This window comes from Phyllobacterium sophorae, from assembly GCF_003010965.1.
In the GTDB taxonomy this organism is placed as follows: domain Bacteria; phylum Pseudomonadota; class Alphaproteobacteria; order Rhizobiales; family Rhizobiaceae; genus Phyllobacterium; species Phyllobacterium sophorae.
Map to the genome: position 1 here is coordinate 170973 of NZ_PGGM01000012.1, position 50498 is coordinate 221470.

52 protein-coding genes and 1 pseudogene (1 of these 53 only partly in view) are annotated in these 50498 nt (G+C 56.8%); 22 read left to right on the forward strand and 31 right to left on the reverse strand.

The features are described 5' to 3' along the window. A protein-coding gene (locus tag CU103_RS22590; protein ID WP_106666279.1) for a DUF1254 domain-containing protein crosses the window boundary here: on the reverse strand, window positions 1-1364 show its 5' portion. It extends 100 nt beyond the left edge of the window; the window shows 1364 of its 1464 coding nt (coding positions 1-1364); it begins with the start codon at window positions 1362-1364; its stop codon lies off the left edge, out of view. A gap of 622 nt (window positions 1365-1986) precedes the next feature. On the opposite strand from CU103_RS22590, the gene CU103_RS22595 reads away from it, so the two are divergent. The 3 genes from CU103_RS22595 (at window position 1987) to CU103_RS31805 (ending at window position 4015) form a co-directional block, all read left to right on the forward strand. After that, window positions 1987-2259, forward strand: coding sequence for a hypothetical protein (locus CU103_RS22595; RefSeq protein ID WP_106666280.1), 273 nt, complete (start codon window positions 1987-1989; stop codon window positions 2257-2259). 708 nt (window positions 2260-2967) lie between these two features. Then, window positions 2968-3678 carry a hypothetical protein gene (locus CU103_RS22605; RefSeq protein WP_106666282.1) on the forward strand — a complete coding sequence of 237 codons (711 nt, stop codon included), beginning with the start codon at window positions 2968-2970 and terminating at the stop codon, window positions 3676-3678. A 49-nt stretch (window positions 3679-3727) separates the two neighbouring features. Beyond that, the gene (locus CU103_RS31805) at window positions 3728-4015 is read left to right on the forward strand and encodes a helix-turn-helix domain-containing protein (protein WP_106666283.1); all 288 of its coding nucleotides are present in this window, start codon (window positions 3728-3730) and stop codon (window positions 4013-4015) included. A 396-nt stretch (window positions 4016-4411) separates the two neighbouring features. Here the strand turns inward: CU103_RS31805 and CU103_RS22615 are convergent, their stop codons facing one another. The 5 genes from CU103_RS22615 to CU103_RS22635 form a co-directional block, all read right to left on the reverse strand. Further along, window positions 4412-5344 (reverse strand): DMT family transporter, encoded by a 933-nt coding sequence (locus CU103_RS22615; RefSeq protein ID WP_106666284.1) that lies wholly within the window; start codon window positions 5342-5344, stop codon window positions 4412-4414. A gap of 487 nt (window positions 5345-5831) precedes the next feature. Next, entirely contained in the window at window positions 5832-6128 is a 297-nt protein-coding gene (locus CU103_RS32205) for a hypothetical protein (protein WP_245448949.1), read from the reverse strand. A gap of 133 nt (window positions 6129-6261) precedes the next feature. Continuing rightward, on the reverse strand, window positions 6262-6447 hold the full coding sequence (locus tag CU103_RS22625) for a hypothetical protein (protein ID WP_106666286.1): 186 nt from the start codon (window positions 6445-6447) through the stop codon (window positions 6262-6264). After that, complete coding sequence (locus tag CU103_RS22630) at window positions 6444-7118, reverse strand: SOS response-associated peptidase (protein WP_106666287.1); 675 nt, start codon at window positions 7116-7118, stop codon at window positions 6444-6446. Before CU103_RS22630 ends, CU103_RS22625 begins: the two co-directional genes overlap by 4 nt. Further along, the gene (locus CU103_RS22635) at window positions 7111-7569 is read right to left on the reverse strand and encodes a hypothetical protein (protein ID WP_106666288.1); all 459 of its coding nucleotides are present in this window, start codon (window positions 7567-7569) and stop codon (window positions 7111-7113) included. The genes CU103_RS22630 and CU103_RS22635 overlap by 8 nt, the downstream gene beginning before the upstream one ends. Before the next feature lie 306 nt (window positions 7570-7875). On the opposite strand from CU103_RS22635, the gene CU103_RS31550 reads away from it, so the two are divergent. Beyond that, window positions 7876-8046, forward strand: coding sequence for a hypothetical protein (locus CU103_RS31550; protein ID WP_170117109.1), 171 nt, complete (start codon window positions 7876-7878; stop codon window positions 8044-8046). 117 nt (window positions 8047-8163) lie between these two features. Here the strand turns inward: CU103_RS31550 and CU103_RS22640 are convergent, their stop codons facing one another. Next, entirely contained in the window at window positions 8164-8637 is a 474-nt protein-coding gene (locus tag CU103_RS22640; protein WP_146147842.1) for a hypothetical protein, read from the reverse strand. A gap of 33 nt (window positions 8638-8670) precedes the next feature. Further along, on the reverse strand, window positions 8671-8922 hold the full coding sequence (locus tag CU103_RS31160) for a hypothetical protein (protein WP_146147843.1): 252 nt from the start codon (window positions 8920-8922) through the stop codon (window positions 8671-8673). Window positions 8923-9472: 550 nt separating this feature from the next. Here CU103_RS31160 and CU103_RS22645 point away from each other — a divergent pair. Next, window positions 9473-9718: a hypothetical protein gene (locus CU103_RS22645; protein ID WP_106666290.1), complete on the forward strand. Its 246-nt coding sequence runs from the start codon at window positions 9473-9475 to the stop codon at window positions 9716-9718. 463 nt (window positions 9719-10181) lie between these two features. Here CU103_RS22645 and CU103_RS22650 read toward each other — a convergent pair whose 3' ends face one another. From CU103_RS22650 to CU103_RS22665, 3 genes are all read right to left on the reverse strand, one after another. Next, window positions 10182-11417, reverse strand: coding sequence for an HlyD family secretion protein (locus CU103_RS22650; RefSeq protein WP_106666291.1), 1236 nt, complete (start codon window positions 11415-11417; stop codon window positions 10182-10184). A 3-nt stretch (window positions 11418-11420) separates the two neighbouring features. After that, a complete protein-coding gene (locus tag CU103_RS22655) occupies window positions 11421-11840 on the reverse strand; it encodes a hypothetical protein (RefSeq protein WP_106666292.1) in 420 nt (139 codons plus the stop codon). A gap of 510 nt (window positions 11841-12350) precedes the next feature. Further along, on the reverse strand, window positions 12351-13313 hold the full coding sequence (locus CU103_RS22665; RefSeq protein ID WP_106666294.1) for a site-specific integrase: 963 nt from the start codon (window positions 13311-13313) through the stop codon (window positions 12351-12353). 265 nt (window positions 13314-13578) lie between these two features. Here CU103_RS22665 and CU103_RS22670 point away from each other — a divergent pair, with 265 nt between their 5' ends. Then, complete coding sequence (locus CU103_RS22670) at window positions 13579-14442, forward strand: alpha/beta fold hydrolase (RefSeq protein WP_106666295.1); 864 nt, start codon at window positions 13579-13581, stop codon at window positions 14440-14442. A gap of 53 nt (window positions 14443-14495) precedes the next feature. Here CU103_RS22670 and CU103_RS22675 read toward each other — a convergent pair whose 3' ends face one another. Next, on the reverse strand, window positions 14496-15575 hold the full coding sequence (locus CU103_RS22675; RefSeq protein ID WP_106666296.1) for a LacI family DNA-binding transcriptional regulator: 1080 nt from the start codon (window positions 15573-15575) through the stop codon (window positions 14496-14498). Between the two features lie 199 nt (window positions 15576-15774). Between CU103_RS22675 and CU103_RS22680 the strand changes: the two genes are divergently transcribed. The 3 genes from CU103_RS22680 (at window position 15775) to CU103_RS22690 (ending at window position 19490) form a co-directional block, all read left to right on the forward strand. After that, complete coding sequence (locus CU103_RS22680) at window positions 15775-16617, forward strand: ABC transporter substrate-binding protein (protein WP_106666297.1); 843 nt, start codon at window positions 15775-15777, stop codon at window positions 16615-16617. Between the two features lie 104 nt (window positions 16618-16721). Further along, a complete protein-coding gene (locus tag CU103_RS32555; RefSeq protein ID WP_106666298.1) occupies window positions 16722-18278 on the forward strand; it encodes an amino acid ABC transporter permease/ATP-binding protein in 1557 nt (518 codons plus the stop codon). Between the two features lie 87 nt (window positions 18279-18365). After that, window positions 18366-19490 (forward strand): NAD(P)/FAD-dependent oxidoreductase, encoded by a 1125-nt coding sequence (locus CU103_RS22690; RefSeq protein WP_106666299.1) that lies wholly within the window; start codon window positions 18366-18368, stop codon window positions 19488-19490. A 121-nt stretch (window positions 19491-19611) separates the two neighbouring features. Here CU103_RS22690 and CU103_RS22695 read toward each other — a convergent pair whose 3' ends face one another. From CU103_RS22695 to CU103_RS22740, 9 genes are all read right to left on the reverse strand, one after another. Beyond that, the gene (locus tag CU103_RS22695; RefSeq protein WP_162707154.1) at window positions 19612-20412 is read right to left on the reverse strand and encodes a class I SAM-dependent methyltransferase; all 801 of its coding nucleotides are present in this window, start codon (window positions 20410-20412) and stop codon (window positions 19612-19614) included. A 288-nt stretch (window positions 20413-20700) separates the two neighbouring features. Next, a complete protein-coding gene (locus CU103_RS22700; protein WP_245448950.1) occupies window positions 20701-22686 on the reverse strand; it encodes a putative bifunctional diguanylate cyclase/phosphodiesterase in 1986 nt (661 codons plus the stop codon). Window positions 22687-22938: 252 nt separating this feature from the next. Next, the gene (locus CU103_RS22705) at window positions 22939-23181 is read right to left on the reverse strand and encodes a hypothetical protein (protein WP_106666301.1); all 243 of its coding nucleotides are present in this window, start codon (window positions 23179-23181) and stop codon (window positions 22939-22941) included. Further along, window positions 23178-23528 (reverse strand): hypothetical protein, encoded by a 351-nt coding sequence (locus CU103_RS22710; RefSeq protein ID WP_106666302.1) that lies wholly within the window; start codon window positions 23526-23528, stop codon window positions 23178-23180. The genes CU103_RS22705 and CU103_RS22710 overlap by 4 nt, the downstream gene beginning before the upstream one ends. 415 nt (window positions 23529-23943) lie before the next feature. Continuing rightward, window positions 23944-24549, reverse strand: a complete 606-nt coding sequence (locus CU103_RS22720; RefSeq protein ID WP_106666304.1) for a calcium-binding protein — start codon at window positions 24547-24549, stop codon at window positions 23944-23946. 428 nt (window positions 24550-24977) lie between these two features. Then, window positions 24978-25568, reverse strand: a complete 591-nt coding sequence (locus CU103_RS22725; protein WP_106666305.1) for a dioxygenase family protein — start codon at window positions 25566-25568, stop codon at window positions 24978-24980. Between the two features lie 142 nt (window positions 25569-25710). Next, window positions 25711-26370: an adenylate/guanylate cyclase domain-containing protein gene (locus tag CU103_RS22730; RefSeq protein ID WP_106666306.1), complete on the reverse strand. Its 660-nt coding sequence runs from the start codon at window positions 26368-26370 to the stop codon at window positions 25711-25713. A gap of 262 nt (window positions 26371-26632) precedes the next feature. Further along, window positions 26633-28069: a sensor histidine kinase gene (locus CU103_RS22735; protein WP_106666307.1), complete on the reverse strand. Its 1437-nt coding sequence runs from the start codon at window positions 28067-28069 to the stop codon at window positions 26633-26635. Further along, the gene (locus CU103_RS22740; RefSeq protein WP_106666346.1) at window positions 28066-28785 is read right to left on the reverse strand and encodes a response regulator; all 720 of its coding nucleotides are present in this window, start codon (window positions 28783-28785) and stop codon (window positions 28066-28068) included. Before CU103_RS22740 ends, CU103_RS22735 begins: the two co-directional genes overlap by 4 nt. A gap of 118 nt (window positions 28786-28903) precedes the next feature. On the opposite strand from CU103_RS22740, the gene CU103_RS32560 reads away from it, so the two are divergent. The 8 genes from CU103_RS32560 to CU103_RS22780 all read left to right on the forward strand — a co-directional run bounded on the left by CU103_RS32560 (window position 28904) and on the right by CU103_RS22780 (window position 36372). After that, complete coding sequence (locus tag CU103_RS32560) at window positions 28904-29029, forward strand: hypothetical protein (RefSeq protein WP_280954620.1); 126 nt, start codon at window positions 28904-28906, stop codon at window positions 29027-29029. A gap of 134 nt (window positions 29030-29163) precedes the next feature. After that, the gene (locus CU103_RS31555) at window positions 29164-29325 is read left to right on the forward strand and encodes a hypothetical protein (RefSeq protein WP_162707156.1); all 162 of its coding nucleotides are present in this window, start codon (window positions 29164-29166) and stop codon (window positions 29323-29325) included. A 96-nt stretch (window positions 29326-29421) separates the two neighbouring features. Beyond that, window positions 29422-30090: a 2Fe-2S iron-sulfur cluster-binding protein gene (locus tag CU103_RS22750; protein WP_106666309.1), complete on the forward strand. Its 669-nt coding sequence runs from the start codon at window positions 29422-29424 to the stop codon at window positions 30088-30090. 3 nt (window positions 30091-30093) lie between these two features. Then, window positions 30094-31080, forward strand: a complete 987-nt coding sequence (locus tag CU103_RS22755) for an FAD binding domain-containing protein (protein ID WP_106666310.1) — start codon at window positions 30094-30096, stop codon at window positions 31078-31080. A gap of 8 nt (window positions 31081-31088) precedes the next feature. Beyond that, window positions 31089-33380 (forward strand): xanthine dehydrogenase family protein molybdopterin-binding subunit, encoded by a 2292-nt coding sequence (locus CU103_RS22760; RefSeq protein WP_245448951.1) that lies wholly within the window; start codon window positions 31089-31091, stop codon window positions 33378-33380. 460 nt (window positions 33381-33840) lie between these two features. Next, complete coding sequence (locus tag CU103_RS22770; RefSeq protein WP_106666313.1) at window positions 33841-34758, forward strand: aldo/keto reductase; 918 nt, start codon at window positions 33841-33843, stop codon at window positions 34756-34758. Continuing rightward, window positions 34758-35444, forward strand: a complete 687-nt coding sequence (locus CU103_RS22775; RefSeq protein ID WP_106666314.1) for a DUF6064 family protein — start codon at window positions 34758-34760, stop codon at window positions 35442-35444. Before CU103_RS22770 ends, CU103_RS22775 begins: the two co-directional genes overlap by 1 nt. A 124-nt stretch (window positions 35445-35568) precedes the next feature. Then, entirely contained in the window at window positions 35569-36372 is an 804-nt protein-coding gene (locus tag CU103_RS22780) for a transporter substrate-binding domain-containing protein (RefSeq protein ID WP_106666315.1), read from the forward strand. A gap of 584 nt (window positions 36373-36956) precedes the next feature. Here the strand turns inward: CU103_RS22780 and CU103_RS22785 are convergent. The 3 genes from CU103_RS22785 to CU103_RS22795 all read right to left on the reverse strand — a co-directional run bounded on the left by CU103_RS22785 (window position 36957) and on the right by CU103_RS22795 (window position 39904). Next, window positions 36957-37751 (reverse strand): DUF899 domain-containing protein, encoded by a 795-nt coding sequence (locus CU103_RS22785; protein WP_162707157.1) that lies wholly within the window; start codon window positions 37749-37751, stop codon window positions 36957-36959. Window positions 37752-38225: 474 nt separating this feature from the next. Next, the gene (locus CU103_RS22790) at window positions 38226-39674 is read right to left on the reverse strand and encodes an MFS transporter (RefSeq protein ID WP_106666316.1); all 1449 of its coding nucleotides are present in this window, start codon (window positions 39672-39674) and stop codon (window positions 38226-38228) included. Beyond that, window positions 39671-39904 carry a DUF2798 domain-containing protein gene (locus CU103_RS22795; protein ID WP_106666317.1) on the reverse strand — a complete coding sequence of 78 codons (234 nt, stop codon included), beginning with the start codon at window positions 39902-39904 and terminating at the stop codon, window positions 39671-39673. The genes CU103_RS22790 and CU103_RS22795 overlap by 4 nt, the downstream gene beginning before the upstream one ends. Window positions 39905-40034: 130 nt before the next feature. Here CU103_RS22795 and CU103_RS22800 point away from each other — a divergent pair, with 130 nt between their 5' ends. Together CU103_RS22800 and CU103_RS22805 are read left to right on the forward strand one after the other, a co-directional pair. Further along, on the forward strand, window positions 40035-40946 hold the full coding sequence (locus tag CU103_RS22800) for a LysR family transcriptional regulator (RefSeq protein WP_106666318.1): 912 nt from the start codon (window positions 40035-40037) through the stop codon (window positions 40944-40946). Window positions 40947-41558: 612 nt separating this feature from the next. After that, window positions 41559-42458: a DUF3991 and toprim domain-containing protein gene (locus CU103_RS22805; RefSeq protein WP_106666319.1), complete on the forward strand. Its 900-nt coding sequence runs from the start codon at window positions 41559-41561 to the stop codon at window positions 42456-42458. Between the two features lie 369 nt (window positions 42459-42827). Here the strand turns inward: CU103_RS22805 and CU103_RS22810 are convergent. Next, window positions 42828-43059: pseudogene (locus CU103_RS22810) on the reverse strand (BrnA antitoxin family protein). A gap of 1041 nt (window positions 43060-44100) precedes the next feature. On the opposite strand from CU103_RS22810, the gene CU103_RS22820 reads away from it, so the two are divergent. Together CU103_RS22820 and CU103_RS22825 are read left to right on the forward strand one after the other, a co-directional pair. Next, a complete protein-coding gene (locus tag CU103_RS22820) occupies window positions 44101-44685 on the forward strand; it encodes a hypothetical protein (RefSeq protein ID WP_106666321.1) in 585 nt (194 codons plus the stop codon). 296 nt (window positions 44686-44981) lie between these two features. Beyond that, entirely contained in the window at window positions 44982-45926 is a 945-nt protein-coding gene (locus CU103_RS22825) for an ArdC family protein (RefSeq protein WP_106666322.1), read from the forward strand. A gap of 268 nt (window positions 45927-46194) precedes the next feature. On the opposite strand, the gene CU103_RS22830 is transcribed toward CU103_RS22825, so the two are convergent. Next, window positions 46195-46449, reverse strand: a complete 255-nt coding sequence (locus CU103_RS22830) for a hypothetical protein (protein WP_106666323.1) — start codon at window positions 46447-46449, stop codon at window positions 46195-46197. Window positions 46450-46720: 271 nt separating this feature from the next. Here CU103_RS22830 and CU103_RS22835 point away from each other — a divergent pair, with 271 nt between their 5' ends. Then, window positions 46721-47032, forward strand: a complete 312-nt coding sequence (locus tag CU103_RS22835) for a DUF736 domain-containing protein (RefSeq protein WP_106666324.1) — start codon at window positions 46721-46723, stop codon at window positions 47030-47032. Window positions 47033-47076: 44 nt separating this feature from the next. On the opposite strand, the gene CU103_RS22840 is transcribed toward CU103_RS22835, so the two are convergent. The 5 genes from CU103_RS22840 to CU103_RS22860 all read right to left on the reverse strand — a co-directional run bounded on the left by CU103_RS22840 (window position 47077) and on the right by CU103_RS22860 (window position 50319). Beyond that, window positions 47077-47391 (reverse strand): HU family DNA-binding protein, encoded by a 315-nt coding sequence (locus CU103_RS22840; RefSeq protein WP_280954621.1) that lies wholly within the window; start codon window positions 47389-47391, stop codon window positions 47077-47079. 67 nt (window positions 47392-47458) lie between these two features. Continuing rightward, window positions 47459-47725 carry a WGR domain-containing protein gene (locus tag CU103_RS22845; protein WP_245448952.1) on the reverse strand — a complete coding sequence of 89 codons (267 nt, stop codon included), beginning with the start codon at window positions 47723-47725 and terminating at the stop codon, window positions 47459-47461. 69 nt (window positions 47726-47794) lie between these two features. Then, entirely contained in the window at window positions 47795-48997 is a 1203-nt protein-coding gene (locus CU103_RS22850) for a DUF1173 domain-containing protein (protein WP_106666349.1), read from the reverse strand. 240 nt (window positions 48998-49237) lie between these two features. Continuing rightward, entirely contained in the window at window positions 49238-49612 is a 375-nt protein-coding gene (locus CU103_RS32220; RefSeq protein WP_106666326.1) for a hypothetical protein, read from the reverse strand. After that, entirely contained in the window at window positions 49609-50319 is a 711-nt protein-coding gene (locus CU103_RS22860; RefSeq protein WP_106666327.1) for a ParA family protein, read from the reverse strand. The genes CU103_RS32220 and CU103_RS22860 overlap by 4 nt, the downstream gene beginning before the upstream one ends. Window positions 50320-50498: the final 179 nt, after the last annotated feature.

Here is a 50498-nt window from a genome sequence, read left to right on the forward strand (position 1 = left end):
GTCAAATTGTACGGCCCTTCGGGAGCCGGCAGCCAGTTCCATTCCTTATCCTTGCCAGGGCTCTCGTGCTGGAAGTAGAGATCGAGCGAACCGTCAGCGTTATACACGAACGGCATCCAGCTGCTGACCGCAAATCGGTTGATTGAGTTGCCGACCTGGAATCCCTTGTCGTCATACAGCGTCACCGACCAGAAGGCGTGGGCGGGGGGAATTTCGGCCTTGTCGAAGTGAATTGTGTAACTGTTCTTGCCATCGAGCGGCTGGCCGGTTTCGTCGGCAAGATTGAGGGGATAGATGGCGTCTTCGGGCAGGTTGGCACCGAGACCCTGCTGCGCAATGATGGCGCGTTTCAGGTAGTAGTTTCCATACACTCCCATGGTGTCGGTGTTCATCGACCAACCGTTGGCGACCCGGGCAAGCGTTTTAAGCTTCCAGAGCATGAGCGCTTGTGCCTCCTGCGGAACGGTCGCGAGTGCCTTCTGGACAGCCGGATCCGCCTTGGACAGGTCAAAGCTCTTGCCCGGTTCGATGCCGATCCGCTTCATCCGTGCCAGGATCGGCTCGTCGGTGCTATGCGGCGGGATCACCTTCAACAGCTCGGCGGCATAGGTGAAATAGCGGTCTGCGGGCATGGTATCAACCTGAACCTTCGGTGGCGTTTTCATGTCAATCGACGTGTCGATCTTCACTTCGGCCGGCTTAGGATCCTTGCCCCATTCCGAGAGCAGCGTGATCTTGTAGCCGTCCTGAACCTTGTGAACGGCTTCATAGTCCGGCGGTCCGTCCGTTTTTGTTCGCCCGATGATCCAGACATAGGGTGTCGGTGCGTCGATCCTCTGGGTCCCTTCCGGCAGCTTGAACTCATCAAACTTCACCCGCAGGTCAGGCCGCCAGTTGGGCGGTGCGATGAGGAAGTGGCCCGTCCCGGTCCCAGTGGTTCGCCAGCCCGGGGAGGCAAACACGTCCGTCCACATGTCGAGCATGGGCAGAAGATAATAGCGTGCGCCGGTGTCAGGAGCCGAAACGACCACCGGCTCTTTCGTCAGATCGAGCCAGCCGCTCGAGTACAGCGTGTCGAAATTCGGACGTACCACCGCCTTCATATCCGCCGGCGGGAACTCGCGGATGTTGTTGAACTGATTGGCCGGACCACCAATGGCCCCCGACTTGGCCTCGACACTTGTCAGTTGCCTTCGGGTGATGTCCATCGACAGCAAGGGATAAAAATACACGTAGGCGTCCACACCTATCGCATGGGCCTCCTCCTCCGTGATCGCAGGCGGTGAGTTCTGGGCTATCGCCCCTTGCGTTAATATTGGGCCAAAAAGAACACTCAAGAAGAGTGCAGTCGCCGTCCTGTTCATGTCGTTCTCCCGTTGCTGTTCTAAGCTGTGCCTATCCTCCAATTCGCAATCAGCTTGTTGCAATCAGCTTGCCTTGAAAGCCACAATGCTAATGAAAAATTGCCAGGACTAGCGAATACAAGACTAGAAATTTGTGAAAGGGCGGGAAGTACGTTACGGTTACAAGGGCGCTATGAAACGCCAAGTGGCAAAGAAATACATCGAAGGTGCTACCGGTGTTCCCACACCTTTATTGCAGACAATACTTTAACAAGCGCCAAAGCCGGAAGCAGAAAGCTGCTCGGTATCAAGCCGAGCAACAGTCCTCCTCAAAGGAGCTGGGCCTCAGCGCGACGCCTATTGAGTGGTGGGTCAAGCGGAACATTCTTCCGCGCTGATTTGTTCCGATCATAAGGAGAAACTGATATGGGTGATCCGATACCTGCTCCGGAACAGAGCCAATACCGTTGCCTCATGAACCGCCCACACAGTTCCGGGCCCGAACCAATACCTCCGTAAAGGAGCCACCGCCGGATCATGTGGCGGATGAGTCACCTCTACCAAACCCTGACGAGATACCGGAACCGAAACATGTTTGATCGATCTGGGTGGAACAATTAAAATTTGGAAGAGACCCCGTCTGATGACTAAAGCCGATGATACGATAAAGGCTGAGCGTAAGGCCAAGGCGGCTGAAAGGATGCGTAAGTGGCGGGCCGCTAATCCGCAGAGCCCCGACCAAAAGACCAAGGCAGCAGAGAAATCTCGCAAGTGGCGGCAAGTGAATAAGCAGCGCCACAACGCTTACATGCAGGCCTGGCGTGATGCTAATCGCGATAAAGTCAATTTCTACCAAAGGGCCCGCCGACAAAAGGCCCGGGCCGCGAAAAACGCGGCAAGCTCGAGCGAGTCGTGACCAGTCGTTGACTCCGTGTGGATCAGAGCAGGGGCGTCGACGTTCCCTACTTATTGTGGATCCTCGCCCGCAACATCATTATGACTCTGCCGGGGGGAGTCCACTTGATCCAATTCCAGTCGGTCACATTTGCCGCCGGCCAGCCGAAGGTCGCGCTTCCGGCCGTTCCATGAACGTTTGTCCGGGTATGGCGGCCTGCGCGGGTCACTGATCAGCTCTATTTCCGACATGCGCAGTTGAAAACAATTTGCCTTTCGAGGTCTCCACGCGAAGGCTTTCCACGGAACGCTTCCTACGGTCATATCTGAAGCAGAGAAGCAATTGGGCGCTATCCGTTAAAGGGCGAGAGATCAAGGTCAAAGTGGGTGAAGGCGTGAGAATGTGGTTCGGATATGAGCTCTCGGAGGATGGCGTATGGGAGGCCGTCTGCTACCGCACAAACTTCGGTCGCCGTCCACCTTTGGAAGATAGCCTACGCACTGAAATGGTCAAGCGCACTGGCCCAATGAGGGCCGGTGCGCTTTTAGCGCGTCGAGTTGCTTCCCGCTTGCTTATGGCCAGCGTGATTGAGTGCCAGAGCGACCAAACGCTCGCCAGCGGTCAAATACGAGAACTTTTTATCTCAGCCAAAGATTGATACGACATTGATATAGTTTGATATTCTGTATGATTAGTTTGTAGGATGGCCTGTGTTGGAGGTCTGTAGGAATGATTGAGTACCGGCTGTTTAACACCAAGGTTGACGGCGACGTGGGGAAAATCGTGTCGAAGAAAATCCGTTGGCTGGTCACAATTTGTGTAATAGTAGCGGCCTTTTTGGGGTATGGTTTCTACAATTCTTCTGTTTTCAGATTCCGTTATCAAGTGACTGTTGAGGTCGGAACTCCTGACGGTATTAAATCTGGCGTATCAGTAGTTGAGGCCGTTTATTGGAGAAACCGTTTTGGTCATCTGTTTCTCGGCCCCGGGTTCCCTTCGACTATTTTAGGGGAGGCTTTGTTCGTCGATCTCGGCCGCGGGCAGAATTTGTTGCCAACATTGACAACGATCGAATCAAATTCACGAAAGTTGACAAGGCCAGAGTATCTTCCGTTGCGCTTGTATAATTTGCCTTGGGGGCGAACAAACGCGGTTGACGCTATGAAAGATGCCATCCAAAGGGCGAATAATAGCGGAAGCAGAATGTTAAGCTTCGATATGCTGCCTCTGTTGATTAGGTTTCGTGACATTAGGGATCCGACTTCTTTCGAAGAGCTCGATCCTAATGACTTAGCGTCGAAATATGGACCCGGATACTCACTCAAGTCTGCCACTTTAAAACCCAGCACTGATGAAATTACAGATCAGCTTGATAGGATACTGGTTTGGCTTCCCGCGTTGAAAAACAGGCGCTCGATGGGGGAACTACAGAACGTATGAACCCACTGATGATCGGATCTAATGATTTAAAGAAAGAGGAATAATAGCAATGACAGACCCGCCGTTCTTCGTGCAACGCCGTGCAAAAGGTCTGTCAAAGACTCAAGTAGCCAAAACTCTCGGAAGGCATCAGCCTTTTATTGCCAATATTGAAAGCGGCCAGACATGCGTAGTTGAAACTAATTTACCTTTCGAGGTGTCCCGGCGAAACCTTCTCGCAAGCGCGGGTTCGCCATTAAGGTCCAGCGACAAAATGATTAAAAAACTGATGTTGTGTAGCGTCAATAGTTTGTCTGCCAGCGGACATTTCAGGCTGATGGCCGCCCTGACCGCTTGACCCTGATGACGTGCGAGAACCGCCGAAACAAGTTGAGGGTGAGGCCCAACGCTGGGGGTTTGGAGAGAGGCGCTGGGCCTCGGCTGAATCCCGGGGTGAGATAATCAGCTGCCGAATATTATTCCTTTTCAGATCTCCTTGATAGTAGCCACTTAGGTTGAAGAAATAGTTCTAAACTTGCTGTTTTTCGGAAAAAAACGATCGGCTAGTGGTCAGGGCGGCGGTGGTTTTCCTTCGCTGTCTGCAGGCCGGTTTCCGCCGGGACTGCAGTTGGTCCTTGCGCGTTTCTGAACATGCAAAAATAAGGCCGATGGGGTATTGCTCACATTATGCCCATTGACCTTCGCTACCGAACAAAGCGCTCAAGCTGGTCTTGTGCGCTTTTCCTTGTGGGATTCAATGATCATGCTGGTGATGTGCGTCGGGAAAGTGGGCGTGCGAATGAGTGATTGGCTCATGCTTGTGTTTATGGCGATGCTTCACACCCGGCATCACAGGGAAATCATGGCTGTGCTGATGGTGTACGTCGTGGACGTGTTCGTGGTCATGCTCAATGGGCATATGCGCGTGCGAATGATCGTGCTGCTCGGTAAGATGCAGCCATATCCCCACCGCCATCAAAACGCCTGCGCATAGCAGGGGCAAGGTCACCGGCTCCCCCATGGCAACAGCAAGAATTGCACCGATGAACGGGGCAATCGAGAAGTACGCGCCCGTGCGCGCAGTCCCAAGATGCCTCAGTCCGATCACGAACAGCGCAAGACTTACGCCATAGGCCAAAAGCCCAACCACCATTGCTCCGGCTGTGTTCAATACCGCGGGCAATACTGCACCAACAAGCATTGCAAGTGCGAGATTAACGCAACCTGCCACAAGCCCCTTAACGGATGCGATCCACGTAGCATCTGATAACGAGACTTTACGCGTGAGATTGTTATCAATGCCCCAAGCCAGGCACGCACCGAGGACCGCCAAAGCAGGCCACAATCCGGCGAACTTCGCTTCGCCGGGCCAACTGAGGATCATTGCTCCCGCAACAATTGCTACCATCCCGAAAGCGATCCGACGGTCAAAATTTTCTTTGAAAACGAACCACGCGAGAAGTGCGGTAAATACGCCTTCGGCATTCAACAGTAGCGAAGCGCCCGAAGCAGGCATGCCGGTTAGCCCAAACATCAGAAGAACCGGGCCTATCACTCCCCCGGATATCACAGCGCCGACAAACCATGGCAATTCGGCGCGAGAGAGCGCGGCGGCGGGAGATTGATTGACAAAACGATAGATCGTAAGGCCAACGCCCGAACCCAAATATAAAAGGGCGGCAAGCATCCACGGATTAACAGATGTAAGCAGTAGTTTTGCTAGCACCAAACAGTGCTGCCGCGCCTAGCGCTGCAAACAATCCCGTTTGTGACAAGCTTTGTGGAAATCTCATTGATCAATCTCGTATTGCAGTGGCGGTTCAGGGTAGCAGTTAGGAATTATGCTGCAAACTTACTGATACTAAAGGCATCTAGTTTGGAGGGGGATCGAACCGGCTTCTTTGGAGGGACCGTCCGAAACGTACCTTCGCAACCGATCAAGCGCACTGGTCCGTTTGGGCCGGTGCGTTTCTAGCGCGCTGAGTTGCGACCGCGTCCTGCTTGATTATTTGCCCTGCGCCCTGAAGATGTCGGGACGATGGATCTCCTTGCTGCCAGCGTGCCTTCAAGGTCGGATAATGAAAATCACTGCTGTCCTCTGGGTCGCCGCATGGATCATGCTGGCGGCGACTTCGCTCACGCATGCGGAGCAAAATTGCCCGGAACTGCCCCGCTTAAATCAGCGTTTCTAAGCATGCGTGATTTACCATTCCATATGTGACGATATTGACCGGAGTACCCGGAAACAAACGAAACATATGCTCGGTGGCGGAAGCGGCCGAATGGCTCGTCATGTATTGGCCAAAAAGCTGATTGAGGCGCGCCAGGCGTGCCGTGACGCCCTGGCGGGACGAATTACCTGCACGAAGGCGCGAAGCGCCTTTATTGAAGCTGCGCGAGAAGCCGACATCTATATCGACCACAAACGCCTTTAGTTCTCGCCATCCGTCTTGTGCTCGCTGCAGTACCATTCCTGGCCGTACCGCTTTTCAAAGCCGAACGCGCCCCACGCCCTGCAGTAGGGATGCATGCAGTAATGCTCAAACAGCCCGGCTGGAGCTTTCTCCATATGTTCAGGATAGGTGGGCTTGGGCGCTTCAGATATCAGAATGGCTTCGACAAGATGGGATCTAAGTGGAAGGCAAGTGCCAACATGATCAGGATAGCGATGGCGACGCAAATCTTGCCGATGCCAAAAAGACGCGTGCCATAGACGACCCGAGGTCGGGGCGAAAGATCGGCCCATTTCGCCTTCACCTTAAACTGCTCGTTGTCGTCCTTTGAGCTCATATGAGAAGGGGCTCCTCTTCCTCGGCCTTCGGTTGTGGCAAAATGATCAGGTCGTCGTCGGGCAGGGGCCTTTGCAACTCCAGCGCCTCTTCGGCCGGCGCATTCATCCAAACGTCGATTTCTCCCGCCGTCCGTAGAATGACAGGCATGGCCTGATGGTGGATCGGCTTGACCACGGCATTCGCAAAGGTCGTCAGGAACGCGAAGATATCCGCCTGGACGGGTCCCTCCTTCTTTTTGCGAGTCCCGTACCAGGGTGTCCAGATGCCGGCGAACCAGAACAGGGGCTTTTCCTCGTTGAGGGCAAACCAGTAGAGCGGTTTTTTCTTGGTCACAAGATCTGGATCGCGCCCATACTCGGCAAAACTGGTCGCCGGCACAACGCATCGGTTGGCAGGTCCAATCCATGGCGACCAGTGCGCAGACTTTGGATTTCGAATATTGGTAATGCCGCCATCGACCGTGCCTTTGAGATATTGTGGCGGTGTCGGCATGCCCCATCGTGCTAACGCAAGCTCACGTTCGCCATCGGCGTTCTTCCTCCCGATCGGAGCATGATAATCCGGAAAGACATCCATCTGTGGCGTCAGGCGGTTGGTGAGGTCATTGATAGGCAGGAAGAGCTGCCGCATCGCTTCAAAAGTCGTGGTGGCGTTATAGAGGTTACACATTTCTGTCCTCTAACTTGTAAAAGTTTGGCTTAGCAGCGAGAAAATGATCGCCAATACGAAACACAATGATCCAAAAAACGAACGCAGAAACGCCTCCTGCTGCTACGAGGGAGGCAAAACTCGTCGGGGCCCACAGTTCGCTACCAATGAGCAACGTAGATGCTCCGGCAGCGCCCACCAGTGCCCCCACAATCATGAACGCCGTTGGTGTCTTTTTCTTTTGCTTGGAACAGACTGCGGTGACGAACGCGGCAGGCAAAAATGAAATCGCTGCGATGAACTCCGCAAATAGAGTCAAAATGAAACCAGCGGCGGGCATTTCGCCAATATTGTACCCGGAGATAGCTGCAAGCAGCGCCATGCTTGCAATCATTGATGCTGCGGCAAGACCGATCAGGAAGAACGCTACACGACCTATGAACATGAGGGTCAAGTTTTTGGATTGGTTCATATTGAAGGCCGATGATCTATTGTAAAGGTTGCACTTGAAATAACAGTAATTCAATCCTCGTCTTAAAGGCGAGACCTATCTGAGTGGAGGGCGGATATGCTTGAGCAGGAGACGATGAAATGTTGGAAAAAGATGCTCATCGTCTCTGCGGTCTATCTTATAGTCGGAGTCATTTTAACGCGCAGTTTCATTTGTCCGGTGGCTTTCTTGCCGGCGCCCTGAGTGGCTTTTTTATCAACTACTCTCATCCCGGGTGGCATTTCATCTCCCTTCTTCTGTTTTCGGTGATCGTGGATTGGAGGCGCATTGTCTAATATCTGGAGTAATGAGGATTGGTTCGAAAAATACGAAAATGACCTTGATATGAAAATGCGGCTGATGACCATCGCACATATCATGCTTCAAGCGACCTTGGTAATTGGCGGTGTGTTCTTGCTTGCAGTTCTCGATATATCCGTTGCCTGGTTCAGCAAATAGGACAGACCTCTTTTCGTCATTCACCAAAAGGAGCCTGAGGCATCGTTGCCCTTGACGTTATGGGAATATTGGAGCTGCCCCCCCGCTCGATAACGGCCAATTTAGCTAGCCACTGCTTCATTCCACCCAATGCAAAGGGTTTGATGGATCGAACTCCTCGATCTCGTAAGTACCTATCGGGCCGAGTATCGCGGCGACCCGGGTTACGACGTCCCGATGTATGTGGAAGAAAGCGTAATAGTACGGATCGGCGACGCGTTTGATGTATTCTTCCGGCAGGTTTCTTGCATAGTCGTGATAAAACTCAAGCGATTTAGCAGTGGAATTGACCTCGCGAATATTTTGGGACGTTCGCTCGTCGTTGTTTCGATACGGATGCCGCATAACAAAATGCATCCGCTCAATTGCGTCGGGATATCGTTCGAGGTGAATTCTCAGAAACTCGTTCACCTGATCATCGGTAAAGTATTTTCCCACGTTTGAAGCTCCGGTCACCGGTACACTGTAGCGCCAAGAAGGTAGATTAACGCTAGCAAGACGATCCCCACGATTACAGCGATGACCTTCAACAACCCTTTGAGTAATGCCCAATCTTGTTTGTCCATTGGAGCGCAATAACCGCCATCAGCTAAGACGCTGTTCATAGGTTTGCACATCGACCACTGAGTATGGCGCTATATGTGGACTACCGACAAATCCATATTTTCCACTTGGGCTGGTAGGTTCCCCAAAAATGGCACCAAGAAAGGCGAAGATTGCCAGCACTATTATCCCGACGATAATAATCGGGATTGCTATCAATATTTTTTTCAAAAGTTTCCAATCGCCTGAGTCCATTGGAGCAGAATAGCCGCCGCCAGCTAAGAAGCTGTTCACAGGTTTTCTAAAATCTTAAACGACTGTTTCAACAGCGCATCGTTCATAGCGCGTTTACTCGTCTCTGCTATCTGAGAGTCACAACCTGAAGGTGATGGATGGACAGGCTTAATCTTATTTGGAATGAGTTAACACTCGGACCGGTAAGCGTGTTTTCGGTCCTGTCGCTTTTAGGTGTCGCTGTTCTCGTCATATCGGGCCTGTCGCAACGTCAGTTTTAAATGGGCCGTCCTGATGGCCCTGGTGATCGCCTTGATACGAATACCGCTCACTCGATACAAACAAGAGTTGCTTGGCATTCACGATGACGGGTTAGTCGCGTTTAATGCATTCATGACATTCTTCGTTATGGCCGCTGGCTTTGCCATTTTCCGATGGTTTCACAAGCGGACCGTGGCTTAAATCTTCCCGGCGTTCTTGGTGCGAAAAAGGTCCGTTCCGAAAATAGCCACTTCGCTGGCGGAGGATCATCGTCCGCAAGCGTGTCCGAGGTGAATTTATTCTTGACGCTCTGGGAATATGTTCTCATTCTGTTCGCATGACAAGAACTATGCAGACACTAGGGCAGGCGGCTCGCCAAGGCATGCTGGTGCGGGTGACGTGCCGGAGATGCGAGAAGGTTGGCTTCTTCGTCGCCAGCGATCTGGCCAATGTAAATGGCCACGGCCGAACCTTTGAGAGTTTGAGGTTTCGCTGCAAAGAATGCGATGTGGTCGATTGCGAAGCCGTCGCCTTTGAAGATGACCGTGACCGGGTCAACAAGAAGCGGATTGTCTGGCGTCCGGCACAGATGTAGCCATGTCCATTTCCCTCAATACAGTTGGTGCGTTGATCGACAACGCACACAATCTGCGCGCCTATTGCTGCTCATGCCATCATTGCGTGAAACTGGATCTGGAAGCCCTTGCCCTCCAACTTGGCCGGGGTCACGGCACCATGCATGACGATTTGGTGCCTAAGCTTAAATGCTCGCTTTGCGGCTCAAGGGATGTCGGCCTGATTCTATCTACTAAGGAGACGGAAGGGGTGGGGCAAGTGTAAAAACGTTCCAATTTCTCATTGTTAGTTGGAACACGTTGATGTCACGCGGGAACGCTAACCGGGACGAGCACGTTGCAAAAAGGTGGTCGCGTTGGTTCGCCCCTTGATTTCCGTTGGTCGCCTAGCTCGGGCAGTTTTGGAAACCTCGTGCGCTCAGCACCACTATTGGCTTTTCCTCTATTCCCCTGCGATGTTGCGCTGATTGTTCACAAGACCGCTTAGTGCCCACCCAACACCAGAGTCTGGACGGGCAGCATCAGCGCCTGAATTCGAAGAATCATCGCATGCACGATCGCTACCGCATCCACGACGTGCAGGAAGAGCCAACGTGACGTGCTGATGTCTTTCGCCGCGAGCGCATCGTGGTTGTTGGTATACGCGTTTGCAATGCAACTACTGCCCGGCGGTAGGCCTGCCTGCTGCCCCGAATAGAGCGGCTCGAGGAACACGGTGAGCGTTCCCCCCTGCGCAATCTGTCTTACATCGACAAGCTGGTCTGTCGGCCGCAATTGTCCAGCGGCGATAACATCCTGTACTTCAGTGACGACCATGGGAATGATCGTAAATGGCTTGCCGATGCACGTGGCCTCGGCAATCATCCCCTTTTTCATCACCTGCGCCCCGACCTGACCAAAACCGGCAATTAGGGCTACCCGTCCGGCTTCTTCGGGAACGAGGATCCCTGCGGGCCGGATCATCGTGTTGACCACGTCGCCGGGCCGAAGCGTGAACTGCTGGACGGTTCCAGCGACGCCGGCCCGAACCAGGGTCTTATCCAGCTCGACTTGTGCCTGCGCGAGCGCTGCCTCTGCACTCGCCTTCTGAGCAGGCAGGAGCGATTCCAGCTTTGTCTCGATCGTCCGCTTGTTTGCAACAGAGGCATCAAGCGCACCTTTCCGGCCGTCCGCGACGACTTGCAAGCGCTCAACCTCGCGGACCGAAACGTCCGCCTTGCGCCGCAGAAGCTCTTGCCTCGTCGCCAACTCGTCCAAAGCTTGCTGGTATGCGCCCTGCGCCTGCTGAATGAGACCGTCCGCCGCGGCCAGTTCTGTCTGCGCCACCGTCGTCTCGGCGACGATCTCAGCTATGCGGCGTTGCGCCGTCTCCCGCGCTGCCTCCTGTTCGGAGCTGTCGAGTCGGAATAGAGGGTCTCCGGCTTGAACCTTCGCATTGACGCCAACGCCAACAAACACTTCGGCAACGCGGCCGGTGGTTTCCGGAAGGATCGTCACGGTACGGAATACCGCGGTGACATTCTTCGTCGACGGATGATAGTAGAAAATCAGGGTGATCAACGCAACGGTCAGCAGCAAGCATGCGGTGATACCCCAGCGTAGCTCGTACCACACGGTGTAAAGCGTGATCTCCCGACCGAGACGCTTGCCTTGCGCGTAGCGGCGGAAGAGATAATCGGGAAAGATCGTGAGCATTGAACAGAGAAGCAGCTCCAACATAATCTAGACACTCTCACGCACAATCTTGATTTTCGGCTCAGGCTCGGGCTCGGGTGCGACTGTTGCCTCTTCGGCGGTATCGCGCCCCGACAGTTTCTCCAGCGACTGTGCAATTGAACCCATTGGCGTCGAAAAATCCGGCAGATCAATCAGCGCCAACAACAGGCCGGCGATCCAAAAGATATGGTTGTGGGTAAACAGGGAGATCAGCGCCAGGACGGCCACAATCTCCATTTGCACTTTTTTGCCGCGATGCGCCATTCGTTCGGGAAGAGCATGGATTTGAAAGTAGAGATTACCAATCATAAGAACGGCGGCCAAAAGGACCACGGCGACCACGGTGAACAGCCAATCGCTTTGGCCGGGAGCAGTGATGAAGACCGGTAAGTGCTCAATCGCTGCCGGATGTAAAGTGTCAGCCATGTCGCGTATTCTCCCGGAATGCATGCCGCGACTAAGTTTCAGGATCACTCCTTGCACACGAATATGCATCTCGTCGGCATTAGAGGAAAGTACGTAACAGTAACTAACACGGCATCCCTTCGTCGAGAGGTCGAGATTGAAATGAGTAAAGGCGTGAGAATGTGGTTCGGATATACGCTCTCGGAGGATGGTGTTTGGGAGGCCGTCTGCTACCGCACAAACTTCGGCAATCCACCTTTGGAAAATAGCCTACGCACTGAAATGGTCGAGGTGCCGGCCGATTGCATAGGCGCCGACGGCGAGCCCATTTTCGCAAAGCTACGTGATCGGTTTCCTCTGGAGGTTGAGGAGTAACGACGACGGGAGCCCGCGTCATATCGATCTGTGCAGAGTATGGCATATCGTTGGCGGCCGGCTTATCAAGGCATCCGTCAGACGCTGGCAGTTGTGACCATGGAACGGATAGTAAGAAAAGGGATGGCGCGGACTATCGGCCTGCCACGCCGGAACTTAACCCGGGGACGTCATCTTTTTTAGCCACTTCCAATTCGCGTACTTGTCGCCTGTCTGCCGCAGGTGGGTGTAACGCTTCAAGCTGGTCCACGAACGATGTCCGGACACTGCAGCTGCATGCGGAATGTTCAATCCCATTTCGAACAGCCGGGAAACGCCCTCGTGCCGCAAATCATGGAAGTGCAGATCCTCAATTCCTAACAATGGCCCTGCGCGCGTGAACGATGCGCTGATCGCATCGGGGCTATATGGGAATATCTCCGTACTGCCGCGATCCATGGTCTGGATCACTTGCAGTGCCTCCGCAGGAAGGTCGCACCAGACATGGTTGCCGATCTTTTCGCCTGGGTTCTTCATATCGCGCACGAGAATGCGTTTTCCTTCCTCATCCAAATCCGACCAGGCAATCCGCGTGATCTCTTCGAGCCGGCGGGTCGAGAAGATTGCGAAGGCTATGATCTTCGTCATCGGAGCAGAATCCGGCCTGCGCTTTGTCCGGAGGTCGAAATGTTCCATGAACTTGTCGAGTTCTCCAAGGGTAGGGCGGCGGGACCGTGCCTGGCTCTTGCTCGTGACACCCAGTCGGTTCGTGACCGCTTGCGCGTCCTTCATTGCCTGTTGGCTGAGCGGGTAATTCCATGCCGGGCGTGCGATGGCAAAAACCGACGCCAGATGCGAAATGTAGTTTCCGACTGTCTGGGGAAGACAATACTTCAAGAGCAGCTGTGCGAACTCGACAATGGCGGCACTGTCGATCTGTTCGCACGTTAACTTTGCTATGTCGTAAGTTCTGACAGAGGCGAGAACCTGCTTTTTGGTCTTGCCGAAATCTTTGGTCGATTCCCTGATATAGCGGTCAATGACATCGTCGAGAGTGACACCAGATGTTTTTGCTCTTTCGACCGCGCCCGGCACCGCAAGAATGCTCAATTGTGAGGTGAATATTGTGCAGACCACCATGCACAATTGCCTTGTGGGAAATCCCTTAAGAAGAGCGTCGCTGTCAAGATTGCCACGGCAACGCCGATTGCCAGTCCTGTTAATGCAATCTCTTGGGGAACGACCCGCTCGTGGGCCCCAGCCATGGGGCAGGGCCTAAATCGCGACGCGCCCAATGCGGTATCGGCTGAAAAAAACTCGTTCGAGTCATGTCGGATTGTGGAAACGCCGTTCGTCTTTTAATCGGCGCCGGCATGGCCGCGCAAGATTACGAGGAGGTGTATCGATGTTGCGAACCGTTCTGATTGCCGCGGCGATGCTTGTGGCCGGCGCTGCGGTCGCCGAACCCGAACCCGCGGGCAACCGGGTTGAGGTCAATGGGATGCAGATGTATTACGAGGTCTCAGGCGAGGGCGATCCGCTCGTCGTGCTACACGGCGCCTACATGAACATTCCCTCCATGGGTGCGATCATCCCCAGGCTTGCCAGGACCCACAAGGTCTACGCGCTTGAGCTGCAGGGCCACGGCCGCACCACCGACATAGACCGGCCGATCACCTATCCCAACCTGGCCGATGACGTTGCCGCTTTCATGAACGCCGTTGATCTGAAAAAAGCCGACGTCTTCGGTTACTCCATGGGGGCGGCGGCCGGCCTGCAACTGGCCATTCGCCACCCGGAAAAAGTAAACAGGTTGATTGCTGCTTCCGTCGCTTACGATGCTGAAGGCTGGCAGCCGGAGTTCAAGGCCTTTATCCCGCAGATGTCGGTCGAGATGTTTGTCGGCATGCCCTTTGCACAGGCGTATCGCAAGCTCGCCGCCGACCCCAACGGGTTTCCCGCCCTCGTCAAGAAGCTGATCGCGCTTGAACACGAGCCCATGGCGTGGGAAGCCGATGTCAGGGCGCTCAAGGCCCCAGTGCTGATCATCAGCGGGGACGCGGATGTGGCGACACTCCAACATTCAGTGGCCATGTTCCGGTTGCTTGGCGGCGGCGTCATGGGTGATATGGGCAAGCCGCTGCCGGCCTCACGCTTTGCCGTCCTGCCGGCGACGTCGCACACCGCAGTGATCAACCAACCCGATCTACTGTATTCGTTCATCGAACCTTTTTTGAAAAACGAGACGCCGAAAGGGATGTTTGAATGAGGGCTTTTGCGGGGCGAAACGTGTTGTGAACGGTGTCGGCTCGCTCCGCCTTGTCAAGTCTTCTGCCCTGAGGGGGCCCCAACCGAGCCGCGCTCGATGATTGACGTGGGAATAACAACTCTTTGCGAAGGTCGAATTTCTCCCTTCAGCCGCCGGATCAGGAGTTCAGTCACGGCCTTGCCTAACAGATAGGCCGGTTGGTCAACCACGGTAATCGGTGGGCTTGTCACACTTGTCCAGTCCGCATCGTGGAAAGTTATCAGCGATATATCTTCCGGGACGCGCAGTCCTCGTTGGCGAATGAGCTTGAAGATCTCAATTGCTATCAAACTGTCGGACGCGAGAATTGCCGTTGGCCGGTCAGGTGCCGACAAGAGTGTGTCGGTGATCGCTCGCGTCGCCTCCGGTCTCGTGGCGCCGAAGCGGACAAACCGTTCAGGCGTTACTATGCCCGCCTCCCGGCACACAGCAAGAAAGCCTTCGATACGCTCGCGCACGGATGACGTATAAATCTGTTCAAGGCCGCGATATGCGTGCCCGGCGAAATCCACCGCCGTAACGTAAGCAATAGTGCGGTGCCCGATATCCGTCAAAATCTTCGTTGCCCGCATGGCGGCATTGCGATCATCGACCGTCACCGTATCGACATCGAGATCGGGCAATGCCCGGTCCAGCAGAGCCAGTGGTCTGCCCGAACGGTGAATGTCACGCAGGTGCGAAACGTCGCGCGACTCCGATGGCGTCACGATCAACCCGTCCACGCGCTTGCCAATCAACACCCGCACAGCTGCTTTTTCCGCTTCGATCTGCTCACCGGAGTTGGTGAGAATGACATTGAAGCCGGCAGCACGCGCTGTGTCGCTGATGCCGCGCACGGCAAAGCTGAAGAATGAGTTCTCTATGTCACCGACAACCACCCCGATAATACCCGATTTGCCGGTGGTCATGCTTCTTGCAAGTTCGTTCGGACGGTAATCGAGCGCTTTGGCGGCTGCCAGAACATCTTGGCGCACCTTGTCACTGACCACGCCGTAGCCGCCCAAAACGCGTGCGGCCGTCGCCTTCGAGACCCTTGCCTCGCGGGCGACATCGGCCACGGTCACTGAGCGGATCATTGGTGTTGAATTGTTCATGTGTTGAACGACTACAAGAGTTGTTGACTGAACGTCAATGTGAATATACAAATCGCTATTGAGACCGGTCTCATTATAAAAGAGACCGGTCTCTTAAACAAGTATCAAGGCGAACACTTCTTTGACGGCGTCATCCCCGCCGCCCAGGGACAAGTTTGCCACAGCCTTCATGGAACAGATTGTCAGAGGAGAAAGAGCAATGCGTGCGAGTGGCGTTTTCAAGTCATCAGTGTCGTCGATCCGGGCGGGGGCCATCACGCTCCTATTTGTTATTGCCGGATTTTATATGGTCTCTGGTGCTTCGGCTGCTGGAGACAATCCTTATGGCCTTATCGATCCCAAGGTGATCAGCGTTGGCACGATGGGTGATGCAAAGCCTTATACCTTCACGACGGCGGAGGGTGAATTTACCGGATTTGATATCGAATTCTTCCTCAATGTTGCAAGCCGTCTCGGATTTAAGAAGGATCAGGTCATTTTCACGGGGCAAGAGTTCTCAGCGCTCATGCCGTCGGTTGCAAATCAGCGTTTCGACGCAGCGGTCGCTGCAATAGGTACAACGGAAGCGCGCAAAAAGACGGTCGACTTTTCCGATGGCTATCTTGCCGGCTATCTCTCGGTTCTGACAGCCGACAAGACAATGACTTCGGCAGATGGTCTGAAAGGCAAGCGCCTGGGTGTAGTGCAAGGTACACTGCAGGAAATCTATGCCGACAAGAACTTCAAAGAGACAGATCTGGTCAGGTTCCCCGACAACAACTCTGCCGTTTCGGCGCTCAACAACGGAACTGTTGATGCACATTTCCTCGATTACGAGGCTGCCAAGCAATATGGCGAACGCTATCCGGATTTGAAGATTGCCGTCAACATTCCCTCTTTCGACGCCCCGGCAGGGTTTGTCATCCGCAAGGGCAATGATGCCTTCCGTGAGGCGCTGAACTCCGCTTTGCATGCAGCAATGGAAGACGGTACCTGGAAAACCTTGTACGAAAAATGGTTTCCCGGCTCGCCCATGCCGGATCAGTATCTTCCCAAGAAGTAGTCATTGCCTCGGCCGCCGGTCATCGGGCGGGCGGCCAGGACGAACGCCCATGACTGACTGCGGCACAAAGCGTCCCGTGCGCGTGAAACACCAAGGGGAATGCAATGAACTGGCTTGAAAACCTGCGTCGCAGCTTCCTGGACTGGGACGCGATGGCGGCGGTGCTGCCAAATATGATCACCGTCGGATTGAAGAATACCTTGATCCTTGCGGCCGCGTCGACTGTCCTTGGGGTCGTCATCGGCATGATATTGGCGGTCATGGGCATTTCGCAATCGCTCTGGCTGCGAATTCCGGCCCGCGTCTACACCGATATCTTTCGAGGCCTGCCGGCCATTGTCACGATTCTTCTCATTGGTCAGGGTTTCGCCCGCATCGGCCGGGATTTCTTTGGCCCTTCACCTTTTCCGCTCGGCATTCTCGCCCTTAGCCTGATCGCGGGCGCCTATATCGGAGAGATTTTTCGCGCCGGCATACAAAGTGTCGAACGTGGGCAGATGGAGGCCTGCCGCGCGCTGAGTATGAGCTATGGGCAGGGCATGCGGCTGATCGTGATACCACAGGGCATACGGCGGGTGTTGCCAGCGCTCGTCAACCAGTTCATCGGCAACGTCAAGGACTCCAGCCTGGTCTATTTCCTCGGATTGCTCGCCTCAGAACGTGAGATCTTCCGCGTCGGGCAAGACCAGGCCGTTGTGACGGGCAATTTGTCACCACTGCTTCTGGCGGGGGTCTTCTATCTGATCATTACCGTCCCCCTGACCCATCTGGTCAATTACATCGACAATAGTCTGAGAACCGGCAAGCACAAGGGCGCCACCGTCACCAGCGGCCTTGTCGAAGTGAGTGAACTGGAAAGTGCAGTCCATCGTGTCCCAGCCATCGACGCCAAACCGTCGCTGCAAAAGGGGATTGCCGCCGGCAGCTTGCGTTTCAAGGGCGGCAGTCTCGCTATCAGTGATCTCGACATGGCCTACGGCGACCTTGATGTGCTCAAGGGTGTCAGTCTGAATGTCAATGCCGGCACGGTGACATGTGTCATCGGGCCGTCTGGCTCGGGAAAGTCAACCTTGCTCAAGTGCCTCAATCGGCTTGTCGAGCCAAAAGCAGGTGATGTCCTGCTTGACGGCGAGAGCATTCTAACGATGAAGCCGGAAAAACTGCGCAGACGTGTCGGCATGGTGTTTCAGCATTTCAACTTGTTTCCAGACCATACAGCGCTTGAAAACGTCATGCTGGCTCTCACCAAGATCAAGGGCATGGCCAAACGCGAAGCAGAACGTGTCGCCGAGGATCGCCTTGCCGATGTCGGGCTGGCTGCCCGAATGCATCATCGACCAGCACGCCTCTCCGGTGGCCAGCAGCAGCGCGTGGCAATAGCCCGCGCACTTGCGATGGATCCTGAGGTCATTTTGTTCGATGAGGTCACGAGCGCGCTCGATCCCGAACTCGTGAAGGGCGTTCTCGATCTCATGGCAGATCTTGGCCAGCGTGGTATGACCATGGTCATTGTCACCCATGAAATGGGTTTCGCCCGAAAAGTCGCTGATCAGGTCGTCTTCATGGATGAGGGACGCGTTGTTGAGGTCGGCACACCGACGGCGATCTTCGACGCGCCGCAGAGCCCACGGTTAAAACGCTTTCTCGCCGAGGTGCTTTGACAAACCTTGCAGGCGCTTTGTTGTCTTCACGCGAACGGCGCCTGCCCGCAATCAACATCCCACCGCCAAAATGAGAGAAAAACACGCATGACATCATCTTCTGTGGCTAGCAAAGTCATCGTCGTGGGCGCCGGCATCTTCGGGGTATCCGCCGCTGCTCACCTTCAACGCCTCGGCGTCCCAACCATCCTCATTAACGATGGACCTGTTGGAAATGGCGCATCCGGACGCTCGCTTGCATGGCTTAATTCTTCACGCAAACGGTCAGCTGACTATCACCGCCTGCGCATGGTCGGCATAGATCGCTATCGCACGCTGGCGGCCAGGTATCCCAACGCTTCGTGGCTGCGCTTTGACGGCGGGCTCACATGGGATGCAAATGACGATCACAATGAGATTGCTGAGGTTTTCGCCTACGAACAGAGCATTGGCTACGATGCGCAATTTCTGTCGGCCGCTGATGTTGCAGCCGTCACCCCGGGGGTCGACCCGCGATCAGTGACAGCTCAAGGAGCTATCTTTAACCCAGGCGAAGGCTGGGTTGATCTTCCGTCCTTGATCAACGTTTTGCTCGGTGAATTCCTGGAGCGCGGTGGTCAGCTTGTCACCGACGCCGGACGCGCTGCGGTCACGACCGTCGGCGCGCGCGCCACCGGTGTTGTCACGACGAGCGGCGGTAAGTTCGATGCTGACGCTGTCCTGGTGGCCACGGGAGCAGATGTCCCGGCAATGACTGCCGCAAAAGGACAGCACATTCCAGATGCCACACCCATCGCGCTGCTTGTTCGCACCCGCCCCGTCGACGTTACCCTGCGGGCTGTGCTCAATACCCCGCGTGTTGCGATCAGGCCAACGCCCACAGGCGCACTCGCACTCGATTCTGCCTGGTCAGAAGAGGAAGTGATCGCGCGTCCGGACGGCAGTTACGAGGTGAAGGACACAACGGTGCAAGGCCTTCTCGATGAAGCGTCGCGTGTGCTTGAGGGTCATCCCAAACTGGAGCTTGAAAGCTATGGCACCGGACCCAAGCCGATACCAGGAGATGGCGAGCCTGTCTTTGGCCAGCTCAGGGATATTGCAGGTTATTACATCGCATTCAGTCATAGCGGTGCGACGCTGGGCCTGATCGCTGGTGAGCTGCTGGCAGGTGAAATTGCGACCAAGCGGCCACATCCGCTCCTGGCGGCGTTTCGTCCCGAGCGTTTTGGCTAGGGCGGCGCGATCATCAATCAGAAGGTGTTGGCGAACGTGTGCTCGGGGCGCATTCCCGGTTCAAGCGGGATATTGCGCGAGGGCTGAACGCGCCTGTGCGCACACAGCGGTGTTCCGCGCTCTAGCCTTTGCTGGCGGTTACGATGTACGCGTCAAGCGGCATGATAATTTCGCCTGACGGCTCGACAAACTCTGCAAGTGCACGTTCGCATTGTCTGGCAAGACTTTCCATATCATCGTCGCTGAGCATGTCAGCCAGAGGCGAGCCTTTTACTTCTATGCGAATGAATTCCTTGACCGACGCGAACCGCACCGAACCTTCATGAAGTGTAACGCTGGCCGCCGAAATGCCGCTGTCGGCAAATAGTTTGGCAAGCCCGGCTTGATCGCCAAGGACGAAGGGCGCTGCCAGCACATCTGCTGCCTCATGTCCGTTTCGCCCGGCTGTGATATTCACCAGTATCCGATAACCGCGGGCGCGATCGAGAGATGCCCAAACAGCGACCGCAAGGCGCCCGCCTGGCGCAAGAGTGCGCCACATCTGGCTCAGCGATGCCACGCGGTCCGGAAAATACATGAGCGCGAATTGGCTGACCACGACGTCAAAACTCGCATCGTCAAAGGGAAGAGATGCCGCATCGCCCTGTCGCCATTGTATCTTGGGCTCAGCGCGCGCCGCGACCGCGAGCATTCCCTCATTGAGATCAAGGCCAACGACCTGACCTTTTTGTCCAACCCGCCTGAGAGCCTCGCGCGCGAGCACGCCTGTCCCGCAGCCAACATCGAGAACTTTGTTGCCCGTGGTGATTGCGGCGGCGTCAGCAACCGGGCCTGCCCAAGCACCAAAGATCGCCGGTACGAAGCAGGACTCGTAGACTTCGGCGGCGTCCGTTGAGACCTGCCAGCGTTCTGGTTCAGCCATCAGGATTCCTCCAACTATGGCTGAAAGCATAGCACGCCAGGCTCAATCAGGACACGCCAGAGTGATTGCGATATTTACCGCCCCCACGAGACGTGACGGACACGATCGATTCCGGCAGATCCACCGCGTGGCCGTTCGCGGCTGTCCTGGCCATGCTGGTTCGCAGTCGATAAATGCCAGCGACGGCCGAAATGGAACGCAATCAAACCGATGCTCGCGCATGATGTTTGACGACCGGCCCCTCCTCAGCAGCATGTTTTGGGGGTGCCGAGGGACCTCGGGGGAATTTTATTGCACAAGCGATCGGCATCGCTTGATCCAGTCTACTGTTTCATGCTGCGGCATCGGCCTTGCAAAATAATACCCCTGCATGCTCACACAGCCGAGTTCTCGCAACGTTTGCAGATCCGCTTTTGTCTCGACACCCTCTGCGACGACCTCTATTCCCAGGGACATCCCGAGGCTCAGGATTGATTGCACCACGTTGCGATCGTCCGCCGAACCGGCAATGCCATAAACGAAAGATCGATCGATTTTGATCCGATCGACATGCAACTGCCGAAGCGACGACATGGATGAATAGCCAACACCAAAATCGTCAAGTGCAATGCGCACCCCCTCATGGGTCAAGGCTGTCAGTTTGCTTTGCACCGATCGGATATCCTTGGCCGTTTCCTCGGTGATCTCAATCTCGAGCATGGGAGCTGGTAACTGAAGTCGACGCAGGTTTGCGATGATCAAATCATCCACGGCAATTTGCGCCATTTCGCGCGGAGACATGTTCATCGCTACTCTCAAATGACTGAGGTTCATTGCCTGTAACGTTTGCATCATGGCGCATACATCCTTCAGAATGTATCGGAATAGCGGCTCTGCAAGCCCGCATAACGATGAAACCGCCATCAAATCGGTTGAGGGGATCCAGCCATGTCTGGGGTGGTTCCAGCGTACAAGCGCCTCCAAGTCGGTAAGCTTGCGTCCTGCGTCACCCAAAATAGGCTGAAACCAGACCTCCACGGAATTATTGCTCAGCGCTTTGACGAGATCCCGCTCAATGTCGCGCCTCATCTCGAGGTGACTGCACAAGTCGGCGTCAAAGACGTAGAACTGATTGCGACCCTGTGATTTGGCCCGATAAAGAGCAGCGTCCGCGCGCACCAATAACTCGTCGATGTCGCGTTCTTCGGACGCACAAACGCCGATGCTGACACCAATACGGCCGGCATCGAAGGTGGCAAACGGGATAGACATCACAGCAATCAACGTCGTCGCCGCAGTTGAAATTGCTTCCCCGCCAAGGGCGCAGTCGAACACAACAGCAAACTCATCTCCGCCCCAACGCGCCACGAGGACATCGCCTGGAAGGTTTTGACGCAGGCGTCTGCCGACTTCAACAAGGACCTTATCGCCGGCCTTGTGACCGAAAGCATCGTTGATCAATTTGAAACCGTCCAGATCAAGCAGCATGAGCGTCAGCCCCGTGCCGGGCGCTGGCAAAGAAGCAACCGCGTGCATCAAGCCACCCCGATTGAAAAGTCCTGTCAGCGCGTCATGAGCAGCGCGATGCCCCATTTCGGCCGCCGCTTGTGTGGCCTGATCCTTGGCAGTCTTCAGGGATTCTGCCATAGCAGTGGCCTCATTCTTGAGCCTGCTGGATTGCCGGAATAGAATCTCACTTTCTCTTGCTCCCCGGATCAGGGCAACAAGGTAAAGCACGATGGTTGCGGCCAGGCAGTAGCGTTCAAACCCTCCCGCGTAGACAAGGCATCCTGCAACTGACGAAAGCACGGGGACAATATAAAGAATCGGCATGAGCGCATAAGCAAACCCCGCCGTGATTGCGCCGGCTGTAATCCCGCACAGGACCGTGAGGTAGAAAACCGTCTGCGGAGCAGTGTAGCCCTCGCACAAAACTGCGATGAAGGACCAAACGACACCCGATATTGCTGCCATCGCCGATTGCAAAAAGAGATGGTGTCTGACAGATGCCGGATCCAAATTCTTTGGTTCAACGCCGTCATCGGGATTGATCAGCCTGATGGGAGCCCGACAAAGAACCATTCGGGCTGCGTTGACGAGGCTTGATGTGAAAAACCACAACAGCCCCGCAAGTCCCAACCCGTAATGAATGGCAACAAGCAAACTGATGAGGCCAAGAATAATGCTCACGGGAATGGAAATGAACATGCTCCGGCGCACGGCCATGAGCTGGTCGGCAAGGATCAGATGTTGCAGGGCCATTGTCGTCGTCGGTGGTGGATCGTGGCTCATCATTCATTGGACCGCATTATTTGCCGAAACGAGCTTAGCCTCCTTAAGGGAAATTATTGGTAACTTTTGTGGTCTGCTCAAAATGTCCCTTGGTGTTTTGGACGGCAAGGTTAACGAGGACGGATGGGCCGTAAGATGGTCCGGCTTCTTTGCTGAGGAACGGGAGCGGTCGGCAATGACACCGGGGTGTGCCAGCGAGAGCACGTGCATTGCATTGGTATGCGCAAGCAAAGGTCACAGCCGGTAATAAATGACTTAATCGCGCCTCTTCATGAGCTTTTTCAAATATGGGGCGATCGAAGGCCCAACGACGTGATCGTGTGCCAATTGTGTGTTCTCGGCCACCGCAATCATCGCCGCGATAATCTCGGAATTTCGCCAGCCCGCATCGCTCGCTGTGCCGAGCAATTCCAACAAACCATCCTCGATCGCCTTCTGACACTCTTCAAATCGGCCCTGATCGTCTTCACTGAGGGTGGGCGCCGGGATGAATGTCATGGCGTTTCCAGTGGGGTTATGCGCACGGTAAACCGGCCAAGCTTTGGTGAGGTGCCCGTGATTTGCAATTCCTGATTGTCGAATTTCACCGCATTGTTCCCGGGTCGAAATTCCGTGTGAACATAGACTGGATTGAGTTCGCCGTGCTCGGCAAAACGCAAAGGCGAAACGGCATTATGATCAAGGCTGATATAGACCCTCGTACGTTGGTCCACGTCCCTTAAGCTGCGAAACGATATATCGGCATCAAAGTGGTATAGGCCGCGCTCATCCGGTCCAATGTGATAGTGGCGGACAAAAGTGTTGAGGGCCTCCCAATACGCCGCGGTGTCTGGTGAATCGGACATGTGGAACTCCAAGTGTGCCATTTGAGTGTCCTCTGTTTCCATGCTCCGGGCAAGACCCTTCTTGCCAAACTGGTCATCGCTTCAACACCAGCCACAATGGATGACCTTCGGCGATGGGTGTTGGGTTACTTTGCTCGCAAGCCAAATCCATTGCCGCAAGCGTCAATCAGCGCTTTGACAGATTGGTGTTTGCAGCAAGGACGCCTCGCCGCGGTGTGCCACCACAGGGCACCGCAGTGCGGACGCTTCAACACATGCTCTTGCGGCGGGATGCTGGCTGGCAAAAACCTGGTGACCTTCCAGCGTTGGTCAGGACATATCAAACGCTGCATCAGCGCGATCAGATTTGCGCATACACCATGGTAGCGATGAAAAAATGTGCCCGGCACGATGGCCGGGCACACGGTCTTTTGAATTAATGGACGGTAAAGTAATTGTCCGGGTGGGCCTGGACATCGTCCGAGCTTGTGTTCACAAGCGTCACGGAATCGCCGTGACCAAGGTCGACGACCGTATCATTGCCGACCTGGGTAACGCGGCCGGCAAGGTCGTCAGGCGACTGGATATCCTGCCCATTGATACCACTGGAGATTTGGAGGATGTCCTCACCAGGAGTAAAATCAAGCACGACATCGCTGCCGCCACCGCCATTGAACACAAACACATCATCACCCGCGCCGCCGGAGAGGGTATCGTTACCGGCGCCGCCAAGAAGCGTGTCCTCACCGGCACCACCCGAAAGGGTGTCCTTGCCGGCACCACCAAGAAGCACATCATCGCCGGCGTCGCCGGCAAGTTGATCCGCCCCCTGTTCGCCATAGAGAATGTCGGCCCCATTGCCGCCGAAAAGCGCATCACTGCCTTTTTCGCCCGACAACAGGTCGTTGCCGTCATCTCCAAATATTGAGTCGGCTCCTTTGCCGCCAAACACGACATCGTCGCCGCCCTGGGCGTGGATGAAATCGTCAAAACGCGAGCCAAACAAAACGTCGTCGTAGGCGCCGCCTTCTAGAGTAGCCATGTGCTGCTCCTTCTTGTGTGTGTGAGTTTACAAACTGCCGGAACATTCCGACGAGCGATGCTTTAACGTTTGCGCGTGCAGCAAATCGCAAGCACCGTGAGTTAATAATATAAATGTGGCATCCTATAATAACAATATATTAAACCGTGTATTATGGTGGCTAATATTTAATATATAATTGTAATACTAGACGGCTTTATTTGGCAACTTAAAGCAATTGTTCTAGCAATTTGTTTCATAATTTGAAGTAATATTTATGCTACTGCAATCTCTGGTGATGGCAGTGCCATAATATATCCACGATTACCGGAAAGTCAGCGATTTCAGAGGGATGGAAGGTGGCAATTCTGCACGCGCGTATATCCCGCCCTCGTGCAGGCGCAGATGCCGTTGCCAACCAAGCCACGGCATGCGACGGGGAAAAGCAGTCATACAACGAAATCGAAGCGAGCGAATTTTCCATCAGTGGTGTCGCTCATGCGAAGCAGGAGATGCTCATCAAATATGCGATCGCGTTGGTTCATGGGCTCACCGGGAAAATACAGCTGCGTTGTCAAAACGTCTCCGCCAGGCTTTTGAACCTTGACGTGATAATGGCGCGTGCGTCCCGGATAGAGCGATGGAATGATCGTCGAAAACCACCAACGGCCGCGCGCATCGGTGAATTGATGACCGCGCAACCTGTAGCCATCACGGTCGTACGAGCCATGCTCATCCGCGTGCCAAAGCTCGACAAGTGCCTTGTTGACGGGTGTGCAATTTGTCTCCAGGACAAACCCGGCCAGGGTTATCCTCTGTGCGCCAGGTGCGTCGGCAGCAAAGTCCTGTTTGAGTGGGGAACTCGGCTTGTAGTATGGCCCTTCTGTTTGCGAGAGGGTCAGTTCATCCGCATCCTGGCATGCAGGCGTCAAAACGAGATCGGATTGCGCGCCAAGGGCATTGGCTTCGAAGATACTTGCAGCCTTGATCGATGGCACGGCCAGAAATGCTGCAAGGACCGATCGGCGTGTTGGTTTCATCTTCCTGATCCCGGACTTATCATCGGCATTGGCTCTTTGGCGCGGCGGTGGGTCAAAACAGGTCCGACAATACACCACTGTGGCAAGTTCCACACGCCGCATTTGCCACACAAAGGCAATGAGGATGGCCTTTGCCGGAAGATCACACAGCGATACGAATCGCAAGCAAACCGACGCGCTCGCGAATGTTTGCCGTTATCGATGGTTGAAAACGCTCTGGGCCGACTTCCGACGGTGCGTACGCGGCGACTGTTTTTGCCAGTTCATCGGATACGATCAGGTCAGTTGAATACGCTCTCGTCATCTGCTCGAGACGGCTCGCAACATTGACCGTGTCACCAAAAACGCTCATTGGGCTGTCGCGCGTTGCAGCAATACGGCCCAGCGCGACCGGGCCGGCGTGAATGCCGATGCCAATATCCAGACTGTGCCTTGCGCTATTGTCGCTGTTCCACAGTTTCATCGATTCCAGCATTGCAAATCCGCATCGAAGTGCTTTCAACGCGACGGATGATGGTTCTCCACACCAGGCCGCCATGACTTCGTCGCCAACATTTGCGGTGATGCTTCCTGGATGTCTTGAGATGATCCGGGCCATCCTTTGGTGAAATGCAGACAGGGTGTGAAATGCCGTGTGCAGGTCGACGGACTGGCAAAACCGCGTAAAGCCCTTGATATCTGCAAAAAGCACGGCGGCGAAAACCTCCTTCACGTCGCCATGATAATCCAGCTGAAAAACCGCCCGGTAGTTGCCCCTGTCTGCAAAGCCGTTGTGGTTCATTGAACTGTCGATTTGCATCATCTCAACATCCTCATTTGGGAATCAGCGGACGCGCTGCCGCTTCCCGTGATCAGCTGGATGTTGCGCTTGTTGTGTCGCACAGCTTTGTCTGAAGTGGCGGTTTTTACGTACAAAGGTAACGCTTCGGTGGTTTGACACATTTCGATACACATTTTCTGCCCTTAAGCTCGGGCACAAACACGGCGACTTTGGTCAGAAGCGCGAATTTGACGGTGCGTTTTGTGCTCGCATCACCTGGATCAGCGCGCCCGCTTCCGGCAATTCAGCCGGCGGCGGGAAGGGCAACCTCCACCCGCAGTCCGTTGCTGCGGTTAACAAGCTTAATCTCTCCGCCGTGGTGATGGATGATCGCCCTGGCTATCGACAACCCAAGGCCAACGCCGCCGGTTTCCCTGTTGCGAGATTGTTCAAGCCGGAAAAACGGTGCGAACACCTCTTCGAATGCGGCCTCCGGTATGCCCGGCCCGTCATCTTCGATGATGACGTCGATGCCGCCTTGTCTTTTTCTAACGCTAACGCGTGCCCTGTCGCCGTAGCGGACCGCGTTCTCGATCAGATTGCGAAAAGCACGCCTGAGTGCATCGGGCCGGCACCGGTAGACTATTTTTTCCCCTTCGAGGAACGTCACATCCTGGCCGAGCTCCGCCAAATCGTCGCAGATGCTTTCGACCAGCGCAGAAATGTTCATCGCACGGGTGTTCTCGACGGTGGCTTCCTCGCGAGCAAATGCCAGGGCCGCTTCGGTCATCGTCTGCATCTCGTCAATGGTGGCAAGCATTCTTTGTTGCACGTCGGGATCAGTGACGAATTCTGCCCTCAGTCGCAGCGACGTAAGGGGTGTTCGCAGGTCATGCCCCATAGCGGCAAGCATTCGTGTCCGGTCATCGACAAAACGATGAAGCCGGGACTGCATGCGATTAAACGCCTCTGCTGTCTGCCGGATGTCGTCAGGCCCCGATTCTGGCAGCGGCGAAACATTTTCCCCGCGGCCCAGCGCTTCAGCAGCAACGGCAAGCCGTCGCATTGGACTTGCTATCTGCCTGGCAACGATGACACCAATGAGCGAGAGAATGATCGCGGTGATCCCAACGGAAAACAACGACTGGACGTTCCAAATGGAATTGGGAACGGCTTTCGCATAGGCCGTGTTGAGCCAGGTCCCGTCGCTCAGCTGTACGGCCAGCCCCATTCCATTTGAATGCCCAAGATAAAGAAATTTTGCCGGTTGAGATATCGACCAGACACGGGGCGTCAGTTTCGTCCACGAATCTGACTGTGCAGCCACCGCTTGCAAGGGAGACGGTTCCTGCTGAGGCGGTAGCGGAATGTCAGGTGTTGTCGTTCCTGCAGGGGGCTTTATTTTCAGCGCCTTGGTGTTTGGCAGCGGTTTTGACAACTGCCCCCACGCTTCCCGGCGCCAGGCGTTTGCGTCGAGCGGATCTTGTGAAGAGACCCAGAACCGGCTGTAGGCCGTGCCACTTGCGTCAAGGACATCGTTGCGAAACGTTGTTGGAATGGTTTCAAGCAGTGTCGCAAGAGATGCGGTCCGGCTGAAAAACTCTCCCTTGGCAGCTGCCTGCAACGCTTTGCCCCGCTCGTCCCATGAAACCAGGAACCCGAGTGCCTGTGAGACAGCAAGAGCCAGCAGCATGAAGCAAATGAATTGCGCGGCCAGACTTCGCTTCCACCAGCGTGTCATACCTGCCCAACCTCTGTACAAAGACTGTAGCCACCGCCCCAGTGCGTTTTGATGATCGCAGGATTTTTGGGATCGCTCTCAATCTTCTTGCGCAAGCGGCTGACCTGATTGTCGATGCTTCGATCAAATGCATCGGCACTGCGACCCGCGGTCAAATCCAACAGCTGATCGCGGCTGAGGACCATTCCGGGGTGTTCGAGAAAAGCCTTGAGAAGGCGAAATTCCGCCGTACTGAGCGGCACGCCAACACCGTCGCTTCCCAGGATTTCCCGGCGGCCGACATCCAGACTCCAGCGATCGAAACTGATGGTCTTTGCCTTGAGCGTCTCGCGCTGTGGCGGCAGGCTGTTAACACGTCGTAAAACGGCTCGAATGCGCGCGAGCAGCTCGCGTGGATTAAACGGCTTGATAAGGTAGTCGTCGGCGCCAAGCTCCAAGCCAAGAATGCGATCGGTATCATCGGCCATGGCGGTCAGGAAAATAACCGGCAACTCGCTGGAACGGCGCAGCTGGCGACAGACCGACAGGCCATCTTCTCCGGGCATCATTATATCCAGAATGATAAGGTCCGGCGCGCCGCGTTCCAGCAGGCGTCTCAACGCCGCTCCGCTTTCCGCGACGCTGATGCGGTATCCTTGTTGGGCAAGGTACTTGCCAACAAGATCGCGGATATCCCGGTGATCGTCGACAACTGCAATATGGGGTACGGATTGCATCGGAACCATCCCACTCGATTTCGTGTATACGCGTGCAATACCATTGACTGGACTTTTCCGGTATCCGCAAAAGTGTATCAAAGTTTGTCACCCCGGCGCAAAAGCTGCAGGGATCGTCATGACGGCAAACGGCCGTTTTAAATGCAAAAATGGTCATGACGACAAGCCGATTGGTGCGCTCACTGCCATCGCTGCGGGACGTCTTTACCGCGTGACCGACACTGCAGCTGCGGCCGATGTGTAGCAAAATGTCCCGTCCCGGGCGCCTGCGATATTTTGCGACAACTCTCCACGCCGGCCGGCACAACTGTGCGACAAACCCCACTTAGGCTGTCCGTGTCGTTGTTTGAAACCTTCAACCAGCAAAGCGAGGCCGTCATGAACCGATATCTGATCGCAGCCATTGCCACAATCAGCATTGCCCTGTCAGCGGGAGGTGCATTTGCCTGTCAGAAGCTTAACTCTGCCGGGACCCAGACCAAGCCCATTCCCGACACGCAGCAATCATCGCCATCCGACACGAGCCAGAACTCGGGCTAGCGGGCTCGTTCCAGACGCTCTCACTATGAGCCTTGTACTGGCGGGGTTGCCCCGGCAGTACCCCCTCGATCATTGGAAGCTCCAAGGAGACAAGCAATGGAAAAACAGTCGCGCAAACAGGGCCCGACACGCCGAACAATATTGGAATCCGGTGCAGCGATGGGTTTCGTCCTCACCGCGGGATTTCCTGCGATGGGTCGTCACATGGCTGTCGCCGCAAACGCGCCCATAGATACCGGGATGACAGCCGCTAACGCTATCGAGATCACTTTGAACATCAATTCGCGCAACTATTCCCTTGGCCTCGATCCGCGAACGACACTGCTGGATGCGCTGCGCAATCATCTCGGTTTAACGGGCGCCAAGAAAGGCTGTGATCATGGACAGTGCGGAGCATGCACCGTTTTGGTGAACGGCCGGCGGATCAACGCCTGCCTGTCGCTCGCGGCGATGCACGAAGGCGACACCATCATGACGATCGAAGGATTGGCCGCCGGCGAAAAGCTTCATCCGGTACAGGCTGCCTTTGTCGCGCATGACGGCTTTCAATGCGGATACTGTACCCCGGGTCAAATCTGCTCCGCCGTCGGGATGCTGCAGGAAGCCAAAGACGGCTGGCCGAGCCACGCCAGCCAAAACCTTAACGCCACGACCATCGCTTTAACCGATGCTGAAATTCGCGAACGCATGAGCGGCAATATCTGCCGTTGTTCAGCATACCCCAACATCGTCGCCGCGATCCGCGATGCGGCCACTGAGGTTTGAGACATGAAGCCTTTTACCTATCAAAGGGCATTGGATGCGGGCGATGCCCTTGCAGGTGTCGCTGCCGGCCGGAACGCCAAATTTATCAGTGGCGGCACAAATTTGCTCGACCTCATGAAGCTGGAAATCGAGCAACCGGCGCATCTGGTGGATATCAACAGGCTACCTTTGGACCGCATTGAGGACACGGGGCAGGGCGGACTGCGTATCGGTGCACAGGTGCGTAACAGTACACTCGCCGCCGACCCGCGGATAAGGTCGGGCTACCAGGTTCTGGCACAAGCCCTGCTCTCGGGGGCTTCTGGGCAAATCCGCAACAAGGCGTCCACAGGTGGCAACCTGCTGCAACGGACACGCTGCTATTACTTTTATGATCGAAACATGCCTTGCAACAAGCGCGAGCCGGGTTCTGGCTGCGCCGCCCTTGGGGGTTTCAATCGCATGCATGCCATACTCGGATCCAGCAATGCCTGTATTGCTGTCCATCCTTCCGACATGGCGGTCGCCATGTCGGTTTTGGATGCGACCGTCGAGACGACGGACATCGATGGCACGGCAAGACAAATTCATATCGGCGATCTGCATCGATTGCCGGGCTCCACTCCCCATATTGAAACCGACCTCAGATACGGCGAGATGATTACGGCGGTCGTTCTGCCGCCGGCCAAGCAAGGCAGACAGCTCTATCGCAAGGTTCGCGACCGCGCATCCTACGCTTTCGCACTGGTCTCTGTTGCGGCGGTTGTCGATATGGCGGGGGATACAATCGCAGCGGCGCGGTTTGCTCTTGGCGGCGTTGCAGCCAAGCCTTGGCGCTCCCCCGAGGCGGAAGCATTTTTGCAAGGCAAGAAACCTTCCGCACAGGTGTTCGAAAAAGCCGCAGATGCTGCCCTGGCCAATGCATTGGGTCGCGGCGGAAACGACTTTAAAATCCCCTTGGCAAAGCGGACGATACAACAGGTGCTCGCTGCTGTGTCGCAACGCGGATGAGGAAAATCATGACCAATTCAACACCAGCGTTTGCGGACGGCGGAAAAACCCATATTGGCCAGCCGATGGATCGTGTTGATGGCGCAAGCAAGGTCACGGGCCGCGCCATTTACGCTTATGAGCATCAAGCTGAAGGTCATATTGCCTATGGTTATATTCTCGGGGCCGGCATCGCGCGTGGCCGTATCGCTGCGATAGACACGGCATATGCCGAAAAAGTGCCGGGCGTCTTGCACATCATGACCCACAAGAATGCCCCGACACAGCCGGCGTTTGGTCCGGCCGTCACACCAACGGTGCGTGACGTCTTTACACGTGCGCGTCCCATGCTCTCAACCGACGAAATTCGCTACTTTGACGAACCTGTCGCGTTGGTCGTTGCCGAAACGTTTGAGACGGCACGGGGGGCGGCGGGATTGATCTCAGTTGAGTATGCAAGCGAGCAGGGCGCATATGATCTGCGCGGGCACCTTGCCAGCGCCTATGCGCCGCAGCGCACCAATGCCGGGTTTGAAACAGACTCGCTTGTCGGGGACTTTGAAGCGGCATTCGCTGCCAGCCCCGTCAAAGTCGATGCAATCTATACGACACCGTACGCACATCACAATCCAATGGAACCGCACGCCACGCTGGCGGTCTGGTCCGGCGATGCGGTGACGATTTATACCAGTGCGCAGACGCTGGCGAATTTCCGCGCAGGCATGGCAAGCACTTTGCAAATTCCGGCCGAAAAGGTGCGTATTGTAAGTCCGTTTGTCGGGGGCGGCTTCGGTTCCAAATTAATCGTGCATCCTGACACTGTGCTGGCAGCGCTGGCGGCGAGGGAATTGCAGCGCCCGGTCAAGATTGCCCTGACGCGACAACAGATGTTTGCCAATGCGGGCCACCGGGCAAAGATGATCCAATCAGTGCGCCTAAGCGCCGACCGTGAAGGCCGATTGACAGGTATTGCGCACGATGTGTGTTCGGCCACATCACGTTTTGAGGAATTCTGCGAACAGACGGCTGTATTCGGACGATCCCTCTATGCTGCCCCCAATCGGATGACGCGTCATCGTCTGGTGAAGGTGGACACAAACCGCGGTGAGTGGATGCGCTCGCCGGGTGAAGCGCCGGGCATGCTGGCATTTGAATGCGCGATGGACGAATTGGCGGCTCAGATCGGCATGGATCCAATTGAACTGCGCATACGCAATGAACCCGCCATCGACCCTGAGCGCAACATTCCTTTCTCCACGCGCAATCTCGTCGAGTGCATGCAGGAGGGCGCACGGCGATTTGGCTGGGAGAAAAGACAAGCCAGGCCGGGGAGCGTTCGGGAGGGGCGCACGCTTGTCGGTCTTGGCATGGCGGCAGCCATCCGGCCCAATTATATTGGCGCATCTGAGGCCAGAGTAAGAATAGACGGGAGGGGAAAGGTCACGGTCCAGCTTGATATGACCGATATAGGCACGGGGACCTATACGATCCTCGCGCAGATCGCGGCCAGCAGTCTTGGCCTTCCGGTAGCGGCAATCGACGTTCAACTGGGTGACAGCAATTTCCCGCGCACCGCCGGATCTGGCGGGTCTTGGGGGGCGGCCAGTGCCGGGTCTGCAGTCCATAATGCCTGCGAGTCATTGAAGCAGAAAATAGTGGCATCTGCACGCGAGGCAGTCGCATCACCATTTTATGGCCTGAGCAACAATCGCATCGACTTCGTGAATGCTGCTATCAGGGCAGGCGGTCGGTCGGTGCGCCTTGCGGATCTCATGGCCCTTGTAGCGCCGCACGGATTGGATGCGCAAGGCGCGGTCGAGGCGGCGGGTGATAACTATCGCAACTATTCCCAGCATTCCTACGGCGCGCATTTCGTCGAGGTCGCTGTGGATATGGATACCGCAGAAACGCGAATACGCCGCATGTTGAGCGTTATAGGTGCAGGGCGAATTCTCAATCCCAAGACGGCACGCTCCCAAATCATCGGAGGCATGATTTGGGGCATAGGTGCCGCGCTCATGGAAGAAAGTGTTCTCGATGCCCGGCACGGTCACTTCCTCAATCACGACCTTGCCGAGTATCATGTCCCCGTGAGTGCCGATGTGCCGGACTTGAACGTCATATTCCTGGGGGAAGCTGATCCCAACGCCAATGTGCTTGGCAGCAAGGGCATCGGAGAATTGGGTGTTTGCGGCGCCGGTGCAGCCATTGCCAACGCGATTTTCAACGCCACAGGCGCGCGTATCCGCGCGTTTCCGGTCACATTGGACAAAATTTTGCCCGCTCTGCCGGTGCACGCGTCGTTAGCAGACGGGAGCTGATCCATGCGTCGCAATATTGAGTGTGAGCCTGAATACCTCCGCGATCGGATCGAAGAGACAAACAATCTTGGGAGACGGTATCTGGTCAGCATCGCGCTCCTTGCCGTTTTGATTGCGACGATCGAAGGAGGGTTTCGCGTGTCTGATCTATCGGCAGAACCCCAATCAGTTTTACCCCTTGCGGTAAGACAGGCCTCGTTGGAGCAGCCGGCCCACGCGCTTTGCGCCATTCTATACCCCGCAATGCATGCATCCGAACGACGTCCACAGATATGAATCAATGCCAAGCCGGGGTGACTTTGGTTTCGGCATGAACTTGATGTGACTTCCTGTATAATACAGGGCCTGTGCGAGCAGATGACCTTGATCCTCATCGGTCTGATCAGCCTGTCTTGGGCTGGAGCCTCATACTGATTTGTGACGCGAGGGATTGCGGAGATTATTGCCGTAAGGAGGACGCATGCGAATTGGGCGGCGGATGTTTCTCGAAGGTGCGTTGATCGCGGGTGCAGGCGTTATATCCCCGTCGCTGACAACGGCACAGCCAAGTAAGCCGCTAGCACGGCAAATTCCCTCGTCCCGTGAGGCAATTGCAGCTGTCGGCCTCGGGAGCTGGATCACTTTCAATGTCGGCGATGATACCGCCTTGATGGACGAATGCGCGCAGGTGATGGCGGCTTTCTTTGCAGCAGGCGGACACATGATCGATTGCTCACCGATGTATGGCTCATCGCAACCGGTGATCGGATACGGCCTTGAAAAGCTGGGCCATCCCAAATCGCTGTTTTCGGCAGACAAGGTGTGGACCTCGTCCGGCGCGAGCGGCCCTGAACAGATCGAACGGTCACGTCGCTACTGGGGTGTACCGCGATTTGACCTTGTCCAGGTCCATAATCTTCTTAGCTGGGAGGCGCATCTGAAAACCCTGATTGACATGAGGACGGCTGGGCAAGTGCGCTATATCGGGGTCACGACGTCTGATGGGCGACGCCATGATCTTTTGGAACAAATCATGCGCACACAGCCGCTCGATTTTGTGCAGCTCAGCTACAATGTTGTTGACCGCGAGCCGGAGCAGCGGCTGCTTCCGCTCGCTGCGGAACGCGGCATAGCCGTGATCGTCAATCGGCCGTTCCAGCAGGGAAGGCTCATCCGCCGATTGGCGCGTGACGACGTGCCCGAATGGGCAGCGGAAATTGGCGCTTCCACCTGGGCGCAGTTCATTTTGAAGTACATTGTCTCGCACCCGGCTGTCACTGTCGCCATTCCGGCAACAACCAGCGTCGATCATGTGCGCGAGAATGTTGATGCTGCCAGGGGCGTTATGCCGGACCCAGCCATGCGCACAAGGATGGTGTCCTACGTGCAGGATCTTTGATGGCGCAATGGTGGAGTTACCGGCCAGCTGACCTGCTTCTCTTTTCGCCGCGCGTCTATTGGCGCATGTTCGAACTGCAAAATGCTCAGATGTGGCCCTTGGCGCTTCTGACGTTAAGCGCCGGTTTCGCGATGGTCTTTTTGGTCATCTGGCGGCCAAAGGACCATGGTCGATGGATTGCAATCATCCTTGCTCTTCTGTGGGCCATTGTTGGATATTCGTTTGTCTGGAATCGCTATGCGACCATCAATTGGGCAATGGCCTACGTCGCTCCGATGTTTGCACTTCAGTCCATCTTGCTGCTGATCGTCGGCATTGCCTCCGATGGACTTGTCTTTACGCAACGCGGCTTTGCAGGCTGGAGCGGTTTGGTGCTCATAGCCAGCGCGCTCCTGCTCTATCCCGTGCTCCCCGTCTTTTCGGGAACGCCGTGGAGGCAGATGCAGCTTTTCGGTATGGCCCCCGATCCAACGGCGATAGGAACGCTGGGATTGTTGGTTCTCGCACGCGGTCGGTATCTTGCGCTCCTTTTTCCCATTCCAGTTCTTTGGTGTTTCATAACCGGCTTGACACTATCGGCTATGGGATCAGGACAGGCATGGCTGGCTCTAGCAGCGGTTGCCGTCGTCCTGACCACCGGTGTTCGGCTTGCATTATTGCGACGCAGTCCACCCAATACAGGATAACTGCAAGGCGCCTGCGCGGGATGTCTGCGCCGTCAGGATCGCCGTGATCGCGCCGGGAAAAACCTGTTGACCTTTGCCGGCCATTTCTTGAAGTTTGAATCGCTAGTCCAACGGAGATCAATCCATGAAAGCTCTTGCCTCGCGGTTTGTCGCCGCGCTCGCCGCCGCCCTGACTGTGGCACTGTTGGCCGCTCCGGCGACGGCGCAGAACGCTGACGCCGAAAACCAGCTTGATGCGGTCGTCAAGACCGGCAAGCTGCGCGTGTGTACCACCGGCGACTACAAGCCCTTCACCTTTCACGACAAGACTGCAAACAACTACCAGGGTATCGATATCGATCTGGCGCAATCTCTGGCAAGGTCACTCGGGGTAGAGGCACAATTCGTGGAGACGACCTGGAAGACGCTGCTGCCCGATTTTACCGCCGGCAAATGTGACATTGCGATGGGCGGCATTTCGGTGACTTTGGAACGCCAGAAACAGGTGTTCTTTAGCGAGCCTTACCTGATTAACGGCAAGGCGCCCATCGCGCGCTGCGCGGACAAGACGAAGTTCCAGACGATCGCTGACATCGACAAGCCGGATGTGACCGTGATCGTTAATCCCGGCGGGACCAACGAGAAATTCGTGCGTGAAAAACTCAGCGACGCGAAAATCGAAATCTACCCGGACAACGTCACGATCTTCCAGCAAATCCTCGATGGCAAGGCCGACATTATGATCGCAGAATCGGTAGAAACCGAACTCCAGCAGAAGCTTCATCCCGGCCTTTGCGCGATCAATCCCGACAAGCCGCTCCAATATGGCGAAATGGGTTATATGCTGCCTAAGGGGGCCGTGGTCTTCAAGGCATATGTCGATCAATGGGTGCATCTTGCCAAGGCGACGGGTGAGTTCGACCGCATCTACGACGCGCACGTCAAGTAGCGCCGTTTTATCAAACGATCCAATGGCAGTGCCGCAGTGGCCGCCGATAGTCCCTCATACTGCAACGTGAAGGCCTGATAAAGGCAGCGATGAGAGAAACCGCGGTGCGACAGGGGGGTGCCCGCATCTGCTCAACTGAGGGGCAAAGACGTGTGCGCAGAGCTTTACAAAGAAACACCAGCCCGCAGGGAGAATGAGCTGGTGTTAGCTGGCCGATGTGCAAAAAGCAGGTCGGCTGGGAAGCAGGAGGATGACAAAGTATTTCAGAAAGCCAGCATCCCTGTAAACCCATGCGGCGTGATATACTTGGTTATTGCACAGATATTACCCCCAGGCGCGCTTCGGCTGTGCCAAGTGACGGTGTTTTTTTCAATCCAGTTTAAAGTTGTCCCGTTCGTTGAACGACGTTCATTGATTGACCACGCAGGGAATGTTTCGCTGACCCGATCGCCTGACGGGGTGAAAGGTTCATATCATGCCGGAGCCGTGCATGCGCCGCCTGCTGACAGAGCGTCGCGTTGCGGCCGAGCGCGGACGCCTCATGCGGCCGTGACGCCGGTTGGATCCAGCGGGGCCGGCATTATTCATGGCTTCGTGCCCGGGGATTGGTTCCGGAAGGCCGCCTCTCCGGCATCCGACACCTCGACCCACTTCTTGTCGGGCGCTGCGTCTGCGACGTAACTGTCGTGCCAGTTCCACCACTTGTAGGTCGGAGTCTGAGGATAGCCCTCGGGCGAGTCCTCCCAGACCTCCTGCCGGCCCAACGGCGTGATATCGAGATAGTTCCAGGTACTGCCCATCTGCTCATCGCCGCGGTTGTTAATGAAGTAGGTGCGGAACACGCGTTCCCCATCACGGTAGAACACGTTCGTGCCGTGCCACTCGTCCACGCCGAAGTCGGCGTCGAAACGGTCGGTGAGGGTGAACCACGGCATCTTCCAACCCATCCGCGCCTTCAGCCGCGCGATGTCCGCCTGGGGGGCACGCGAAACGAAGACGAGAGTGGTGTCGCGGGCGTTCAGGTGGGCGACATGGGCGACCTGATCGGCCACCATGGAGCAGCCCCGGCAAGCCTGGTCGGGCCAGCCGAACACTCCCGGTTCGAAGAAAGCGCGGTAGACGATCAACTGCCGCCGCCCATCGAACAAATCGCGCAGGCTGGCTTTGCCCGCGGGCCCCTCGAACGCATATGCCGTCTCCACGGCCATCCACGGCATTCGCCGCCGCTCGGCAGCCAGCGCGTCACGGGCGCGGGTCTGGGCCTTTTCCTTCACGAGCAGCTGCTCGCGCGCCCTCTCCCACACTTGCGATGAAACGACCGGTGGTGTGTGCATGGCAGGCTGTGCGCCTTTTTTTCCGTTCTCGGCTGATGTCGTCATGGCTTTTTACACCTCCTGATTTGAGCAGGTTCTGCGTCCTCGTGGCGATTGCCGCCGCTACGCATCGCTGGCTGTTGATCGTGCGATAGTTTGGCACTGGAAATCGAATGGTGGGAGTAACAAGTGTGGCGGTATTTAAATGGCGTAGCTGGCGAGCTCCGCCTCGCGCACGCTCAAAGCAGGTGGTCCCTCGGCGCCTTGACAGCTGGCGCTGCACGGCAGAACCCCACGCTCGCGCTTTGAGGCGCCGGGGTCCCGGCAACGCGTGTTTCCGCAACGCGATTTGATGCGGTCAACGTCCAAGTTGGGCACAAACGAGTCCGGCCTGAGGACGAGCGAACTGCCGCTTAAGGTCGAGCAACGCACCTCATCTCATGTCTCGCTGCCAGCAGGCCCTTGTTGTGCCGCTGTCTGCGTCGTCGATGTCGTCTGCATCCGTGCGAAAACCTGGATCCGTCCGCGTGTCAGAGTGCGTCATGACACGTCTGCAGCGGGCGATCCGCGTATCGCGGCAGCTTGACCTTTGACCGCGATCACGATCGCCCCAACCATCAGAAATGCCGCCACTGCAAACGTGATCCGCATTCCTTTGGCAACCGCCTCGGCATGCGCTGTTGTGATGTCGATCGTCGCCGACCCGAGCGCAAACACAGCGCCCATGACAGATGCACCGGTGATGAGCCCGAGATTGCGCGACAGGTTGAGCATACCGGAAATGACGCCCTTCTGGTCCGGATTGATATCCGTCATGATGGCGGTGTTGTTGGCTGTCTGGAACAGCGCATAACCACAGGTGATGACGACAATGGGCGCGATATAGCCGGCGACGACGCCGGGCATCGCCGGCAACAAGGATAGCGCCAAGCAACCGACGGCAATGGCGGTAAGCCCAACGATGGTCATCCGCTCGGTGCCAAAGCGGTCTGCAATGCGACCGGCCGGCATGCCGGCCAGCGCGGCGACAAGCGGACCGACCGACAGCACGATGCCAACCAGGACCCCGTTGAGGCCGAGACCACGGGAGAGATAGAACGGGCCGACCACCAGCGTCGCCATCATGACCGTCGAGACGAGCGTGCTCATGGCAAGGCCCGCACTTAGGCGTGGATCGAAAAACATCGTCAACCGGATCAAAGGCGATGCTGCTCTCATCTCGATGCGCACAAAAAGGCCGACGCCGAACACGGCGGCCAGCAACAGAGCTGTATTCAGGGGACCAAAACGACCGCGCCCGATTGTCATGGCAAGGGCGTAGGCGGCGAGGGTCAAAGCAAGCAGGAGCGTGCCAGCAATGTCAAAACCGGCCCGACCGGTCTTTGGCGCTTGGGTGTCAATTGGCAAAGTGCGGTAAGCGAGAAGCAACGTAACGATACTCAGCGGCACATTAATGAGGAAGATTGCCCGCCAGCCGGATCCGGCGATCAGAATGCCGCCGAGCGACGGACCGAGCGCCGTGCCAATCGCGGACATCGTTCCAAGCAGCCCCATGGCACTTCCGGTTTTTTCCTTCGCAACCGTCTCACCAACCAAGGCCATGGCGAGCGCCATCATGATGGCCGCGCCGATGCCCTGCACCGCCCGGGCGCCAATCAGCAGCCAGAGCGTCGGGGCAAGGCCGCCGAAGGCGGAAGCCAGAGTGAACAGGAAGATTCCCGCAAGGAGCAGCCGTCTGCGGCCGGCAATGTCCCCGAGCCGCCCGACGCCAACAATCAGGGTGGTGATGGCGAGGAGATAAGCAAGGACGATCCACTGGACTTCCTGGAAGGACGCGTTGAAGGCCTGTGCCAACGTCGGCAAGCCAACATTGGCGATGCTGGTGCCGAGCGAGGACAGCAACATGGAGAGCGAAAGGCTGGCGAGCGCCCACCGGGCCGGAACCCTGGCGCCTGAGGTAACGGCATCCTGCCTTGCGAAAATCATCATGCCTTTCCCGCGCCTTTGATCAGACCGCCGACAATCCGGCACGCATAGGGAATAATGACCAGGATGACTGGCAACGCGATGATCCATGGCGTTCGCCATGCACCGGCCCTGATGCTGAAACAATCGTCAACGGACCGGGCATTGCGCAAAGTGGCGATTGCCGTGATGAGCAAGGACATGAAGCAGGAGGAAACGAAACCGAAAACTGCAGGCGCAAAGCGGGCGGACATGGGCACATGATTCCTTGGTTGCAACTCCCATCTACATAGTCCGTTGCCTCACATGGCGGAATACGCACCATTTGCACTTTATTCGTGCATTTGACGCCACATCGTGAAGCGACTGTGCTAAGGTCGATGGATGTCGACACCCGATCTCAATTTGCTGGTAACCCTTGATGTGCTGCTCGCAGAAGGGAGTGTGGCGCGCGCGGCCAGGCGGTTGCGGCTTAGCCCATCGGCGATGAGCCGATCATTGGCACGGTTGCGTGAGACGACGGGCGATCCGCTATTGGTCAGGGCCGGTCGCGGTCTCGTTCCCACCCCACGAGCCCTCGAACTTTGCGAGCGGGTCAGTCAGCTCGTGCAGGACGCGCAAGCGGTTCTACGCCCTGCCGAGAACCTCAACCTTCGCCAACTCAATCGAACCTTCACGCTGCGGACCAGCGAAGGCTTTGTGGAGAATTTCGGACCGGACCTCATTGCCCGCGTTGGCAAGGAAGCTCCAGGCGTGCGGCTGCGCTTTGTCCAAAAATCCAACAAAGACAGCGCGTCCCTTCGCGACGGGACGGTCGATCTGGAAACTGGTGTTGCGGGAAAGACGACGAGTCCCGAGGTGCGTGCGCAGCCTTTGTTCCGAGACCGCTTCATCGGCGTCGTGCGAAAGGGGCACCCGCTGAGCCAGGGCGAAATCACGCCTTCCCGTTATGCTGCTGGCAGGCACATCAGCGTTTCGCGGCGCGGGCTCGACAATGGGCCCATTGATGAAGCCTTGATTCCTTTCAGACTGGAACGGGAGATCGTCACGATTGTCGGCGGCTTTTCCGCCGCGCTGGCTCTCGCTCGGGCCTGCGACCTGATCGCCAGTGTTCCCGAGCGTCATACTGGAAACCTGCGCTCCGGAATGCATAGTTTTCCCCTTCCGGTCTCAACGCCGCAGGTCATGGTTTCATTGCTCTGGCACCCGCGGCTGGATGCCGATCCTGCCCATCGCTGGCTGCGGGGGTGTGTAAGGGATGCTTGCGCGAACCACCCACCATTCATCCACGCGTAAGAGCTGCCGAAGGCTGCGGTGATTTCGCGAGGATGACCGCGCCATTTCAAGTCGGTCCCAGGCATCTGAAGACTTCGTTATGATACGAGCTTATGTGGTCGACTTGACCCCTGGGCCCCGGACGTGTTGTGGCCACAGGTGCATTCCCTTCTCGATGGTGCTCAGCCGAGCGTTACCGGTGAAGGATCAACTCGATCTCCAACTGCAAGTCAGCTTCAGCCAAAGCAGCACCCCAACGTTTGCGGCCCGACAAAGGATCCAGCTGTCCTTACCGACAGGCTCGTCCGGCGCGTCGGATTGTTCCTGGCCGTTGCACTCCCTGACACCCTTGAGGGCGCGTCGTCCTCGCAGGCTGGGCTGTTTGCTCCGTTGAAGCCGCGCCCATCCAATCTTCACGCTTCCCCTACTCGCATGCGGCTCATCCTGCGCCAAGGCGGTTCGTGGCGTCCAAGAAATGCCGCTTGCGCCCTCAATAGCGCAAGGGAGGCTACGCCGCGGCCGGCTTGTCACGAGCGTCCCTCGTCCAATCGCGCCCTTGCACCATTTGGTCTTCGCGGCGCGGGATCGGATGGCTCCCGAAAAGGGGGAGGCAAGGACAAAAAAGGAGACGAAATGGAAAAGCAAGAGATTGACCGGCTGCGCCAGCAGGTTCTCTGCACAGCCGTATTGGAGGATGCAGCCTTCGCGATCGATCGGCGGGAAAGTACGAGGCGTGCGGTGAAGTATCGCCGCGGCGACAGCGTCATCATTGTCATTCATCAGGGCCGGGGGTGGTTTGACCCTTTGTCAGACAAAAAAGGCGACGTGTTCGCTCTGGCCTCCCACCTTCACGGCTGCGGATTTCCCGAAGCCCTGGAAAAGATCGGCAGGCTTGTGAACGTCCGCAGTGCACAGAATATATGGTGGCCGCCGAGCCCCGCTCCGCGGCGGTTCACTGCGATCGCGGATCGTTGGGAAAGGCGGCGCAAAATCTGCTTATCCTCGCCAAGCTGGCACTATCTCAGTCAGGTTCGCAGCATTCCTGTCAGTGTCCTGGGGGCCGCCATTGATCAGGACGTCGTTCGCGAGGGTCCGCTAGGCAGCATGTGGGCAAGACACGTCGATCGGCAATGGCGCATGACCGGCTGGGAGGAGCGCGGCCCGGATTGGCGGGGGTTTTCGGCCGGAGGGTCCAAGGCTCTGTTTCGCATTGGCAACCAGGGCGCAGGGCGTATATGCGTGACCGAGGCCGCGATCGACGCCATGAGCCTGGCTGCCCTGGAGCGCATGCGACCCGATTCCTTGTACGTCAGCACGGGAGGTGGATGGTCGCCGCGCACCGTCGGCGAGATTGAACATGCCGCGAGCGCAGCTGACATGCATCTTGTCGCCGCCACGGATGCCAATCCGCAAGGAGAAGCGTTCGCCGATCGCATCCGTCAGATCGCGACATCGATGGGTTGCGGGTTCTCGCGGCTGAGACCGCAGGCTGACGATTGGAATGACGTCCTGCGAGAAAGGGCAGGGGGATAAGAACGATTGCTGCTCGCGGGGCCGGCGCGGCAAGGAGGTGATCAAACGCATCAAGAAGGTCGGACGTGGCGGCTATTGCGTCCCGGCAGCGGGAAACCCGGTCGCTCCGCGCCATGAACGCTGCCTGAAAGAAGCTTGCGAGTTCTGGCGAGCCCCGACCTGCGGCCCACGAGAAGCTAACCCGTCCGTGCCTGCAGTTTCTGGCGGATCAACGCAGCCGCCGCCACCGATCGCGTCCGTAGCGCCCGTGAGTTTCTGACGCTTTGTCCCAATGCCTCCGTGGCCGATGAAATCAATTTGGTTGAGAAAAGCGCCACCGCTTCCTGTCGCACACGGCGGCCGGAGGGGGGCACCTTGCTCAAAATATCGTCAGGTCTTGCTTCGCATCGCGATCCGCAATGTATCGTTGACGCGATCTTGCCAGCCGGGACCGTCTTGCTGGAAATACGCGAGGACGTCGCTGTCGATCTTGAGCGAAACGAGTTCCTTGGTGTTGGGTAACGCCGGCCGTTCGAGCGCCGGCGCAGCTACCTTTTTCCCCGGTTTGAACAATGCTTCGGCGGCATCCATTGGATTGAGGGGTCAGCGGCGGGTTTGCCATAAGTTTAACTTTCCATTCGCAAGAACAGCGATGAGGTGTCGGGATCGAAAGGACGCTCCCGCAAGAGTCGGGCGCCCTCTTGGGCCGGTGACACCGATTACTCCGATTCAGCATCGTTCTAATCCCGGAATTGTCCTGGACTTCCCGCAGCCCTTTGTCAGAGGGTTGGAGAAGCTTTCGATTTCCGGTCCGGGCACCATACCCGATTTCGGCGATCCGACAAACAAAGGGGCGTGGGCAGTCTGTTACGGCTCCATTGAGGCGAGCGAGACTGCCCTTGAGCAACCTGCTGCCGACACGCCGCAGGATGACACGCCGAGCACTTCCACAAGGCGGCAGAGCAACGCCAGGCCAACGCCGCGGCCAGTGCTGGCAGCGTCGAACGGCGGCAAGCTTTCTGGAAGTCAGTCATCACCCTGTCCTGCACCAGTAGATGCCTCCTCAGCGAACCTCAAATGTACTCAGCGACGTTTCTTGTGATCGAAAGTCTGTCCTGAGCAAGCTGACGTTCTGAAGCGCATCTCGCGGACATCGTCGTTGAGAGATGGAAGGATAGCGGCCGCTGCTTCGCCCAGGCCTTCGCTGCCGGCCATTGAGTGGCGTGTCGGCAGGCGTATCTGGCGACGGCGCAGGCAGAAAAGACGACGGGACTGCTGTGAATGTCAAGGTCGGTACGGTGCCAGGCCGTCGTGGGGTCCTTGCGCGTGATCGCCGAAAATCCTGCTTGGGCACAGTCATCCGCCCGGCCCGGTTCCTTTGTGTTTGCTGCGGTCTGACATGGGCACGTCCCGGTCAAAGGCCGCTGTCGCGCCGCGTTGCGGCAGGATCACTGCAACCGCGCAAGGCAGGGCCGCGTCTGTCGCAAACCGCTCGGAGAGCGGCTAGCCCGATCCGCAACCCTGCCTCGCCCGATCTTGCAGTGCCCTGACCTTGGGCCGGGCCGCAAGCGCCATGTCGTTGCGACCGCACCCGCGGAACCGGGCCGGACGAACGACCGGTAGCCGCGGGCTTGGCTGAAACATCGCAGATAAGGATCCCATCATGACCGACACTTCCCGCCCTGCCCAAAAGGCTCAACCCGCAAAGTCCCGGCGCGCCACCACCCTCGAAATGGTCAGGCACGCCTGCCCGGACACGGCCCAGGCGCTACGCATCTGCGAAAGCTTCGGTCTTGCTGTCATCGATAGCGACGGCATCCGCGATTTGCATCGTTCGCAACTGATCGACAGTGCCGAAGCGCTGAAGGATGGGCTCGGCGAAAAGGCCATGCAGATCCACATGCAGCGCATCGCCGGGTCTTTCGTCAGTTCCGCCTATGGCGCCGGGCAATTCTACAGCCGCTCGGTGACAGTAGCGCGCGACCTCACCAGCAAACTCTCCAACGACTATCGTGACGAAGATCTGGCAGGCCCGGTCGGTTTTGACAGCCGCGCCCAACGCAAGCGGGAGTTTGCCGCCGGCATGGGGCTGCAGGCCCATTGTCTCAGAATGGCAGCCGAAGGGGTCGTTACCGCCTATGAAAGCATCACCGGCGAAGCCTGGAAACCCTACGAGCGCACGGTTGAACAGCCCGGCTCATCCGTTGACAAAAGGGCCGTCAGCGCCCAGATGGCAGCCTTTGAATAGATCTCATGCAGGGCTTCGGCCCCACTTCTCTTTTCCAGTTGAAACGGTCGGCGCTGCGAGGCGCCGGCTCTTTTGGGTGCTCGCTTGTCGCGTCACGCGGCGCGTCCCGGATTGCGGTCTAGCTTCGGCCGGCGTTATGCCGGCGCAACGGCAAGCCGTCCTCCACTGCGTTTCGGCCCGGATCTCTTCTGCTGGAATCTCGAATGTCGCCACCGGGTGCGCCGTCCGCGGCCTTTGCTCCTTAACCGCCCGTGACGGACCGCGATGGGCGCGGTCGTTAAATCGAGGTGAGGAAAATGAGCCAGGAAAACGGCAAAAGCGGTCAGGAAACGCGCGTTGATATCTACATCCGCATCACCGATCGCATCGTGGCATCGCTGGAGGAAGGCGTTCGTCCCTGGGTCCAGCCATGGGGCGCCGGCCATCTGAATGGACGGATCACCCGGCCCCTTCGGCACAATGGCGAGCCTTATTGCGGCATCAATGTTCTGTTGTTGTGGTCAGAGGCGGTCGTTCGCGGGTACCGATCGCCAACGTGGATGACGTTCCGTCAGGCAGCCGAACTCGATGCGCATGTCCGCAAGGGCGAGACCGGATCGACGGTCGTCTATGCCAGCCGTGTCAAGAAGACCAAGACTATGCAAAACGGTGAGGAAGTGGAGCGCGACATCCCATTCCTCAAGGCCTACACCGTGTTCAATATTGAACAGATCGATGGTTTGCCCGATGAATACCGGCTCATTCCTGCGGAAGATATCAAACCTGGCTTGAATCGTATCGCCAAGGCCGATGCCTTCTTCTCTGCAACGCAATCCCTCATCCGTCACGGCGGTGACAAGGCCTTCTATGCGCCCGAGCCGGATTTCATCCAGATGCCGCCGATCGAAACCTTCCGTGACGTCGAATCCTACTATGCAACCCTGGCCCATGAGAGTGTGCATTGGACCGGCGCAAAACACCGGATCGACCGCGATTTATCGCGTTACGCCAAGGACCAGACGGAGCGCGCCCGCGAAGAGCTCGTGGCCGAACTTGGCGCGGTTTTTCTGTGCGCCGATCTCGGGATCGCGCCCGAGATGGAACCGCGAGAGGATCATGCAAGCTACATTGCGTCCTGGCTCGAGGTATTGAAGAATGATAAACGGTTCATCTTTTCGGCCGCCGCGCATGCCCAGAAAGCGGTCGCATATCTCCACGATCTGCAGCCACAGAAGTTGGTAGCCTTTCGCGCGGTTGTCTAATGGCGGTTGTTCCGTTCGTGCATATTGTGAACTGCACGGCAACCTCAATTTCGGCAGCTCATCGTTCCTTGTGGTTGCGGCATGTTTGGGGCAGGGCATGTGCCGCAATTGCAATTGCCCGCATGCCATACGTATGGGTGCTTTGAATCGGGAGGTCGGCGAATGAATCCCTTCACCTTCTCGGACATGAATCGGGGTTGGGCACGTCCATTGGCCGTTGCCACACCGCTCCTTGAGGCTCATGGGATCGCCTTCTGGGGCAGAAACCCTACGAGACGCAGCCTTGCAGGGTTCCTGAGGTGCGGGCCCGCGCTACGCCCCGATCACTCACCGGATCATCGGCCATGACCCAGCCCGCGCAGTTGCTCCAAGCACCAGTGTTGCTGTCATTCGGGTTCAACCGATTGGTGCGGTGCCGGAGGCCAAGCCTGCCGGGCGAGGGGCAGGATGGCGTATAGCGAATGCCGGCCGAGGCGGCTGCGCGCCGATGGCGGCAATCGTCTATTTCCTTTGGCGTCAGCATAAGGCTCGCCCCCAGCGGCCGCGATGGGGCATGTCTGACCGGAGACCGCCTCGCGGTGCTCGGCTCGATCGTCCTCCCGCAACGGCCGGCCCGTTTTCTTCCCCTGCCGGCTGCGCCGTCATTCCTCGCCAAGCAAGAAAGCCTCGGCCCATGGCCGTCCTTCACGTCGTTGCGGCCTTGTCAGGTGCGGTGCCGATCGTCCCCGGTCTGATCGACTGCCATCGAGGCCACGATGGGCGCGGCCCCGACCAACAGACAAAGGAATACGACAATGGCAACCATCGGTTCTTTCATCCCGTCCGACAACGGCTTTTCCGGCACCATCAAGACCCTCAACCTCAACGTCAAGGCGAAGATCGTCCGGGTCGACCGCACCTCCGACGACGCTCCCGACTTCCGGGTTCTGGCAGGCACTGTCGAGTTCGGCGCCGGCTGGCAGAAACAGGCGCGCGAAAGCGAACGCGACTATATCTCGGTCAAGCTCGACGACCCGAGCTTCCCCGCTCCGATCTACGCGACACTCACCGAAGTGCAGGGCCAGGAAGGCTTGCAGCTTATCTGGTCACGCAACACGCGCCGATAGCCCCAAAGGAAAGGCCCCGCTGCGCAGGCGGGGCTTATCTCCTGTCACTTGTTCAACGTGTCCTTGAGTGCTTTCGCAGGCGCGAAGGTCAGTTTTTTCGCGGCGGCCACTTTGATGCTCGCCCCGGTCGCCGGATTGCGCGCCTCGCGCTCCGGAGTGTCCTTGACCTTGAATTTTCCGAAGCCCGGTATGGACGTCTCATTGCCCGCCGTTGAGGCGGCGGTGATGGCTGCGAAGACGGCTTCAACCACAGCCTTGCCTTGCACCTTGGTCAGTCCATGCTCGCCCGCGATCTTGTCGGCGATTTCGTTCGTTGTTGTCATTTTTGTCCTCCTTGATTTACGGAGAAATCTTTCCAGTCGCGGCAGGTTTTGTCATTGCGAACCTGACGTCACGTTCGTCAATTATTAAGATTTCCACAGCTTCTCACTGTTTTGTAACGCTTGACCGCTTCAGGCGCGCGACCCGAAGAAACAGGCCAATGGGTTTTCGCTCACCTGCGAAAACGTCAATCTTCTCCTGTCCGCGCGCGCCAATACGCCCCCAGCATCGCACCAGCGATGTCTCGCCGAACAGCGTTTGCTGAAGGTACAGCGTATAATAGCGTGCCATGTTCTTGCTAGGGTCAATGCGCTGACAGTAGAGTTGGGGCACAAGCTGGGTCATGGCCAACAGCATCGTCAGCCAATCCATCGATGTCCAACGAGAGTTTTGAATCGATTGGACACGACCGGTTCATATCATTGATGATTGCTCGACACATCACTCCTGCGGCAGGTCCGGCATGTCTCCGTCGTCGATTCGCCAGACCCAGGCGTGTAGGTCGGGTCGGGCGTCGATCATTTCACCCAACACAGATTCGAAGTCGGCACCGGCACTGGGCGGGACGGCATAAAGTGCAACGGGCACGGGCCTGGCCTCGGGTAGCATCGCAATCGCGACAGGCTGGGACAACGATAAATTGAAACGCAGGCCCTTGACGCTCTTGCGCCGCATCTTGGTCAACTTCTCCAGTACGCGTTCTTCATAGACGCTCTCCACCGGAAGCCACTCCCCAGTCACTGTCATTAAGGCGATTTCACTAATCATTGTCAGCCCGGACCCCGTCGAGCCGATCGTCATGATGGCAATCAGATGGGCGGCTTCATTGGCCTGCCACAGCTCCAGCTGAGCGCTGAAGCGCGTTTGCAACGCTTTCCATGATCTTTCGTCAATGAAAAGCCGAAAGCCCGGCATGTGCTTGATGACGACCATGCGACCGCTTCGCGCCTGGCTGAATTCCTTGATCTCGCCAATCAGCAGCATCAGCCTTCTTGGGCCGGGCGCGGGCTGGCGAATATCGGCCAGGGCCACTGCGCGACGTTGCTCGATTGCCGTCTTGTCTTCTGCTCGGAACGGTTCGGGGACGAACAATCGATCAACCAGTGGTTTTCCCCGCACCGTCATGGTCCTTGCGGCTTCGACAAGGTGGCTGCGAACATGCCACCAATGCCGCTTACCGGTCCAAAGCGATGTCCATTCGGTCAGTCCACTCTCATGCCAAAGGTAATGCAAGAGCGCGCGAAGCGAGAGCTCGTGTGCTTCTTTCTTGACCGTTGCCGGACTTAGCGCCCCACTGGTCTCGGCCGAAGTCCGCGACCCGCGCTTCGTCATGGAGAAATCGAGCTTCAAGGCAGCGACCCCGGTCGCACCATCGATCCGGATGGCGCTCCCTATTAGAGGGCCCAACCCTGTCAGTTGATAAGGGGATTCGTAGGACTCGCATTGGGGATCATGTGTGCCGCCGCTGAGTGGCATGCGCTTGACCACAAATTGATCGCCTATGCGGGCGACATACATGGGCACACCAGGGCTCCGGCAAAGGCACAAAGGGCGGAGTTTCGTTTCGTACGCTGCGGTTAGCCGTTCGAGAAGATCGTCCGTCCCTTCTTCATAAATTCCATTTCCAATATGAAACCGTCTCACCACACCTTGCCTCCTTCGACTGGATGAACGGCTTCGACGTTCATGGTGGCACACGAAATCAAATCCCTCTGCTCCGTGCCGGTGGATTTGGTTTCGAGGGGAAAGGCCGTGTAACGTCGTGCGGCGAGCATCGGCACATCTAGACGGAACTCACCGCCTCAAATTGGAGCGCGCGCCGAAAAGGACCTGCCTGACCAAGGTAGAGTCCGGATCGTCGCAAGCAACACCACCCCGATACCGTCAGTAGCCGTTTCCCGACAGGTAGCAATCGAGAGCCGCTTTCACCACTGCGGTCATCTTCACATCGTTTTCCAGCGCCGCGCGCTGCAAGCGGGCCTTCATCTCATAGTCCAGCGCGATATTGATGAAGAATTTGACGTTGCGCTGTTTTGCGCGCTGCAGGTTTTTCAGACTATAACGCACGTCCTCCTGTGCGATCGCGCGTGATTCGGCCGTCTCTCGTCGTTGCACCTCACTCGGCCTCGGCAGCATCGGCATAACATGTGTGTCGGTAGCGGGACGAGACCCAATCGCCCCCGGCATCACTTGCGGTTTCGACTCCGCCCTGCGTGACGCGATGGAGAAATCCTTCAGATCAAGCCGTGCCTTGCTCATGCGGCATCCCCAAAAGTCCTGGATGATCGCCGCTGCTCTATCTCTTCGACAAGGCCCTGAACCTCGGCCCGAGCTTTCCGGACCGGATCCGTCAGGTCCTGCATCTGCAGGGTTCCAAGCCCATTCTGGATCTCACGATAGATGTTGCGCTCGAACAGCTCCGTATCGAGAAGGAGCGTGCGATATTGTGCTGCGACAAGACCGGCGACGAAGGGCCTGATGTAGCGGTAAGCTTCGAGGTTTCGCCCAGGCACCGAGATGCGGGTCCGCACATTGAAGTGAGCGATATTCAAACCAAATTGGTCGTTGATCTCGTTGACCGCAGCGACGGCCTGACCTGCCGCCTCAAGTTCCTTAATCGCCGGCTGGATGGGCGAAATCACCAGGTCGGTGCAATGGATGATCGTCGTCAGCAAGGAGCTGTCAACGCCCGGCGCATCAATAATGACGAGATCGAAAGCGCGGCCGAGGTTGTCGATTGCTTGCTCGATCGACCGCTGCGTTGAAGCGACCGTGACTTCAATATGGTCGGGAACGCTGTTTTTCTCCGCGCACAACCTCCACCAGCCAGACAGATTTTGTCGATTGTCGGCATCGATGAGGAGAACGCGTTCACCGCGCAGCGCATATTCTCCCGCCAGCAGCGTCACCAGCGTGGTCTTTCCCGCTCCGCCCTTGTTGCTTACCGCCGCATAGGTTCGTGTCATGATCGCGTCCGTATGGTGGTGATGACAGGCGCATCATGCCTCGAATTGGCGCAACAATGCAAGCCAAAAATGAATACAACATATTCACATCTGTAACAGGTGGGTTTTTGATGTATGGGCGCGAGCTACAGTGTGGAATATATTCCACACGCCATAAACCCACACTCGAAACACATGCA

What these genes read in the sequence shown, in the direction of transcription:
- CU103_RS22760 (WP_245448951.1), top strand. Translation starts at nt 31,089, where the DNA reads ATGACCAATTCAACACCAGCGTTTGCGGACGGCGGAAAAACCCATATT.
- CU103_RS22710 (WP_106666302.1), bottom strand. Translation starts at nt 23,528, where the DNA reads ATGTCCGATTCACCAGACACCGCGGCGTATTGGGAGGCCCTCAACACT.
- CU103_RS22800 (WP_106666318.1), top strand. Translation starts at nt 40,035, where the DNA reads ATGTCGACACCCGATCTCAATTTGCTGGTAACCCTTGATGTGCTGCTC.
- CU103_RS22695 (WP_162707154.1), bottom strand. Translation starts at nt 20,412, where the DNA reads ATGGCTGAACCAGAACGCTGGCAGGTCTCAACGGACGCCGCCGAAGTC.
- CU103_RS22830 (WP_106666323.1), bottom strand. Translation starts at nt 46,449, where the DNA reads ATGCTGACGCCAAAGGAAATAGACGATTGCCGCCATCGGCGCGCAGCC.
- CU103_RS22835 (WP_106666324.1), top strand. Translation starts at nt 46,721, where the DNA reads ATGGCAACCATCGGTTCTTTCATCCCGTCCGACAACGGCTTTTCCGGC.
- CU103_RS32560 (WP_280954620.1), top strand. Translation starts at nt 28,904, where the DNA reads ATGACGGCAAACGGCCGTTTTAAATGCAAAAATGGTCATGACGACAAG.
- CU103_RS22740 (WP_106666346.1), bottom strand. Translation starts at nt 28,785, where the DNA reads ATGCAATCCGTACCCCATATTGCAGTTGTCGACGATCACCGGGATATC.
- CU103_RS32220 (WP_106666326.1), bottom strand. Translation starts at nt 49,612, where the DNA reads ATGAGCAAGGCACGGCTTGATCTGAAGGATTTCTCCATCGCGTCACGC.
- CU103_RS22735 (WP_106666307.1), bottom strand. Translation starts at nt 28,069, where the DNA reads ATGACACGCTGGTGGAAGCGAAGTCTGGCCGCGCAATTCATTTGCTTC.
- CU103_RS22805 (WP_106666319.1), top strand. Translation starts at nt 41,559, where the DNA reads ATGGAAAAGCAAGAGATTGACCGGCTGCGCCAGCAGGTTCTCTGCACA.
- CU103_RS32205 (WP_245448949.1), bottom strand. Translation starts at nt 6,128, where the DNA reads ATGGTACTGCAGCGAGCACAAGACGGATGGCGAGAACTAAAGGCGTTT.
- CU103_RS31555 (WP_162707156.1), top strand. Translation starts at nt 29,164, where the DNA reads ATGAACCGATATCTGATCGCAGCCATTGCCACAATCAGCATTGCCCTG.
- CU103_RS22825 (WP_106666322.1), top strand. Translation starts at nt 44,982, where the DNA reads ATGAGCCAGGAAAACGGCAAAAGCGGTCAGGAAACGCGCGTTGATATC.
- CU103_RS22635 (WP_106666288.1), bottom strand. Translation starts at nt 7,569, where the DNA reads ATGAACCAATCCAAAAACTTGACCCTCATGTTCATAGGTCGTGTAGCG.
- CU103_RS22595 (WP_106666280.1), top strand. Translation starts at nt 1,987, where the DNA reads ATGACTAAAGCCGATGATACGATAAAGGCTGAGCGTAAGGCCAAGGCG.
- CU103_RS22665 (WP_106666294.1), bottom strand. Translation starts at nt 13,313, where the DNA reads ATGGTGGTCTGCACAATATTCACCTCACAATTGAGCATTCTTGCGGTG.
- CU103_RS22790 (WP_106666316.1), bottom strand. Translation starts at nt 39,674, where the DNA reads ATGATGATTTTCGCAAGGCAGGATGCCGTTACCTCAGGCGCCAGGGTT.
- CU103_RS22820 (WP_106666321.1), top strand. Translation starts at nt 44,101, where the DNA reads ATGACCGACACTTCCCGCCCTGCCCAAAAGGCTCAACCCGCAAAGTCC.
- CU103_RS22675 (WP_106666296.1), bottom strand. Translation starts at nt 15,575, where the DNA reads ATGAACAATTCAACACCAATGATCCGCTCAGTGACCGTGGCCGATGTC.
- CU103_RS22680 (WP_106666297.1), top strand. Translation starts at nt 15,775, where the DNA reads ATGCGTGCGAGTGGCGTTTTCAAGTCATCAGTGTCGTCGATCCGGGCG.
- CU103_RS22625 (WP_106666286.1), bottom strand. Translation starts at nt 6,447, where the DNA reads ATGAGCTCAAAGGACGACAACGAGCAGTTTAAGGTGAAGGCGAAATGG.
- CU103_RS22655 (WP_106666292.1), bottom strand. Translation starts at nt 11,840, where the DNA reads ATGGCTGACACTTTACATCCGGCAGCGATTGAGCACTTACCGGTCTTC.
- CU103_RS22630 (WP_106666287.1), bottom strand. Translation starts at nt 7,118, where the DNA reads ATGTGTAACCTCTATAACGCCACCACGACTTTTGAAGCGATGCGGCAG.
- CU103_RS22860 (WP_106666327.1), bottom strand. Translation starts at nt 50,319, where the DNA reads ATGACACGAACCTATGCGGCGGTAAGCAACAAGGGCGGAGCGGGAAAG.
- CU103_RS22750 (WP_106666309.1), top strand. Translation starts at nt 29,422, where the DNA reads ATGGAAAAACAGTCGCGCAAACAGGGCCCGACACGCCGAACAATATTG.
- CU103_RS22725 (WP_106666305.1), bottom strand. Translation starts at nt 25,568, where the DNA reads ATGAAACCAACACGCCGATCGGTCCTTGCAGCATTTCTGGCCGTGCCA.
- CU103_RS22690 (WP_106666299.1), top strand. Translation starts at nt 18,366, where the DNA reads ATGACATCATCTTCTGTGGCTAGCAAAGTCATCGTCGTGGGCGCCGGC.
- CU103_RS22755 (WP_106666310.1), top strand. Translation starts at nt 30,094, where the DNA reads ATGAAGCCTTTTACCTATCAAAGGGCATTGGATGCGGGCGATGCCCTT.
- CU103_RS22795 (WP_106666317.1), bottom strand. Translation starts at nt 39,904, where the DNA reads ATGTCCGCCCGCTTTGCGCCTGCAGTTTTCGGTTTCGTTTCCTCCTGC.
- CU103_RS22650 (WP_106666291.1), bottom strand. Translation starts at nt 11,417, where the DNA reads ATGTTGGAGCTGCTTCTCTGTTCAATGCTCACGATCTTTCCCGATTAT.
- CU103_RS22730 (WP_106666306.1), bottom strand. Translation starts at nt 26,370, where the DNA reads ATGATGCAAATCGACAGTTCAATGAACCACAACGGCTTTGCAGACAGG.
- CU103_RS22670 (WP_106666295.1), top strand. Translation starts at nt 13,579, where the DNA reads ATGTTGCGAACCGTTCTGATTGCCGCGGCGATGCTTGTGGCCGGCGCT.
- CU103_RS22720 (WP_106666304.1), bottom strand. Translation starts at nt 24,549, where the DNA reads ATGGCTACTCTAGAAGGCGGCGCCTACGACGACGTTTTGTTTGGCTCG.
- CU103_RS22845 (WP_245448952.1), bottom strand. Translation starts at nt 47,725, where the DNA reads ATGGATTGGCTGACGATGCTGTTGGCCATGACCCAGCTTGTGCCCCAA.
- CU103_RS31805 (WP_106666283.1), top strand. Translation starts at nt 3,728, where the DNA reads ATGACAGACCCGCCGTTCTTCGTGCAACGCCGTGCAAAAGGTCTGTCA.
- CU103_RS32555 (WP_106666298.1), top strand. Translation starts at nt 16,722, where the DNA reads ATGAACTGGCTTGAAAACCTGCGTCGCAGCTTCCTGGACTGGGACGCG.
- CU103_RS22770 (WP_106666313.1), top strand. Translation starts at nt 33,841, where the DNA reads ATGCGAATTGGGCGGCGGATGTTTCTCGAAGGTGCGTTGATCGCGGGT.
- CU103_RS22615 (WP_106666284.1), bottom strand. Translation starts at nt 5,344, where the DNA reads ATGCTTGCCGCCCTTTTATATTTGGGTTCGGGCGTTGGCCTTACGATC.
- CU103_RS22705 (WP_106666301.1), bottom strand. Translation starts at nt 23,181, where the DNA reads ATGACATTCATCCCGGCGCCCACCCTCAGTGAAGACGATCAGGGCCGA.
- CU103_RS22605 (WP_106666282.1), top strand. Translation starts at nt 2,968, where the DNA reads ATGATTGAGTACCGGCTGTTTAACACCAAGGTTGACGGCGACGTGGGG.
- CU103_RS22645 (WP_106666290.1), top strand. Translation starts at nt 9,473, where the DNA reads ATGCAGACACTAGGGCAGGCGGCTCGCCAAGGCATGCTGGTGCGGGTG.
- CU103_RS22700 (WP_245448950.1), bottom strand. Translation starts at nt 22,686, where the DNA reads ATGATGAGCCACGATCCACCACCGACGACGACAATGGCCCTGCAACAT.
- CU103_RS22785 (WP_162707157.1), bottom strand. Translation starts at nt 37,751, where the DNA reads ATGACGACATCAGCCGAGAACGGAAAAAAAGGCGCACAGCCTGCCATG.
- CU103_RS22775 (WP_106666314.1), top strand. Translation starts at nt 34,758, where the DNA reads ATGGCGCAATGGTGGAGTTACCGGCCAGCTGACCTGCTTCTCTTTTCG.
- CU103_RS22780 (WP_106666315.1), top strand. Translation starts at nt 35,569, where the DNA reads ATGAAAGCTCTTGCCTCGCGGTTTGTCGCCGCGCTCGCCGCCGCCCTG.